The organism is Nocardioides anomalus (assembly GCF_011046535.1).
GTDB lineage: Bacteria > Actinomycetota > Actinomycetes > Propionibacteriales > Nocardioidaceae > Nocardioides > Nocardioides anomalus.
In genome coordinates this window covers 391,861-444,528 of sequence record NZ_CP049257.1, presented here as the reverse complement: position 1 = coordinate 444,528, position 52,668 = coordinate 391,861, and the positions used below count along the sequence as shown (strand labels likewise).

Annotated in this window: 70 protein-coding genes (2 of these 70 cut by a window edge); 20 read left to right on the top strand and 50 right to left on the bottom strand. The window is 72.7% G+C overall.

What is annotated here, in order from left to right; genetic code table 11:
• Positions 1-675, bottom strand: the 5' portion of a protein-coding gene (locus tag G5V58_RS02390; RefSeq protein ID WP_165228436.1) for a polysaccharide deacetylase family protein. 111 nt of this gene lie to the left of the window's left edge; 675 of the gene's 786 nt are visible here — the first part of the coding sequence; it begins with the start codon at positions 673-675; its stop codon lies beyond the left edge, outside the window.
• A gap of 22 nt (positions 676-697) precedes the next feature.
• Between G5V58_RS02390 and G5V58_RS02385 the strand changes: the two genes are divergently transcribed.
• Positions 698-2,146: a YcaO-like family protein gene (locus tag G5V58_RS02385; protein ID WP_165228434.1), complete on the top strand. Its 1,449-nt coding sequence runs from the start codon at positions 698-700 to the stop codon at positions 2,144-2,146.
• 111 nt (positions 2,147-2,257) lie between these two features.
• On the opposite strand, the gene G5V58_RS02380 is transcribed toward G5V58_RS02385, so the two are convergent.
• The gene (locus G5V58_RS02380; protein ID WP_165228432.1) at positions 2,258-3,268 is read right to left on the bottom strand and encodes a hypothetical protein; all 1,011 of its coding nucleotides are present in this window, start codon (positions 3,266-3,268) and stop codon (positions 2,258-2,260) included.
• Positions 3,261-3,743, bottom strand: coding sequence for a SigE family RNA polymerase sigma factor (locus G5V58_RS02375; RefSeq protein WP_230487014.1), 483 nt, complete (start codon positions 3,741-3,743; stop codon positions 3,261-3,263). Before G5V58_RS02375 ends, G5V58_RS02380 begins: the two co-directional genes overlap by 8 nt.
• A 171-nt stretch (positions 3,744-3,914) precedes the next feature.
• Between G5V58_RS02375 and G5V58_RS02370 the strand changes: the two genes are divergently transcribed.
• From G5V58_RS02370 to G5V58_RS02360, 3 genes are read left to right on the top strand one after another with little or no spacing between them, the layout of a single operon-like run.
• Complete coding sequence (locus tag G5V58_RS02370) at positions 3,915-5,069, top strand: acyl-CoA dehydrogenase family protein (RefSeq protein WP_165228430.1); 1,155 nt, start codon at positions 3,915-3,917, stop codon at positions 5,067-5,069.
• 16 nt (positions 5,070-5,085) lie between these two features.
• Entirely contained in the window at positions 5,086-6,225 is a 1,140-nt protein-coding gene (locus tag G5V58_RS02365; RefSeq protein ID WP_165228428.1) for an acyl-CoA dehydrogenase family protein, read from the top strand.
• A gap of 23 nt (positions 6,226-6,248) precedes the next feature.
• Complete coding sequence (locus tag G5V58_RS02360) at positions 6,249-7,244, top strand: phosphatase PAP2 family protein (protein ID WP_165228426.1); 996 nt, start codon at positions 6,249-6,251, stop codon at positions 7,242-7,244.
• Here G5V58_RS02360 and G5V58_RS02355 read toward each other — a convergent pair.
• On the bottom strand, positions 7,220-8,014 hold the full coding sequence (locus tag G5V58_RS02355; RefSeq protein ID WP_165228424.1) for an SDR family NAD(P)-dependent oxidoreductase: 795 nt from the start codon (positions 8,012-8,014) through the stop codon (positions 7,220-7,222). The genes G5V58_RS02360 and G5V58_RS02355 overlap by 25 nt on opposite strands.
• Positions 8,015-8,067: 53 nt before the next feature.
• On the opposite strand from G5V58_RS02355, the gene G5V58_RS02350 reads away from it, so the two are divergent.
• Complete coding sequence (locus G5V58_RS02350) at positions 8,068-8,694, top strand: alpha-ketoglutarate-dependent dioxygenase AlkB (protein ID WP_165228422.1); 627 nt, start codon at positions 8,068-8,070, stop codon at positions 8,692-8,694.
• Positions 8,695-8,707: 13 nt separating this feature from the next.
• Here G5V58_RS02350 and G5V58_RS02345 read toward each other — a convergent pair whose 3' ends face one another.
• Positions 8,708-10,063: a hemerythrin domain-containing protein gene (locus G5V58_RS02345; RefSeq protein WP_165228420.1), complete on the bottom strand. Its 1,356-nt coding sequence runs from the start codon at positions 10,061-10,063 to the stop codon at positions 8,708-8,710.
• 221 nt (positions 10,064-10,284) lie between these two features.
• On the opposite strand from G5V58_RS02345, the gene G5V58_RS02340 reads away from it, so the two are divergent.
• The 4 genes from G5V58_RS02340 to G5V58_RS02325 are packed head-to-tail and all read left to right on the top strand — an operon-like array spanning position 10,285 to position 14,509.
• Positions 10,285-11,073, top strand: a complete 789-nt coding sequence (locus G5V58_RS02340; protein WP_165228418.1) for an SDR family NAD(P)-dependent oxidoreductase — start codon at positions 10,285-10,287, stop codon at positions 11,071-11,073.
• Positions 11,070-12,107, top strand: coding sequence for a phosphotransferase family protein (locus G5V58_RS02335; protein ID WP_165228416.1), 1,038 nt, complete (start codon positions 11,070-11,072; stop codon positions 12,105-12,107). The genes G5V58_RS02340 and G5V58_RS02335 overlap by 4 nt, the downstream gene beginning before the upstream one ends.
• A 1-nt stretch (position 12,108) precedes the next feature.
• Entirely contained in the window at positions 12,109-13,362 is a 1,254-nt protein-coding gene (locus G5V58_RS02330) for an acyl-CoA dehydrogenase family protein (RefSeq protein WP_165228414.1), read from the top strand.
• Complete coding sequence (locus tag G5V58_RS02325) at positions 13,355-14,509, top strand: acyl-CoA dehydrogenase family protein (protein ID WP_165228412.1); 1,155 nt, start codon at positions 13,355-13,357, stop codon at positions 14,507-14,509. The genes G5V58_RS02330 and G5V58_RS02325 overlap by 8 nt, the downstream gene beginning before the upstream one ends.
• Before the next feature lie 3 nt (positions 14,510-14,512).
• Here G5V58_RS02325 and G5V58_RS02320 read toward each other — a convergent pair whose 3' ends face one another.
• On the bottom strand, positions 14,513-15,088 hold the full coding sequence (locus G5V58_RS02320) for a TetR/AcrR family transcriptional regulator (protein WP_165228410.1): 576 nt from the start codon (positions 15,086-15,088) through the stop codon (positions 14,513-14,515).
• 40 nt (positions 15,089-15,128) lie between these two features.
• Between G5V58_RS02320 and G5V58_RS02315 the strand changes: the two genes are divergently transcribed.
• Both G5V58_RS02315 and G5V58_RS02310 read left to right on the top strand, forming a co-directional pair.
• The gene (locus G5V58_RS02315) at positions 15,129-16,031 is read left to right on the top strand and encodes a DMT family transporter (protein WP_165228408.1); all 903 of its coding nucleotides are present in this window, start codon (positions 15,129-15,131) and stop codon (positions 16,029-16,031) included.
• 10 nt (positions 16,032-16,041) lie between these two features.
• Positions 16,042-17,286 (top strand): MFS transporter, encoded by a 1,245-nt coding sequence (locus G5V58_RS02310; RefSeq protein ID WP_165228406.1) that lies wholly within the window; start codon positions 16,042-16,044, stop codon positions 17,284-17,286.
• Here the strand turns inward: G5V58_RS02310 and G5V58_RS02305 are convergent.
• A complete protein-coding gene (locus G5V58_RS02305; RefSeq protein ID WP_165227608.1) occupies positions 17,283-17,504 on the bottom strand; it encodes a hypothetical protein in 222 nt (73 codons plus the stop codon). The two genes, G5V58_RS02310 and G5V58_RS02305, sit on opposite strands and share 4 nt — an antisense overlap.
• A 124-nt stretch (positions 17,505-17,628) precedes the next feature.
• Between G5V58_RS02305 and G5V58_RS25725 the strand changes: the two genes are divergently transcribed.
• On the top strand, positions 17,629-17,961 hold the full coding sequence (locus tag G5V58_RS25725; RefSeq protein ID WP_230487013.1) for a nuclear transport factor 2 family protein: 333 nt from the start codon (positions 17,629-17,631) through the stop codon (positions 17,959-17,961).
• 25 nt (positions 17,962-17,986) lie between these two features.
• Here the strand turns inward: G5V58_RS25725 and G5V58_RS02295 are convergent, their stop codons facing one another.
• Positions 17,987-18,391: a GFA family protein gene (locus G5V58_RS02295; RefSeq protein WP_230487012.1), complete on the bottom strand. Its 405-nt coding sequence runs from the start codon at positions 18,389-18,391 to the stop codon at positions 17,987-17,989.
• 71 nt (positions 18,392-18,462) lie between these two features.
• Here G5V58_RS02295 and G5V58_RS02290 point away from each other — a divergent pair, with 71 nt between their 5' ends.
• On the top strand, positions 18,463-18,735 hold the full coding sequence (locus tag G5V58_RS02290; RefSeq protein ID WP_165228402.1) for a DUF7218 family protein: 273 nt from the start codon (positions 18,463-18,465) through the stop codon (positions 18,733-18,735).
• Here G5V58_RS02290 and G5V58_RS02285 read toward each other — a convergent pair.
• Positions 18,732-19,334 (bottom strand): class I SAM-dependent methyltransferase, encoded by a 603-nt coding sequence (locus tag G5V58_RS02285; RefSeq protein WP_165228400.1) that lies wholly within the window; start codon positions 19,332-19,334, stop codon positions 18,732-18,734. The genes G5V58_RS02290 and G5V58_RS02285 overlap by 4 nt on opposite strands.
• Entirely contained in the window at positions 19,327-20,127 is an 801-nt protein-coding gene (gene truA / locus G5V58_RS02280) for a tRNA pseudouridine(38-40) synthase TruA (RefSeq protein WP_165228398.1), read from the bottom strand. Before truA ends, G5V58_RS02285 begins: the two co-directional genes overlap by 8 nt.
• Before the next feature lie 252 nt (positions 20,128-20,379).
• On the opposite strand from truA, the gene G5V58_RS02275 reads away from it, so the two are divergent.
• Both G5V58_RS02275 and G5V58_RS02270 read left to right on the top strand, forming a co-directional pair.
• On the top strand, positions 20,380-22,083 hold the full coding sequence (locus tag G5V58_RS02275; RefSeq protein WP_165228396.1) for an FAD-dependent oxidoreductase: 1,704 nt from the start codon (positions 20,380-20,382) through the stop codon (positions 22,081-22,083).
• 52 nt (positions 22,084-22,135) lie between these two features.
• Positions 22,136-22,753 (top strand): hypothetical protein, encoded by a 618-nt coding sequence (locus G5V58_RS02270; RefSeq protein WP_165228394.1) that lies wholly within the window; start codon positions 22,136-22,138, stop codon positions 22,751-22,753.
• Positions 22,754-22,756: 3 nt separating this feature from the next.
• Here the strand turns inward: G5V58_RS02270 and G5V58_RS02265 are convergent, their stop codons facing one another.
• Complete coding sequence (locus G5V58_RS02265; protein WP_165228392.1) at positions 22,757-23,668, bottom strand: carbohydrate kinase family protein; 912 nt, start codon at positions 23,666-23,668, stop codon at positions 22,757-22,759.
• A 50-nt stretch (positions 23,669-23,718) separates the two neighbouring features.
• On the opposite strand from G5V58_RS02265, the gene G5V58_RS02260 reads away from it, so the two are divergent.
• Positions 23,719-24,633 carry a ketopantoate reductase family protein gene (locus G5V58_RS02260; RefSeq protein ID WP_165228390.1) on the top strand — a complete coding sequence of 305 codons (915 nt, stop codon included), beginning with the start codon at positions 23,719-23,721 and terminating at the stop codon, positions 24,631-24,633.
• A gap of 56 nt (positions 24,634-24,689) precedes the next feature.
• Here G5V58_RS02260 and rplQ read toward each other — a convergent pair whose 3' ends face one another.
• From rplQ to G5V58_RS02215, 9 genes are all read right to left on the bottom strand, one after another.
• Entirely contained in the window at positions 24,690-25,343 is a 654-nt protein-coding gene (gene rplQ / locus G5V58_RS02255; protein ID WP_165228388.1) for a 50S ribosomal protein L17, read from the bottom strand.
• Between the two features lie 70 nt (positions 25,344-25,413).
• Entirely contained in the window at positions 25,414-26,433 is a 1,020-nt protein-coding gene (locus G5V58_RS02250) for a DNA-directed RNA polymerase subunit alpha (protein ID WP_165228386.1), read from the bottom strand.
• Positions 26,434-26,547: 114 nt separating this feature from the next.
• Positions 26,548-27,156: a 30S ribosomal protein S4 gene (gene rpsD / locus G5V58_RS02245; protein ID WP_165228384.1), complete on the bottom strand. Its 609-nt coding sequence runs from the start codon at positions 27,154-27,156 to the stop codon at positions 26,548-26,550.
• Positions 27,157-27,183: 27 nt separating this feature from the next.
• A complete protein-coding gene (gene rpsK, locus G5V58_RS02240) occupies positions 27,184-27,585 on the bottom strand; it encodes a 30S ribosomal protein S11 (RefSeq protein WP_165228382.1) in 402 nt (133 codons plus the stop codon).
• A gap of 4 nt (positions 27,586-27,589) precedes the next feature.
• A complete protein-coding gene (gene rpsM, locus G5V58_RS02235) occupies positions 27,590-27,964 on the bottom strand; it encodes a 30S ribosomal protein S13 (RefSeq protein WP_165228379.1) in 375 nt (124 codons plus the stop codon).
• A gap of 181 nt (positions 27,965-28,145) precedes the next feature.
• Complete coding sequence (gene rpmJ, locus G5V58_RS02230; RefSeq protein WP_038272979.1) at positions 28,146-28,259, bottom strand: 50S ribosomal protein L36; 114 nt, start codon at positions 28,257-28,259, stop codon at positions 28,146-28,148.
• A gap of 21 nt (positions 28,260-28,280) precedes the next feature.
• Entirely contained in the window at positions 28,281-28,502 is a 222-nt protein-coding gene (gene infA / locus G5V58_RS02225) for a translation initiation factor IF-1 (protein ID WP_011757309.1), read from the bottom strand.
• A gap of 212 nt (positions 28,503-28,714) precedes the next feature.
• Positions 28,715-29,779, bottom strand: coding sequence for an LLM class flavin-dependent oxidoreductase (locus G5V58_RS02220; RefSeq protein ID WP_165228377.1), 1,065 nt, complete (start codon positions 29,777-29,779; stop codon positions 28,715-28,717).
• A 38-nt stretch (positions 29,780-29,817) separates the two neighbouring features.
• Entirely contained in the window at positions 29,818-30,231 is a 414-nt protein-coding gene (locus G5V58_RS02215) for a VOC family protein (protein WP_165228375.1), read from the bottom strand.
• A gap of 115 nt (positions 30,232-30,346) precedes the next feature.
• On the opposite strand from G5V58_RS02215, the gene G5V58_RS02210 reads away from it, so the two are divergent.
• Entirely contained in the window at positions 30,347-31,321 is a 975-nt protein-coding gene (locus G5V58_RS02210; RefSeq protein ID WP_230487011.1) for a helix-turn-helix transcriptional regulator, read from the top strand.
• Here G5V58_RS02210 and G5V58_RS02205 read toward each other — a convergent pair.
• The gene (locus G5V58_RS02205; protein ID WP_165228373.1) at positions 31,269-32,261 is read right to left on the bottom strand and encodes a TerC family protein; all 993 of its coding nucleotides are present in this window, start codon (positions 32,259-32,261) and stop codon (positions 31,269-31,271) included. The two genes, G5V58_RS02210 and G5V58_RS02205, sit on opposite strands and share 53 nt — an antisense overlap.
• Before the next feature lie 186 nt (positions 32,262-32,447).
• Entirely contained in the window at positions 32,448-32,918 is a 471-nt protein-coding gene (locus tag G5V58_RS02200; RefSeq protein WP_165228371.1) for a MarR family winged helix-turn-helix transcriptional regulator, read from the bottom strand.
• Between the two features lie 262 nt (positions 32,919-33,180).
• Between G5V58_RS02200 and G5V58_RS02195 the strand changes: the two genes are divergently transcribed.
• Positions 33,181-33,870 carry an alpha/beta fold hydrolase gene (locus G5V58_RS02195; RefSeq protein ID WP_329957552.1) on the top strand — a complete coding sequence of 230 codons (690 nt, stop codon included), beginning with the start codon at positions 33,181-33,183 and terminating at the stop codon, positions 33,868-33,870.
• A 51-nt stretch (positions 33,871-33,921) separates the two neighbouring features.
• Here G5V58_RS02195 and G5V58_RS02190 read toward each other — a convergent pair whose 3' ends face one another.
• The 4 genes from G5V58_RS02190 to G5V58_RS02175 form a co-directional block, all read right to left on the bottom strand.
• Positions 33,922-35,523 carry an MFS transporter gene (locus G5V58_RS02190; protein WP_165228369.1) on the bottom strand — a complete coding sequence of 534 codons (1,602 nt, stop codon included), beginning with the start codon at positions 35,521-35,523 and terminating at the stop codon, positions 33,922-33,924.
• A gap of 28 nt (positions 35,524-35,551) precedes the next feature.
• A complete protein-coding gene (locus tag G5V58_RS02185; RefSeq protein WP_165228367.1) occupies positions 35,552-36,157 on the bottom strand; it encodes a TetR/AcrR family transcriptional regulator in 606 nt (201 codons plus the stop codon).
• Positions 36,158-36,332: 175 nt separating this feature from the next.
• Positions 36,333-37,355 carry a phosphotransferase family protein gene (locus tag G5V58_RS02180; protein WP_165228365.1) on the bottom strand — a complete coding sequence of 341 codons (1,023 nt, stop codon included), beginning with the start codon at positions 37,353-37,355 and terminating at the stop codon, positions 36,333-36,335.
• On the bottom strand, positions 37,352-38,524 hold the full coding sequence (locus G5V58_RS02175; protein WP_230487010.1) for an acyl-CoA dehydrogenase family protein: 1,173 nt from the start codon (positions 38,522-38,524) through the stop codon (positions 37,352-37,354). Before G5V58_RS02175 ends, G5V58_RS02180 begins: the two co-directional genes overlap by 4 nt.
• Before the next feature lie 52 nt (positions 38,525-38,576).
• Here G5V58_RS02175 and G5V58_RS02170 point away from each other — a divergent pair, with 52 nt between their 5' ends.
• On the top strand, positions 38,577-39,152 hold the full coding sequence (locus tag G5V58_RS02170; RefSeq protein ID WP_165228363.1) for a TetR/AcrR family transcriptional regulator: 576 nt from the start codon (positions 38,577-38,579) through the stop codon (positions 39,150-39,152).
• A 15-nt stretch (positions 39,153-39,167) separates the two neighbouring features.
• Here the strand turns inward: G5V58_RS02170 and map are convergent, their stop codons facing one another.
• The 24 genes from map to rpsJ form a co-directional block, all read right to left on the bottom strand.
• A complete protein-coding gene (gene map / locus G5V58_RS02165; protein WP_165228361.1) occupies positions 39,168-39,986 on the bottom strand; it encodes a type I methionyl aminopeptidase in 819 nt (272 codons plus the stop codon).
• A gap of 19 nt (positions 39,987-40,005) precedes the next feature.
• Positions 40,006-40,581 carry an adenylate kinase gene (locus G5V58_RS02160; protein WP_165228359.1) on the bottom strand — a complete coding sequence of 192 codons (576 nt, stop codon included), beginning with the start codon at positions 40,579-40,581 and terminating at the stop codon, positions 40,006-40,008.
• A gap of 1 nt (position 40,582) precedes the next feature.
• Positions 40,583-41,878: a preprotein translocase subunit SecY gene (gene secY / locus G5V58_RS02155; protein WP_165228357.1), complete on the bottom strand. Its 1,296-nt coding sequence runs from the start codon at positions 41,876-41,878 to the stop codon at positions 40,583-40,585.
• A 119-nt stretch (positions 41,879-41,997) separates the two neighbouring features.
• A complete protein-coding gene (gene rplO, locus G5V58_RS02150) occupies positions 41,998-42,438 on the bottom strand; it encodes a 50S ribosomal protein L15 (protein WP_165228355.1) in 441 nt (146 codons plus the stop codon).
• Position 42,439: 1 nt separating this feature from the next.
• Complete coding sequence (rpmD, locus tag G5V58_RS02145; protein WP_165228353.1) at positions 42,440-42,622, bottom strand: 50S ribosomal protein L30; 183 nt, start codon at positions 42,620-42,622, stop codon at positions 42,440-42,442.
• Positions 42,622-43,242, bottom strand: a complete 621-nt coding sequence (gene rpsE, locus G5V58_RS02140) for a 30S ribosomal protein S5 (RefSeq protein ID WP_165228351.1) — start codon at positions 43,240-43,242, stop codon at positions 42,622-42,624. Before rpsE ends, rpmD begins: the two co-directional genes overlap by 1 nt.
• Before the next feature lie 49 nt (positions 43,243-43,291).
• Positions 43,292-43,675, bottom strand: coding sequence for a 50S ribosomal protein L18 (gene rplR, locus G5V58_RS02135; protein WP_165228349.1), 384 nt, complete (start codon positions 43,673-43,675; stop codon positions 43,292-43,294).
• A 2-nt stretch (positions 43,676-43,677) separates the two neighbouring features.
• Positions 43,678-44,217 carry a 50S ribosomal protein L6 gene (gene rplF / locus G5V58_RS02130; RefSeq protein ID WP_165228347.1) on the bottom strand — a complete coding sequence of 180 codons (540 nt, stop codon included), beginning with the start codon at positions 44,215-44,217 and terminating at the stop codon, positions 43,678-43,680.
• A 25-nt stretch (positions 44,218-44,242) separates the two neighbouring features.
• Positions 44,243-44,650, bottom strand: coding sequence for a 30S ribosomal protein S8 (gene rpsH / locus G5V58_RS02125; protein ID WP_165228345.1), 408 nt, complete (start codon positions 44,648-44,650; stop codon positions 44,243-44,245).
• A gap of 76 nt (positions 44,651-44,726) precedes the next feature.
• Positions 44,727-44,912 carry a type Z 30S ribosomal protein S14 gene (locus tag G5V58_RS02120; protein WP_011757321.1) on the bottom strand — a complete coding sequence of 62 codons (186 nt, stop codon included), beginning with the start codon at positions 44,910-44,912 and terminating at the stop codon, positions 44,727-44,729.
• A 7-nt stretch (positions 44,913-44,919) separates the two neighbouring features.
• Positions 44,920-45,534 carry a 50S ribosomal protein L5 gene (gene rplE / locus G5V58_RS02115; protein ID WP_230487009.1) on the bottom strand — a complete coding sequence of 205 codons (615 nt, stop codon included), beginning with the start codon at positions 45,532-45,534 and terminating at the stop codon, positions 44,920-44,922.
• Positions 45,534-45,905, bottom strand: coding sequence for a 50S ribosomal protein L24 (gene rplX / locus G5V58_RS02110; RefSeq protein ID WP_165228343.1), 372 nt, complete (start codon positions 45,903-45,905; stop codon positions 45,534-45,536). Before rplX ends, rplE begins: the two co-directional genes overlap by 1 nt.
• Positions 45,905-46,273, bottom strand: a complete 369-nt coding sequence (gene rplN / locus G5V58_RS02105) for a 50S ribosomal protein L14 (RefSeq protein WP_165228341.1) — start codon at positions 46,271-46,273, stop codon at positions 45,905-45,907. Before rplN ends, rplX begins: the two co-directional genes overlap by 1 nt.
• The gene (rpsQ, locus tag G5V58_RS02100; protein WP_165228339.1) at positions 46,270-46,566 is read right to left on the bottom strand and encodes a 30S ribosomal protein S17; all 297 of its coding nucleotides are present in this window, start codon (positions 46,564-46,566) and stop codon (positions 46,270-46,272) included. The genes rplN and rpsQ overlap by 4 nt, the downstream gene beginning before the upstream one ends.
• Positions 46,563-46,820: a 50S ribosomal protein L29 gene (rpmC, locus tag G5V58_RS02095; protein ID WP_165228337.1), complete on the bottom strand. Its 258-nt coding sequence runs from the start codon at positions 46,818-46,820 to the stop codon at positions 46,563-46,565. The genes rpsQ and rpmC overlap by 4 nt, the downstream gene beginning before the upstream one ends.
• Positions 46,820-47,239 carry a 50S ribosomal protein L16 gene (gene rplP / locus G5V58_RS02090; protein ID WP_165228335.1) on the bottom strand — a complete coding sequence of 140 codons (420 nt, stop codon included), beginning with the start codon at positions 47,237-47,239 and terminating at the stop codon, positions 46,820-46,822. Before rplP ends, rpmC begins: the two co-directional genes overlap by 1 nt.
• Before the next feature lie 3 nt (positions 47,240-47,242).
• The gene (gene rpsC / locus G5V58_RS02085; protein ID WP_165228333.1) at positions 47,243-48,085 is read right to left on the bottom strand and encodes a 30S ribosomal protein S3; all 843 of its coding nucleotides are present in this window, start codon (positions 48,083-48,085) and stop codon (positions 47,243-47,245) included.
• The gene (rplV, locus tag G5V58_RS02080) at positions 48,085-48,630 is read right to left on the bottom strand and encodes a 50S ribosomal protein L22 (RefSeq protein ID WP_165228331.1); all 546 of its coding nucleotides are present in this window, start codon (positions 48,628-48,630) and stop codon (positions 48,085-48,087) included. Before rplV ends, rpsC begins: the two co-directional genes overlap by 1 nt.
• Positions 48,627-48,908, bottom strand: coding sequence for a 30S ribosomal protein S19 (gene rpsS, locus G5V58_RS02075; protein ID WP_165228329.1), 282 nt, complete (start codon positions 48,906-48,908; stop codon positions 48,627-48,629). Before rpsS ends, rplV begins: the two co-directional genes overlap by 4 nt.
• Before the next feature lie 5 nt (positions 48,909-48,913).
• A complete protein-coding gene (rplB, locus tag G5V58_RS02070; protein ID WP_165228327.1) occupies positions 48,914-49,750 on the bottom strand; it encodes a 50S ribosomal protein L2 in 837 nt (278 codons plus the stop codon).
• Entirely contained in the window at positions 49,750-50,055 is a 306-nt protein-coding gene (rplW, locus tag G5V58_RS02065; RefSeq protein ID WP_165228325.1) for a 50S ribosomal protein L23, read from the bottom strand. Before rplW ends, rplB begins: the two co-directional genes overlap by 1 nt.
• Positions 50,052-50,837: a 50S ribosomal protein L4 gene (rplD, locus tag G5V58_RS02060; protein WP_165228323.1), complete on the bottom strand. Its 786-nt coding sequence runs from the start codon at positions 50,835-50,837 to the stop codon at positions 50,052-50,054. The genes rplW and rplD overlap by 4 nt, the downstream gene beginning before the upstream one ends.
• Before the next feature lie 2 nt (positions 50,838-50,839).
• Positions 50,840-51,505, bottom strand: a complete 666-nt coding sequence (rplC, locus tag G5V58_RS02055; protein ID WP_165228321.1) for a 50S ribosomal protein L3 — start codon at positions 51,503-51,505, stop codon at positions 50,840-50,842.
• A gap of 10 nt (positions 51,506-51,515) precedes the next feature.
• Complete coding sequence (gene rpsJ, locus G5V58_RS02050; RefSeq protein ID WP_028650479.1) at positions 51,516-51,824, bottom strand: 30S ribosomal protein S10; 309 nt, start codon at positions 51,822-51,824, stop codon at positions 51,516-51,518.
• Between the two features lie 398 nt (positions 51,825-52,222).
• Here rpsJ and G5V58_RS02045 point away from each other — a divergent pair, with 398 nt between their 5' ends.
• Positions 52,223-52,668, top strand: the start of a protein-coding gene (locus G5V58_RS02045; protein ID WP_165228319.1) for an NAD(P)H-dependent amine dehydrogenase family protein. The gene runs 700 nt beyond the window's last position; only the first 446 of its 1,146 coding nucleotides appear in the window; its start codon is at positions 52,223-52,225; its stop codon lies beyond the right edge, outside the window.

Here is a 52,668-nt window from a genome sequence, read left to right as displayed (position 1 = left end):
GGCGCCGAGCCGCGGCGGGCGGCCGGCCAGCTCGGTCAGCCGGGCGACCACGTCGCGGACCTCGCGGTCGACGTTCGCCTCGCCGACCTGGTCGACGCGGACGTGGCTGGCCGTGTGGAAGCCGAGCTCGTGGACCTCGGCGATGTCGGCCAGCTCGGCGTCGGTGACGCCGGCGGTGCCGGGCTCGTCACCGGCCTCGAAGACCGGGAAGACCCAGGCGCGCAGCCCGAGCCGGTGGCACAGGTCGGTGGCGTGGAGGGTGGCGTCGCGGTAGCAGTCGTAGACGCCCACCACGATCCGCGGGCCGTGCGCCCCGGTGACGTCGACGTCGGGGTCGAGGACCGGGCCCAGGTCGCGCAGCCGCCGCAGCCGCTCCTCGACCGCGCCGCGGTTCTCCTCCGCGATCTCGTGGTAGTTCACCGCGATCACCGGCGACCCGGTCAGCGGCTCGGTGCCGGCCACCATCCCCTCGCCCTGGGCCGACTGCCGGGCGTAGGCGTCGCTGGAGAACGGGTCCTCCCCCGCCTCGCCCAGCGTCGCGGTGGTGAACAGCCGGACCGCGGCACCGCCCGGCTCGAGGAACTGGTCGATCACCAGCCGCCGCAGCGCCGAGGGGTCCGCGTCGCTGTCGCGGTCGGCGTCGCTGAAGTCGTGCTCGTGGTCGGCCCTGGTCACCTCGGCTGGGTACCCCGACGAGGTGACGGACAGCGCGGAGACCGGCCTGAGCGACGTCGTCGGCGCCTACACCGAGGTGCTGGGCCGGTTCGGGACGGTGGTCGACTTCCGCATCGACGCCCTGGACCGCACCGGCCTCCCCGTGACCAGCTGCTCGCTGCTCGTGGACGGGGCGCTGACCCACCACGGCAACGGGTACGCCGCGACCCCGGAGGCGGCTCGGGTCGGCGGCCTGGGCGAGCTGGTGGAGGGGGTGGTCGGCGCCCAGGGCGTCGCGCGGCTCCGGCGGGCCGCCGAGACCGGCAGCCGGCGCGACCTGGTGCGCCGCTACGGCGCGGAGGGGGTCGTCGACCCGCGGACGCTCGCGCTCCCGGCCGGCGCGGACTGGTCGGAGGACCGGCCGGTGGAGTGGGTGACGTTCGCCGACGTGCGGACCGGCGCACCGGTCCGGGTCCCCGTGGAGATGGCGGCCAGCGACGCCGGCGAGCTCGCCGGCGCGCCCGCCCCCCTGCTGCCTCCGGTCACCAACGGGCTCGGCGCCGGGCTGGACGCCGACCGGGCCGTCGCGCACGGCATCGGCGAGGTGCTGCAGCGCCACACCAACGGGCTGAGGTTCCGCGCGCTCGACCGGCTCTCGCCGGTGGTGCCGGAGGAGGGGTTGCCGCCGGCGGTGCTGGACCTGCTCGGCCGGCTGCGGGCGAGCGGGATCGACCCCGTGCTCAAGCTCGCGGCCAGCGAGCTCGGCGTCTGCTCGACGTACGCCGTGGCGCGGGACGAGGCGCCCGCCGACAAGATCGTGGTCACCGCGTGCGGTGAGGCCGCGCACCCGGACCCGGCCACCAGCCTGGTCAAGGCGCTGCTCGAGCTGGCCAACTCACGGGCGCGCAAGGCCTTCTGCTTCGGCCGGGCCGACGCGGCCCGGGCCCTCATGCCGGCGGCGTACCGCGACCACCTCGACCCGCACCCGGGCGACGAGCGCGCGGTGGCGGCGATGCGCGGCTGGGCCGAGCTGCCCACCGCGGAGCTGGCCGACCTGGTCGCTCCGGACACCAGCCGCACGACCACCGTCGCCGCCCTGACGCCGCCCGGACCGGCCCTCACCGACCCGTCACCGGCGGGCACGTTGGCCCACCTGCTGGCCGCCCTCGACGGCCACGACGTGCTGGCCGCGGTGACCGAGGTCGACGGCGTGGTCGCGGCCAAGGTGCTCGTCACGGGGCTCGACGTGGAGACGCTCTCGCACGGACGGATCGGTGAGCACGGCGTGCGCACCTCGCTCGAGCACGACCTGGACCTGGTCCGCCTCGGGCCCGCGCCGGTCGGCGAGCACGACGCGCGCGTGCACCTCAGCGAGGAAACGCAGGAGCGGCTCGGCGGCCCGGCATGGTTCTCCTACCCGGCGGCCGACCGCATCGTCGGACCGCTGTACTCGCTCTACCGCGAGCCGGGCCGGCACTCCGTCGAGGTCTGAGACCTCACCGCGGCTCCGCGGTGAGCAGCCAGTAGCCGGCGACCGCCGCCGCCACCAGCCCGATCACCAGCAGCGCGACGAAGACCCTGCGCGCCGCGACCATGACTGTGTCTACTGCTGGCGCAGCTGTGCTGGCAAGGGCAGCCCGGTGGCGTCCCCGGACCAGCCCGGCGAGAGCGCCCAGTAGAGGACGTCGGAGGTCAGCGTGCGGACGTCGCCGTCGACGGTGACCCGCGCGCAGTCGGGGACCAGGTCGACCCGGGCGCTCGTCCCGGCCGCGCGCAGCAGCACCACGCCGTGCGGCTGGCTGGCCGAGCTGGCGTCGGTGCACCCCTCGGCACCCGCCGGCGGCGCGGCCTGGAGGGCGCGGACCGCGTCGCCGGCCGGCTGACCGACGAGGGCCTCGCTCTGCTCGAGCAGCCCCGTGTCGTCGTACCGGCAGACCGACAGGGCGCCCTCGGGCGCCGCGACCGGGTCGCCGCCGAGACGGCTGGTGCAGCCGTTCGGGTCGCCGTCCGGCCCGATGGCGTGCGCGGAGTCCAGGATGCGCTGGGCCAGCGTCTCCTCGCGGGTCGCGACGGTGATGAGGACGCCGCCGATGCCGCGGCCCCCGACGACGTTCTCCTCCGGCCAGCCACCGCCGGCCTGGTGGACCACCGGCCAGGCGAAGTCCGCCCCGGCGTCGACCTCCTGGAAGGACAGGCCGTAGGTCTGCTGCGGGCTGCAGGCGATCGCGGCCGTCGCACCACCGGGTCGCTGCACGTGCGGCACCGGCTCGTCGGCGGTGAGGCACCAGGTCGACAGGGCGCCGGGCGCCCAGGTGTCCGGGACCTGCACGGTGACGCCGTGCCAGCTCTCCCAGCGGAAGCCCTCGTCGCCGGCCCCCGGGTCGGCGGCCGTGCGCTGCGGGTCGACGGACCGGTCGGGATCGCCGCCGGTGCCGAGCACCCACGCGGTGGGGGCGGCGACGGCGAGGGCCACGACGGCCGCGGCACCGGCCAGGCGGGTGCGCCGGCGCTGCCGGGCCCGGGTCCGGGCGGCGCCGGCCAGCCCCGTGGCGTCGGGGGCGGCCTCGGCGCCGCGGTGCAGCACCTCGCTCAGCCGCTGCTCCAGGTCACTCATCCTCGGCTCCCATCTGCTCGCGCAGGGCGGCCAGGCCGCGGGAGACCCGCGAGCGCACCGACCCCTCCCGGACGCCGGTGAGGTCGGCGATCTCGGCGTACTCCAGCTGTTCGTAGTAGCGCAGCACCACGGCGGTCCGCTGCGGCTCGGGCAGGGCCTGGCAGGCGGCCCACAGGTCGAGGCCCTCGGGACCGGACGGCAGCAGCGCGGTGTCGCGGACCTCGGCCACCGGGGACTCGCGGCGGCGGAACGTGCGCCACCACGACGTGTGGGCGTTGAGCACCATCCGGCGCACGTAGGCGTCGACATCGGCGACCTGGCCGATCCGGCCCCAGCGGGGCAGGGCGCGGGCCAGCGCCTCCTGCACGACGTCCTCGGCGTCGGCCCGGTTGCCGGTCAGCGTGTAGGCCAGGCGCAGCAGCGCCGGACCGCGCGCGGCGACCCAGGCGTCGAAGTCCGGAGCGCTCTCGGCCACCCGCGACTCCCGTCCTCGACGCACCAGGCCTCGAGGCTCGGGCGCAGGACGCCCTCGCACCTCGGCCATCGGCGAGCTCTCCATGCATCATCAACGCTCCGGGCGCCGGTGGTGTTGCGAGATGGTGTGTACTGACGAGTAGCCAGACCAGTCGAGCCACCAGGGGGTGCCGTGCAGCTCAGCCTGTCCGAGGAGGAGCGCGCGTTCCGCGACGAGATGCGCGCGTTCTTCACGACCAAGGTGTCCCAGGACATCCGCGACACGGTGGCGGCCGGCCGCGAGCTGACCCGCGACCAGATCGTGGAGGCCCAGCAGACGCTCAACGCCGCCGGCTACGCCGTGCCGCGCTGGCCGGTGGAGTACGGCGGGCAAGACTGGAGCGAGCTGCAGTTCCACATCTGGCACGAGGAGATGGAACGTGCGTTCGTGCCCACTCCCCTGGCCTTCAACACCGGGATGATCGGGCCGGTCATCGCCCAGTTCGGCACCGAGGAGCAGAAGCAGGAATTCCTGCCCAAGACGGCGAACCTCGACATCTGGTGGAGCCAGGGCTTCTCCGAGCCCGACGCCGGCTCCGACCTGGCCGGGCTGCGCACCACCGCGGTCAAGGACGGCGACGACTGGATCGTCAACGGCCAGAAGACGTGGACCACGCTGGGCCAGTACGGCGACTGGATCTTCACCCTGGTCCGCACCGACCCGGACGCCAAGAAGCAGGCCGGCATCTCGATGCTGCTCATCGACATGCAGAGCGAGGGCCTCGAGGTCCGTCCCATCCAGCTCATCGACGGCGGGCACGAGGTCAACGAGGTCTGGTTCTCCGACGTCCGCGTGCCGGGCGCCAACCTGGTGGGCGAGCTCAACGGCGGCTGGGGCATCGCGAAGTTCCTGCTCGGCAACGAACGGGTCGGCGTCGCGCCGTCCGGGCTCAGCAAGCGCGTGCTCGTGCGGATCAAGCAGCTGGCCGAGGACCGCTACGCCGACGACCCGCTGCTGCGGGCCCGGATCGCCACCCTCGAGAACGAGCTGCTCGCCCTCGAGCTGACCGCGATGCGCGTGGCCGCCAACTCCGCCGACGGCAAGCCGCACCCCGCCTCCTCGGTGCTCAAGCTCAAGGGCAGCGAGCTCCAGCAGGCCGTGAGCGAGCTGGTCGTCGACCTGGCCGGCCCCGGGGCCCTGGCCAGCGGCGCGGGCAACGACTCCGCGCTGGACGAGTGGCAGCGGCTCGCCGGCCCGACGTACCTCAACCTGCGCAAGGCCTCGATCTACGGCGGCTCCAACGAGGTGCAGCGCCAGATCATCAGCCGCGGCATCCTCGGTCTCTGAGGGGGACGGAACTTCCATGGACTTCCTGTACGACGACGAGCAGGACGCGCTGCGCGAGGCCGTCCGCGGCCTGGTCGGCAAGGCCTACAGCGACTACGAGCAGCGGCGCCGGGCCGTCGGCGACGACCCCGGCTTCGACGAGAAGCAGTGGGCGCGGATGGCCGAGATGGGGCTGCTCGGGCTGCCCTTCGCCGAGGAGGACGGCGGCGTGGGCGCCGGTCCCGTCGAGATCGGCATCGTGTGCCAGGAGCTCGGCCGGGTCATCGCGCCCGAGCCGTTCCTCACCTCCGTGGTGCTGGCCGGTGGGCTCGTGTCCGCCGTCGGCACGGGCGAGCAGCGCCAGGAGGTGCTGGGCGCACTGTCCGCCGGCGAGTCGGTGCTGGCCTTCGCCCACGACGAGCCCGGGCAGCGCTGGAGCCCCTCGGCCACCGGCGTCACGGCCGCCCAGGACGGCGACGCGTGGAGGCTGAGCGGCGTCAAGGAGCCGGTCCCGCACGGCGCCCGCGCCGACCGGCTCGTGGTCTCCGCCGCGCTGCCCTCCGGTGGGACGGGCCTCTTCCTGGTCGACGGCGACGCGGCCGAGCGCACCGGCTACCCGACGTACGACGGGACGCGGGCCGCTCGGATCGCCTTCGACGCCACCGCCGCGACCCCACTGGGCGAGCCCGGCGCCGACGTCACCGCGAGCATCGCCACCGTGCAGGACATCACCCGCGTGATGGCCGCCAACCAGGCGCTGGGCTCGATGCAGTTCCTGCTCCCGACCACCACGGAGTACCTCCGCAGCCGCAAGCAGTTCGGCGTGCCCCTGGCGACGTTCCAGGCGCTCACCTTCCGCGCCGCCGACATGTACGTCTCGCTCGAGCTGACGCACTCGATGGTCGACTGGGCCACCATGGTCGTGGCCGCGGGCGACCCCGTCGCGGTGGCCGACGCCGCCCGCCGGGTCTCGGTGCAGGTCTCGACCGCGGGGCGCCACATCGGCCAGGAGGCGGTCCAGCTGCACGGCGGCATCGCGGTGACGATGGAGTACTCCGTCGGCATGCACCTGGCCTACCTCACCGCGCTCGACCACCTGCTCGGCGACGGCGGCCACCACCTCAGGGAGCTGGCCTCGGGCGTCACGACGTACGAGGGGCTCGACCCGCTCGAGTAGGACGCTCGCCTAGAGTGCGCCCCATGGCTCAGGGCACCGAGGAGGACACGTCCGCCTCGGTGCCAGCGGACCTGCCACCCGTCACCCGGCGCCCGGTGCGGGTCGTCGCGATGGTCGTCTACGCGATCCTGCTCGTGACCTACTCGGAGTTCCTGGGCATCCCCAACGACACCGTGTCGGTGTTCGTGTGGCTGTGGTTCGGCACCATCGCGTGGAACGTCGAGGCGCCGTGGCGCTACCACCTGCGCTTCGTGCGCGACTGGTCGATCCCGATGGTCGGGCTGATCATCTACTTCTACAGCCGCGGCCTGACCGACGAGCTCGGGCTGCCGGTCCACGTGACCATGCCGATCCGCTTCGACGAGGAGTTCTCGCGCCTGGTCGGCGGCGGCGGGCGGCTGCCCACGTCGATCCTGCAGGACCACCTGTGCGGCGACCCGTGCCTGCGCACCAGCGACCCGCGGTGGTACGACGTCTTCTTCACCACCGTCTACGCCAGCCACTTCCTCACCGGGCTGACCATCGCCGCCGTGCTGTGGGTGCGCAAGCGCGAGGAGTGGCTGCGCTGGATGCGCCGCTACGTGCTCATCAACTTCGGTGCCCTCATCGTCTACATCCTCTACCCGATGGCGCCGCCGTGGATGGCCTCGGAGGAGGGCTACATCGGCCAGGCGCTCCCCCGGCTCACCGGTCGGGGCTGGCGCGACCTCGGACTGGGCCGCTTCGACCTGGTCCTCCAGGGCGTCGGCAACCCCGTGGCCGCCATGCCCTCGCTGCACGCCGGCATCACCTTCCTGGTGGCGATGTACGGCATCTGGCGGCTGCGCACCGCGCTGCGCTTCCTGCTCGTTCTCTACCCGTTGGCCATGTGCGTGACGCTGGTCTACTACGCCGAGCACTACGTCGTCGACGTGCTGGCCGGTGGTGTGCTGGCCGGGATCGTGATGGTGCTGTGCGGGCTGTGGGAGCGCAGGCGGGCCCGTCCCGCAGAGCCTCAGGGCAGGATCGCGTCCACGTAGCCCCCGTCGACCCGCAGGGCGCCGCCGGTGGTGGCGGAGGACAGCGGTGAGGCCAGGTAGGCCACGAGGTTCGCGATCTCCTCGGGCTCGATGAGACGCTGGATGAGCGACTGCGGGCGGTGCTCGCGCATGAAGGTCTGCTGGGCCTCCTCCCAGGGCAGGTCGTCGCCGACCAGGCTGCGCACGAAGTCCTCGACGCCGCCGGTGTGGGTCGGCCCGGCGATGACGGAGTTGACGGTGACACCGGTGCCGGCCGCGGCCTTGGCGAAGCCGCGGGAGACGGCGAGCAGCGCGGTCTTGGACATGCCGTAGTGCACCATCTCGGCCGGGATCACCACCGCCGAGTCGCTGGCCACGAAGAGCACCCGGCCCCAGCCGCGGTCGGTCATGCCGGGCAGCACGGCGCGGGTCAGGCGGACGCCGGCGAGCACGTTGACCTCGAAGTAGGTGCGCCACTCCTCGTCGGTGATCTCCAGCGCCGGCCGGGCCTCGAAGATGCCGAGGTTGTTGACCAGGACGTCGACGTCGCCGAGGGCGGCCAGCGCGGCGTCGGCGCCCTCCTCGGTGGTCACGTCCGCGGCGACCTCGACCAGGTCGGCGTCGGGCAACCCCTCGCGCAGCTCGCCCACGGCGCGGCGTACCGACTCCTCCGAGCGACCGTTGACACCCACCCGCGCGCCGGCGCTCGCCAGGGTGCGGGCGATGGCCAGGCCGATGCCCTGCGTCGAGCCGGTGACCAGAGCCGTCCTGCCGTCGAGGTCGATGCGCACGGCACCGAGCGTAGGCCCGGGCGCTGTCGGTGGCCGCTGGTAGACGTGATCAGGTGACCGACGCCGCGCTCCCCCTGTTCGGCGACCCCGCCGGTGACCGGGGGCCGGGCGTGGACGAGACGTTCGCGACGGCCCACCGCGTGCCGCTCGACGCGCACTCGTGGGTCGAGCACGTGCCGGGCTGGCTGAGCGGCGCCGACCTGCTCTTCGACGAGCTCCTGCGGGTGGCGGGGTGGGAGCAGCGCGAGCGGTGGATGTACGCCGAGCGGGTCACGGAGCCGCGGCTGACCGCGGAGTACCCCGACCTGGCCGACGCGCCGGCGTTCCTGCGGACGGTGGCGGCGGCGCTGACGCGCCACTACGGGGTCGAGTACGACCGGCTGTGGCTCAACCTCTACCGCGACCACCGCGACAGCACGGGCTGGCACGGCGACGGGGCGTCGACGCGCAGGCGCGAGTGCATCGTGCCGGTGCTGAGCCTGGGCGCGGCCCGGCGCTTCCTCATCCGGCCGACCGCGGGCGGGCCGAGCACGGTGTTCCAGCCGCTGGCCGGGGACCTCGTCGTGATGGGCGGGCGCTGCCAGACCGACTGGCGCCACTGCGTGCCCAAGCAGGCCACGCCGGCCGGCCCGCGCATCAGCGTCAACATCGCCGCGTCCAGCCAGGCCGTGCCCGACTGATCGGGGCCGAGGCTCAGCTCCCGAAGACCTCGCGCTCGCGGCGGGCGAAGCCGGGGGCCAGCACCCGCCGGAGCACGCGCAGCGGCAGCGGCGCGCGGCCGAGCACCGCGTCGAGGTCGCGGGGCGCGAGACCGTCCAGCGCCCACGGCACCATCACGAGGACACCCGACTTCGGCTGGCCCTCGCCGAAGCGCTTCTCCAGCGCCTTCCAGTCGGCGTCGCTCATCACCGCCTGCATGATGCGGATGGCGTCGGTCTCCTCGTGCGCGAGGTGGCGGTCCAGGCAGGCGTGCGCCTCGTGGAGCGCCGCCACCAGCGCGGCCTTGGCGTCGGCGTCCGGCCCCGCGGTGAGGGCCTGGAACGCCGGCGCCACCGCGGCCAGCGCCGGGTCGATGGCGTCGTGCTCGGACGCCATCGCGTCGAGGACCACCAGGTCGGCGCCGGAGACCCGCTCGCGGAGCCACGGCCAGAGCACGGCGTCCTCGGCCTCGTGGTGGTGGTGCAGCTGGTCGGCGAACAGGTCCCACCGGCCGGCCAGCCGCCGCCACGCTGCCGCGTCCTCGACCGGCGTACCCGGCACGACGTCGAGGAAGCGGCCGAGGTCACGTCGGAAGGCGAAGTGGAAGACGTACATGTTGACCATGTCCACCGGGCCCTCGGGGGCGGCCGCCTGACCCGGGAGGGTGAGCTGGGTCGGCCACGGCTGCTGCTGCGTCTGCGTCATGGCCCCACCCTCCGGCGACGGGCGACCCGGCCCCCACGGCGGAAGCCCCGGGCAGCCCGGGACAACGAGGTGCGAGTTCGACCCGGGCGCCGGGACTGGCCGGCCCGGCGGTCCGCCTCGTCGACCGCCCGCCGCAACGGCGTCGCCGGTCAGGTCGAACGCCTCGAGCGTCGCCCGCGTCACCGCGTCGTCCTGCCGCACCAGCCCGAGCAGCAGGTGCTCGCTGCCGATGAACCCGTCCCGCAGGCGCACCGCCTCACGCAGCGAGAGCTCCAGCACCTTCTTCGCACCGGAGCCGAAGCGCTGCCGCCCCCGTCCGTACGCCGGCCGGCCCGGCACCCCGCCCAGGTCCCGGTCCATGCGCCCGATCACGTCGTCGAGGTCGATGCCCAGCAGCGCCTGCGCCGCCGCGTCCTCGGCGTCGAGACCGTCGGCGTACTGCGCGCTCAGCCCGGCCACCACCCGCTGCAGCTCGCCGGGCGGCGCCCCCAGCTGGGCCAGGACCGCCACCGCCAGCGTGTCCTCGGTGCGCACCAGCGCCGCGAGCAGGTGCGCCGGGCGCACCTCCGCGGCCCCGGCCTCGGCCGCGAGCTCCTGCGCCCCGGCCATGACGCGCCGCGCCGTCTGCGTGAACCTCTCCAGCATCTGCGTTCCTCCTCCTACCGCCTGGCGTGCGCGCCGGTGGCTGAGGAGGTTGCGCAGCAACCGTCTCGAAGCCGACGTGACCGAGGCGCCGGGCTCCACTGGGCTCCGCTGGGCTCCCAGCCTCGGGTTGCGCGGCTTCGAGACGGGCGCAGCACGCCCTCCTCAGCCACCGCAGAAGACCCGGCGCAGGCGCCGTGGGGTCGCGTGCCAAGGTGGGGGGGATGCAGCTGCGCGACGCGGGAGCAGTGGTGACGGGCGCCGGTGGCGGGATCGGCCGGGCGCTGGCGGCGCGGCTGGTGGCCGAGGGCGCGCGGGTCGTGGTCAACGACCTCGACGCGGAGGCCTGCGCGCGGACGGCCGAGGAGCTGGGCGCGGTGGCCGCGCCGGGCGACTGCTCGAGCGCGGCCGGCGTCGAGGAGCTGGTCGACGTGGCGACCGGGGCGCTCGGGCGCATCGACGTGTTCCTGGCCAACGCCGGCATCGACCGCACCCAGCCGGACAGCCTCCAGGCCTCCGACGAGGACTGGGCGGTGATGCTCGAGACCAACGTGATGTCGCACGTGCGGGCGGCGCGGACGCTCGTGCCGCGCTGGCTCGAGGACGGCCGGGGCGGGAGGTTCGTGGTGACCGCGAGCGCCGCCGGGCTGCTGACGATGATCGGCGCCGCGCCGTACTCCGTGACCAAGCACGCGGCGGTCGGGTTCGCCGAGTGGCTGAGCGTGACCTACGGCCACCGCGGGATCACGGTCCAGGCGATCTGCCCGCAGGGCGTGCAGACCCGGATGCTCGAGCAGGCCGGGCCGCTCAAGGACCTGCTCACCCGCGACGCGGCCCTGACGCCGGAGCAGGTGGCCGACGCGTGGGTCGCGGCCGGCGACCGGTTCCTGGTCCTGCCGCACCCGGAGGTGGCGCAGTACTACGCCGCCCGCGCGGCCGACACCGACGCCTGGCTGGCCGGCATGCAGCGACTCCAGGGCAAGGTCGACGAGGTCACCGGGGCGGCGCGGTGAGCGACGACCTGCCGGGCCTCGACCTGGCCAAGCTCAAGGACTGGTACGACGCCGAGCGGCCCGGCGAGATCGCCGGCGAACTGCGCGCCGAGCTGGTGGCGGGCGGCAAGTCCAACCTCACCTACCGGGTCACCGACGGCGCGTCGCGGTGGATCGTGCGGCGCCCGCCGCTGGGCCACGTGCAGGCCACGGCGCACGACATGGGCCGCGAGTACACCGCGATGTCGGCCCTGGAGGGCACCGACGTGCCGGTGCCGACGATGTACGCCCACTGCACGGACGACTCGGTGCTGGGTGCGCCGTTCTACGTCATGGAGCAGGTCGACGGCTCGGCGTACCGGAGGGCCAGCGAGCTCGACGCCCTCGGCCCCGAGCGCACCCGGGCCATCGCCGGGCGGCTGGTCGAGGTGCTCGCCTCCCTGCACGCGGTGGACCCGCGGCTGGTCGGCCTGGAGGGCTTCGGCAAGCCGGACGGCTTCCTGGAGCGGCAGGTGCGCCGCTGGGGTCAGCAGCTCGAGGGCTCGAAGACGCGCGAGCACCCGGACGCCGACGAGCTGCACCGGAGGCTCACCGCCCGCGTCGAGGCGGTGTCGGCCGACGCCAGCGCGGTCGGGATCGTGCACGGCGACTACCGGCTCGACAACTGCCTGGTGGGCGCCGAGGACGACGAGATCCACGCGGTCGTCGACTGGGAGATGGCCACCCTGGGCGACACCCGCACCGACGTCGCGCTGATGTTGGTCTACGAGACCCTCGGGGCGAGCGCGGGCGGCGACCTGGTCTCCGACGTGGCCAAGGCGCAGGGCTGGCCGGGCAACGACGAGCAGCTCGCGGCGTACACCGCCGCCAGCGGCCGCGAGCCCGGCGACATGGGTTTCCACCTGGGGCTGGCCTACTACAAGCTCGCGGTGATCCTCGAGGGGATCCACTACCGCTACCTCCAGGGCCAGACGGTCGGCGAGGGGTTCGACCGGATCGGCGAGGGGTTCGACCTCATCATCGCCGCCGGACTGCACAGCATCGGAGAGGACTGACGTGGACTTCGCCTTCGACGACCGCACGCAGGAGCTGCGCGAGCAGCTGCTCGACTTCATGGCCACCCGCATCGAGCCGGCCGAGGCGGGCTTCCACGAGCAGCTCGACGGGCTCGAGGACCGCTTCGCCTGGTCGACGGTCCCCGTCCTCCAGGAGCTGCGCGCCGAGGCCAAGGAGCGCGGGCTCTGGAACCTGTTCCTGCCCGACTCCTCGCACACGGGGGGCCACGGCGAGTACGCCGGCGCGGGGCTCACCAACCTCCAGTACGCCCCGCTCGCCGAGATCACGGGGCGCAGCGGCCACCTCGCTCCCCCGGCCCTCAACTGCGCCGCGCCCGACACCGGGAACATGGAGGTGCTGGCCATGTTCGGCACCGACGAGCAGAAGGCGCGCTGGCTGCGGCCGCTGCTCGACGGCGAGATCCGCTCGGCGTTCGCCATGACCGAGCCCGACGTGGCCTCCTCCGACGCCACCAACATCGAGACCTCGATCCGGCGCGACGGCGACGAGTACGTCCTCAACGGCCGCAAGTGGTGGATCACCGGGGCGGTCAACCCCGAGTGCGAGATCTTCATCGTGATGGGCAAGACCGACCCCGACGCCGAGCGGCACCGCCAGCAGTCGATGGTCCTGGTCCCTCGCGACACCCCGGGGCTGACCGTGGTCCGGCCGATGAGCGTGTTCGGCTACGACGACCACGAGCACGGCGGGCACGCCGAGCTGCGCTTCGAGGACGTCCGGGTCCCGGCCAGCAACCTGATCGGCGAGGAGGGCCACGGCTTCGGCATCGCCCAGGCCCGCCTCGGCCCGGGCCGCATCCACCACTGCATGCGCGCCCTCGGCGTGGCCGAGCGGGCCATCGAGCTGATGTGCGAGCGCGTCGAGAGCCGGGTGGCCTTCGGCAAGCCGCTGGCCCGCCAGGGCGTCATCCGCGAGTGGATCGCCGAGGCCAGGGTGAACGTCGAGCAGCTGCGGCTGCTGGTCCTCAAGACGGCCTGGCTGATGGACACCGTCGGCAACCGCGGCGCGCACACCGAGATCCAGGCCATCAAGATCGCCACCCCGAAGGTGGTCCAGGAGATCCTGGACCGCGCCATCCAGGCCCACGGCGCCGGCGGCCTCTCACAGGACTTCCCCCTCGCCGCGTCGTACGCCGCGATCCGCACGCTCCGCTTCGCCGACGGCCCCGACGAGGTCCACAAGGCCTCGCTGGCCCGCGCCGAGCTCGCCCGTCAGGCGGCCGCTCGTGGTTGACCTCGGCCTCACCGACGAGCAGGAGGCGTTCCGGCAGAGCGCCCGCGACTTCCTGGAGAAGGAGGCCGTCCCGCACCGCCAGCAGTGGGACCGCGACGAGTCGGTCGACCTGGCGATCATCCCCAAGATGGCCGAGCTCGGCTTCTTCGGGCTCACCATCCCCGAGGAGTACGGCGGGCTCGGCGGCGACTACGTCACCTACGTGCTCGGCATGGAGGAGCTCGGCCGCGCGGACTCCGCGCTGCGCGGCATCGTCTCGGTCTCCAACGGGCTGGTGGGCAAGTCGATCCTCGGCTTCGGCACCGAGGAGCAGAAGCAGCAGTGGCTGCCGGGCATCGCCAGCGCCGAGGTGCTCGGCTGCTTCGGGCTGACCGAGCCCGGCACCGGCTCGGACGCCGGCAACCTCATCAGCCGGGCGGTCCGCGACGGCGACGACTACGTCCTGGACGGCCAGAAGCTCTACATCACCAACGGGACCTGGGCCCACGTCGCGCTGGTCTTCGCCCGCACCTCCGACGACGGCCCGCGCGGGGTCACGGCGTTCCTCGTCCCGACCGACACCCCCGGCTTCGAGGCCCGCGAGATCAAGGGCAAGCTCGGGCTGCGGGGCCAGGCCACGGCCGAGCTGTTCCTGACCGACGTCCGCGTGCCGGCGTCAGCGCGCCTCGGCGAGGAGGGGCAGGGGTTCAAGATCGCGATGTCGTCGCTCGACAAGGGGCGGGTCTCCGTCGCCGCCGGGTGCGTCGGGCTGGTGCAGGCCTGCCTGGAGAGCTCCGTCGAGTACGCCACCCAGCGGACCCAGTTCGGCCGCGAGATCGCCGGCTTCCAGCTGGTCCAGGACATGATCGCGGACATGTCGCTCGACGCGGACGCCGCGCGCCTGCTGGTGTGGCGGGCGGCCGACCTCATCGACCGCGGCGGCGACTACCGGATCGCGGCGTCCAAGGCCAAGCTCTACGCCTCCGAGGCCGCTGTCCGCGCCGCCAACCACTGCATCCAGGTCTACGGCGGCGCTGGCTACGTCGACGAGTACCCCGCCGCGAAGTACCTCCGCGACGCCCGCGTCATGACCCTCTACGAGGGCACCAGCCAGGTCCAGAAGCTCATCATCGGGCGGGCCGAGACGGGGATCTCGGCCTTCACCTGAGCCTCAGCCGCCGACCAGCAGCCGCGCGGTCTCGAGGGCCTCGGCCACCGCGTCGTCGTGGCGCCCGGCGGTGGCGTGCACGATTGCGCCGTCGTGCAGCAGGGCCAGGCGGACGCCGACCCGTTCCGGCTCGGGCAGGCCGGCCTCGGCGGCCAGCCCGGCGTACAGGCCGCGCACCCAGCGCTTCTCGGTGGCGATGACCTCGAGCCCGGCGTGGCCGGTGCCGGCCAGCTCGGCGTAGGCGTTGGCGAAGCCACACCCGCGGTCGTTGTCGGCCATCCACGCGGCCAGCGCGCGGAACGGCTCCACCACCCGCTCCACCCCGGTCGCCGGGCTGTCGGCCAGCCACGCCTCGACGTACTCCTGCCAGCGCCGGCACCGGTGCTCGAGGTAGGCCACGACCAGCCCCTCCTTGGAGCCGAACCGGTCGTAGAGCGTCTTCTTGGTGACCCCCGCGCGCTCGGCCACCAGCTCCACGCCGACGGCGGTGATGCCGTGGCGGTAGAACAGGTCGCTGGCCGCGTCGCGCAGGCGGACGCCGGCCGGGGTCAGCGGCCTCTCGGCTCGGGTCGTGGTCACCACACTGAAAGTATACCGACCGGTGTGGTTACCTGGCGGGATGCGCCGTTCCCACCTCCTCGCCGGAGCGCTCTACGTGCTGTTCTGGAGCTCCGGCTTCGTCGGCGCCGAGCTCGGCACCCGGGCCGCGCCGGCCCTGGAGCTGCTGATGTGGCGCTACCTGATCGCCGGCCCGGTGCTGCTTGCCCTGTGCGTGGTCCTGGGCCGCCGGGTCCGCCGCGACGTGCTGGTGCGCCAGGTGCTGCTCGGCGTGCTGGCCCAGGTCGGCTACCTCGGTCCGGTGGTGTACGCCGTGGGGCGCGGCGTCCCGGCCGGCACGACCGCGCTGGTCGCAGCGCTGCAGCCGATGGTCGTCGCCGTGGCCGCGGGGCCGCTCCTGGGCGAGCGGGTGCGCGGCCCCGGGTGGGCCGGCCTGGCCACCGGCTTCGTCGGCGTCGGGGTGGTCGTGGCCGGCGACCTGTCCGCGGGCGTCGGCGGGTGGTGGGTGCTGCTGCCCCTGGCCGGCGTGCTGAGCCTCAGCGCCGGCACCCTGCTCGGCCGGCGCTGGGAGCCGCCGGAGTCGCTGCTGGTGTCCATCGCCATCCAGACCAGCGTGGCCACGGTCGGCTTCACCACGCTGAACCTGCTCCTCGGCGACCCGACCGTGCCGGCCGGCGGGGACTTCTGGTTCGCCGTGGCCTGGGTCGTGGTGCTGTCGACGTTCGGCGGCTACGGCTCCTACCTGTTCGTGCTGCGCTCCCAGGGCGCGACCAGCGCGAGCACGTGGCTCTACCTGTCCCCACCGGTCACCATGCTCTGGGCCTGGGCGAAGTTCGGTGACCGGATCGGGCCCGCCGCCATGGCCGGACTGGTGGTGACCGCGGCCGGCGTGGCCCTGGTGCTGCGCGGCAGCAGCGCCGCGCCGAGCCGCAAACCGGTGGAAGCCGTCTGCGGAGCGACCTAACCTCCTCTCGATGCCGAGAGACCTCCGCCGGATCGCCGGGCCCACGCCGCTGGTGCGCCGTCTGTCGGTGCAGTCGGTGCTCTCCGCCTTCGGCGACGGCGTCTTCCTCACCGGCAGCGCGGTCTTCTTCACCCAGATCGTCGGGCTCTCCGCGGCCCAGGTCGGGCTGGGCCTGACCGTGGCGGGCGTCGTGACGTTCGCGCTCGCCGTACCCCTGGGCAAGCTCTCGGACCGCTACGGCGCCAGGCGCGTCTGGGCGGTCAGCTCGCTGCTCGAGGCCCTGGTCTACCTGACCTGGCTGGCGGTCGGCGGGATGCCGACGTTCCTGGGCGCCCTCATCGCCCTGCAGCTGGTGTCGACGGCCAGCCGGGCCGCGCGGAACGCCTACCGCTTCGACGTCTTCCCGCGCGACCAGCGGGTGGCGTCCAACGCCTACTTCCGCGCGGCCCGCAACGTCGGCTACACCCTCGGCGCACTGCTGGCCGGCGTCGCCCTGGCCACCGACAGCGACGAGGTGGTCCGGCTGGTGCCGGTGGCCACCGCCGTGCTGCTGCTCCTCAACGCGACCCTGGTGTCCCGGCTGCCCGCGACCGCGCCGCAGGCCGAGGAGGAGACCCCGGTCGAGCAGGCCGTGACCGGGGGCAGTGCGTTGCGCAACCGCGGCTTCGTGCTCGCCGCCACCATGGGCGGCGTGCTCAGCACCCACCAGGTGCTGCTCAACGTCGTCATCCCGCTCTGGCTGGTCGAGGAGACCGACGCGCCGCGGGTGCTGCTGGCCTGGCTGTTCGGCACCAACACCGTCATGGCCGTGCTCCTCCAGGTCGCCGCCGCCCGCGGCGTGGTCACCATCGCCGACTCCCTGCGCGCCGAGCGCCGCGGCGCGGCGTTCTTCGTGCTGTCCTGCGCGATCGTGCTCATCACCCACGACACGGTCGGCTGGCTCACCATCGCGCTCGTCTGGATCGGCCACGTCACCGTGACCGGCGCCGAGCTCTTCCAGTCCGCCGGCGAGTGGGGGCTCCAGGCCGAGCTCTCCGACCCCGCCCGACGCGGGGAGTACCAGGGCGTCGCTCAGCTCGGCTTCACCCTCGGCTCGGTCTGGGCGCCCGCGGCCTACACCTACCTGGCCATGGAGTGGGGTACGCCGGGCTGGCTGGTCATCGCCGGCATCGTCGTCGTCGCGGCCGTCGTGCTCCACCCCGCGGCCCGCGCCGCCGAGCGCCACCTGGCCCGCGAGGGCGTCGTCGTCACCTAGGGCTCGGGCACCGTCCGCGTGCTGACCCGCTCAGCGAGCCCCAGCACGTCGACCAGCCCTTCCAGGGCGTCGCGCGCGGCCGCCGCCTTCCGCTGCCCGACGCGCGCCACCACCTCGGCCTCGAGGTCGCGGCGGATCCTCCGGGTGGCCTCGACCATCGCGCTGCGCCGCGGCGTCAGCCGGACCGCGCGGGCGCGTTGGTCGGCCGGGACCGGCACCGCTCGGCGCAGCCCAGCCGCTCGAGGTCGAGCACCTGCTTGGACGCCCCTGCTGGGTCATGCCCAGCCGGCGTACGTCCGCGGTCTGCTGACTGCCATCGAGCGTCAGGCGCCGGCCGCTGAGGTGGCGGCGTTCTGGCACCCCGACGCCGAGCAGGTCGAGCTGCCCAGCCTGGTCCGCCCGCTCGGGCACCGGCGGCCATGGAGCGAGATGCTCGAGGCCTACGCCGCCGGCTTCCTGGCCCGGCAGGCCTACGAGGTCACCGACGTGCTGGCCGACGGCGACCGGCTCGCGGTGCGGTTGCGGTGGACGGCCACCGCGGCGACGGCGGCCGGGCCGATCCCGGCCGGCGCGGAGCTGGTCGCGCACGTGGCGGTGTCCTACGAGCTCCGCGACGGGCTGATCCTGCGACAGAGCTCCTACGACTGCTACGAGCCGCTGCCCACAGCCTGCTGAGCCCGCGGCGGCACCCGAGCGGCGGCTAGGGCTCCGTCGTGTGCTCCGGCAGGTCCGAGCGCTCGAAGTAGTCGCTGGCCTCGCCGACCCACCACGCGGCGACCGTGCGCAGGCCGGTGGGCGGGTCGAGGACGCCGGCGCAGATCGAGGTGGAGTCGGGGGTGTCGCCGCCCCGCCAGAACAGCGAGGAGCCGCACCGGCCGCAGAAGCCGTAGCCGGCGTCCTCGACCGGGCGGTACCACCGCAGCTGCGCCTCGGGGTCGCGCACGTCGAGGTCGGCGGTGGCCACGCTGGTCGCCGCCATGTGGTGACCGGTGAAGCGCCGGCACCGGTGGCAGTGGCAGTCGAGGACGTCGCGCAGCGGACCACGCACGCTGAACGCGACCGCGCCGCACAGGCAGCGGCCGCCGCTGCCCCCCGACAGTGCCACCCGCGCATCCTCCACCACGACCCGTGCCCTGGGCCAGGCATGACCGCGCCGCGTCCGGCTACCGCCCCGTCATGCCAGCGAAGAAGTCACCGGGTCCGAGCGTCAAGGACGAGGGCCTCTACGAGAAGCTGCGCGACGAGGGCAACAGCAAGCAGAAGTCCGCCCGCATCGCCAACGCGGCCAGCAACACCTCGCGCACGGAGGTCGGCAAGAAGGGCGGCTCGTCGCCGTCCTACGACGAGTGGACGGTCCGCGACCTGCGCAAGCGCGCCGGCGAGATCGGGATCGAGGGCCGCTCGGGGATGAACAAGTCCGAGCTGGTCCGGGCCCTGCGCGACAGCTAGTCGGCGCGGCGGCTCTCCAGCACCCGGAAGCCCTTGGCCGACGCGATCCGCGCGGTCGGGTAGCCCTGGTCGCCCAGCCAGCGCTGCAGCGAGTCGCCCCCGAGGTTCTTGCCCACGACCAGGACCGCGCGCCCGCCCGGCGCCAGCCGGGCGAACCAGGTGAGCAGCAGCGCGTGCAGCGCGTCCTTGCCGATGCGGATGGGCGGGTTGGACCAGAGCTCGTCGTACGTCGCCTCGGGCGCTACACCGTCCGCGGTGCTCGCCCGGAACCGGTCGGCCAGCCCGAGCGCGGCGGCGTTCTCGTTGGCCAGCAGCACCGCGCGCTCGTTGACGTCCACGCCGGTGACCACGGCGTCGGGGACCGCGGCGGCCACGGCCAGCCCGATCACGCCGTACCCGCAGCCCAGGTCCAGGACCCGGCCGCCGGCGGGCGGCTCGGTCTCGCGGAACAGCACGGCGGTACCGACGTCGAGCCGGCCGCGCGCGAAGACCCCCGAGCCGGTGGTCAGGCGCAGGGTCCGGCCCCACACCGTGGCCTCGAACGGCTCGCGCGCGAACGGCACCGACGGGTCGGCGGTGAAGTAGTGCTCCTCAACCACGACGCGCCCTGGTGACCTCGACCCGCGCGGCCAGCTCGGCCTCGGGCGGGTAGCCGACCTCCTCCAGCGTCAGCCCGTGCGCCGGCGCCACGGGCACCGCGGAGTCGCGCACGCCGGCGCCCAGGACGTCGCCGGCCCACTCCGGGGGCCGGCGCCCCTCGCCCACGGCCAGCGCGCAGCCGACCAGTGAGCGGACCATGCTGTGGCAGAACGCGTCGGCCCGCACGTGGGCGACCAGCAGCCCGTCGGCCTCGCGCGACCAGACCAGCTCGAGCAGCTCGCGCACGGTCGAGGCGCCCTCACGGCGCTTGCAGAACGCCGCGAAGTCGTGCTCGCCGACCAGGGCCTGCGCGGCCTGGTTCATCAGCGCCGCGTCGAGGGGCCGGCCCCAGGCCAGCACCGACGCCCGGCGCAGCGGGTCCACGGTCTCCGGCCGGTCCGCGATCCGGTAGGCGTAGCGCCGCCACACCGCGGAGAACCGCGCGTCGAACCCCTCCGGAGCCCGTGCCACCCGGCGGACCCGCACGTCGGCGTCCAGCACCCCGTCGAGCCGCCGGCCCAGCCGGTCGAGCCCGCTCTCCACGACCGGGTCGGGCAGGTCGCAGTGCACCACCTGGCCGCGCGCGTGCACCCCCGCGTCGGTCCGCCCGGCGCAGGTCAGCTCAACCGCCTCGACCCGCAGCACGGTGGCCAGGGCGTTGCCGAGGGCGCCCTCGACCGTGCGCAGCCCCGGCTGCGCGGCCCAGCCGTGGAAGCCGGTGCCGTCGTAGGCGACGTCGAGGCGGATCCGCACCCCGGCATCCTCTCAAGCCGACCCGGACACCGAGCCACCGTGGCCCGCGCACCCATCGGCTGCTCCGCGCGGAGCTGCGCCCACCGGGTCGGCGTGCTCTGCCCCGAGGACCTGCCGAAGAGGACGTGGCGTGACGCCTACGCCGCGGAGTTCGAGACCGTGCTCCAGCTGCCCCCCGGCGCTCGAGCGCGACCACGACCTGCGCTGGTGCGCAGACCTTGAGGGGATTGCTTCGCTGAATAGGGTGGGAGCGTGGCGAACCCAGTCATCATCCTGGTCTCCGAGCACTACGCGGACACCCTGCTCGAGGTGTTCTACCGACGCTACGGCTACGACTACCAGCTCCGCTCGGCGCGCTCGTGCCTGGAGGCGGAGAAGCTCGCGCAGGAGCTGAAGGACGGCGGCGAGGCCGTCGCGCTGTTCGTGAGCGACTCGCGGCTGCCCGACGTGTCGATGTTCGAGGCCATGCACCGCTTCCGCGTGGTCCTCCCGACCGCGCGGCGCGTCGTGGCCGCGCACTGGGACTACTTCCTCGAGGACGCCGACGAGCTGCGGCCGGGGCTGGCGCGGGGCAAGTTCGACGCCTACCTGCTCATGCCGCGCGGCAACCGCGACGAGGAGTTCCACACCGCGATCACCGAGCTGCTCTCGGACTGGACCGCGACCGTCCCGCAGCCCGAGGTGGTCAGCGCCAAGGTCATCTCGCCGGTCCACGACGGGCTGACCATGGCCATCCGCGACTTCCTGGACCGGATGGGCATGCAGAACAACCTCTACGACCCCACCGACCCGCACCTGGCCGAGTTCATGCCGCGGCTGTTCGAGGAGATGGGCACCGACGACCCGACGTACCCCGTCGTGTGGTGGCCCGGCCGCCGGGCCGTCCAGGCCCGGTCGGTCAAGGACGTGGCCCGCTCGATCTACCCGCGCTCGCAGGACGACGCCGACGAGGTCGTCGACCTCGCGGTCGTGGGCGCCGGGCCCGCCGGCCTGGCGGCCGCGGTGTACGCCGCCTCGGAGGGGCTCAGCGTCCGGGTGCTCGAGGCCGAGGCCGTGGGCGGCCAGGCCGGCACCAGCTCGATGATCCGCAACTACCTCGGCTTCCCGCGCGGCATCTCCGGGATGCGGCTCGCGCTGCGCGCGCGCAACCAGGCCATCCGCTTCGGCACCCGGTTCCTCACCGGCTGGGAGGTGACCGGCTTCGAGGTCGGCACCGACGGCGAGCCGCACGTGCTGCGCTGCGAGGACGACGCGGTCCGCGCCCGCTCGGTGCTCGTGGCCAACGGGGTGGCCTACCGCAAGCTCGGCGTACCGGCCCTCGAGGACCTGGTCGGCAACGGCGTCAACTACGGCGCCGCGATGACGGCGGGGCGCGAGATGGAGGGCTACGACGTCGTGGTCGTCGGCGGCGGCAACTCCGCCGGCCAGGCCGCGCTGCACCTGTGCCGCTTCGCCTCGTCGGTCACCATCGTGGTCCGCCGGCCGGGGCTCGAGGAGACGATGTCGGACTACCTCATCAAGGAGATCGGCTACCAGGAGCGGATCTCGGTGCGACCCTGCACCCGCGTCGTCGACGGCGGCGGCGAGGGCGCGCTGGAATGGCTGAGCCTGGAGGACACCAACACCAGGGAGCGCGAGCGGGTCGAGGCCCGCGGCCTGTTCCTGCTGCTGGGCGCCGAGCCGCGCTGCGACTGGCTGCCGCCGGAGCTCGCGCGCGACAAGAACAGCTTCATCCTCACCGGCCGCGACGTGCCGCGCGAGCAGTGGGTCGACGACGTGCCGCCGGCCAACCTCGCCACCACGATCCCCGGCGTCTTCGCCGCCGGCGACATCCGGGCGGGGTCGATGAAGCGGGTCGCGGCGGCCAGCGGCGAGGGTGCCTCGGTCGTCCCGCTCGTGCACGCGTTCCTCGCCCCGGCGGCCGAGGCCGCGGCGGTGGGCGCGCCCGTCGGCTGAACCCTGACGCGGGGCTTGTCCTGGCCGTCCCCGCTCTGGTGGGATCTGGGCCGTGAAGCACGCCCTCGTGACCGCCGGCACCCTGCTGCTGCTCGCCGTACCCCTCGCGGCCTGCGGCGACGACGACCCCGAGCCGGCGGCCGCCGCCAGCGAGTCGGCGAGCCCCTCGGCGGCCAGCACGGCGGCTGAGGTGGAGCTGCCGTCGCTCGCGCCGGAGCTCCCGCGCTCGGCGCCGGGGGTCCTCGCGCCGGACGGCGTCACCTTCGACGCGTGCACGGTGACCCCACCGGACGTGTTCACGGCGGTCTTCGGAGCCAGCGCCGGGCAGGCCATGCCTCAGCCCTCGAGCTTCGACGACCCCTCCGCCGCGGACTGCTTCTACTACGGCGGCGACGTGCTGGTGGCCGTCCAGGCCACCACCCGCGCGGACGAGGACATGCCCGCGGACAGCTACACCTACGAGGCCCTGCCCGGTGCGGTCGAGGTCCCGGACGCCGACCGCGGCTGGGCGGTGGTCCTGCCCGGACAGGAGGGCGAGGACACCGTCGTCTCCGGCCTGATCCTGGTCAAGGGCGACCACGGCCTGAACATCTCGCTCAGCATCACCGGTCACCCCTACGACACCGACGCGCTGCTGGAGTACGCCGGCCGCGTGCTCGAGGCGATGTAGCCCTCAGTCCAGCTCGTGGCGGTACGGCGGGTCCGCCCCCGGCCGCGAGACGGTGACCGCGGCCGCCCGGGCCGCGTGGCCGAGCACCTCGACGACCTCCTCGCGCGGCAGCGCTCGCAGCGCCTCGCGCCCCTCGGCGCCCAGCCGGCCCCGCTCCCAGAGCGCGTCGAGCAGACCGGCGCCGAAGGTGTCGCCGGCCCCGATGGTGTCCGCGACCTCCACGGCCTCCGAGGCCACCTCGACCGGGCCCGCGTCGTCCAGCCACAGCGCGCCGTCGGCGCCCCGGGTCACCACGACCACCGCCGGGCCGGTGGCCAGCAGCGCCGCCGCGGACTCGGCGTACGGCCGGCCGGGGTAGAGCGCCTCCAGGTCCTCGTCGCTGGCCTTGACCAGGTCGGCGATCGCGACCACGCGCTCCACGCGCTCCACGAGCACCGGACCGGTGCCGGTCACCGCCGGCCGGGCGTTGACGTCGTAGCTGACCGTCGACCGCTCCCGCAGCCGGCCCAGCAGGGCCACGACGTCGTCGGCGCCGGGCTCGAGGACCGCGCCGAGCGAGCAGGTGTGGGCGACCAGCGGGTCCTCCTCGGGCGGCACCGGGTGGAGCCGCCAGTCGAGGTCGAAGGTGTACTCCGCCGCGCCGGCCGTCCCGATGGTGGCCCGCGCCGTCGACGTCCGCTCGACCGCGCCCGGGTCGCAGGCCAGCGCCACCCCGGACTCCTCCAGGTGCGCCCGCACCATCGCCCCGTGCCGGTCGTCGGCGAACGCGGTGGCCAGCCGGGTCGGGCGCCCTAGCCGGGCCAGCGCGACCGCGACGTTGGCCGCGCTGCCGCCGGCGTACTCGTGGAGGTGGCCGCTGCGCGTCTGCACGATGTCGACCAGCGACTCCCCGACCACCAGCACGCCGCGCTCCATGCCCTCTGCCTACCACGCCCGCGGCGGCGCCGGTGCGGTTGGATGGACCCGTGTCCTCGTCCTACGTCCTGTACGGCGCGGGCGCCGTCGGCGGGGTCGTCGGCGCCCGCCTGCACCTGGCCGGCCACCGGGTCACGCTGGTCGCGCGCGGGGAGCACCTGGCCCGGATCCGCGCCCGCGGGCTCACCCTCGACACCGCCGACGGACGAGAGGTGGTCCGCACCGACGCCACCGACTCCGCCGCCGAGGTCGACTGGCGCGACGGCCCGGTCGTGCTGCTGGCGGTGAAGGCGCACCAGACCGACGCGGCCCTGGCCGACCTCATGGCGCACGCGCCGCCGAGCACGGCGGTGGTCTGCCTGCAGAACGGCGTGAGCAACGAGCCGGCCACGCTGCGGCGCTTCGCCCGCACCTACGGCATCACCGTGATGCTGCCGTCGGAGCACCTCGAGCCGGGGCTCGTCGTCCAGGGGTCGCACCCGGTCCCGGGCATCCTCGACGTGGGGCGCTACCCGACCGGGACCGACGCACTCGCCGAGCAGGTGGCCGCGGACCTCCGCTCGGCCGGGTTCGCCTCCGTCCCGCGGCCCGACATCATGGCCTGGAAGCACCGCAAGCTGGTCACCAACGCGGTCGGGGACGCCGGGGTGGTGCTCCCGGACGCGTCCGAGGAGCTGCGGGAGGCGCTGCGCGCGGAGTGCGAGGCGGTGCTGGCCGCCGCCGGCGCTCCGCTGGTCACCCAGGAAGCCGACCGCGAGCGTCGCGGCGACCTGCTCCAGGTGCGGGCGGACGCGCGCGGGTCGAACTCGCTCGGCCAGAGCCTGCAGCGCGGGACACCGGGGACGGAGGTCGACTTCCGCGCGGGCGAGATCGTGCTGCTCGGCCGGCGGCACGGCGTGCCGACCCCGCTGAACGAGCGGGTCCAGCGCGCGGCGTACGAGCGGCTGCGCTCGACCCTGACCTGACGAACGGCCCGCCCCCGGGTCGGGGACGGGCCGTCGTGGTGGTGCTGGGGCCTGGGTCAGGCCTTGTCGGACTCCTCGTCGGAGGGCTCCACCGGAGCGGCGTCCTCCTCGGCGGCCTCGGTGGCCGGGTCGTCCGTGGTCGGCGCGGCCTCGGCGTCGGAGGTGTCCTCGCCCTCGGCCGCGTCACCCGCGGTGTCGGCGCCGGTCTCCTCGACCTCGGCCTCGGCGACCACGCTCTCCTCGGGGGAGGCCTCGTCGACGAGCTCGGTCGGACCGGTCTCCTCGGTGGCGACCGGAGCGGCCGGGGCCGCGGCGGTCTTCTTGGCGGTGCCGCGGGCCGGCTTGGGGTCGTACTTCTCGGTCACCAGCTCGATGACCGCCATGGGGGCGTTGTCGCCCTTGCGCGGACCGATCTTGGTGATCCGGGTGTAGCCGCCCGGGCGCTCGGCGAAGGTCACCGCGATCTCGGTGAACAGCGTGTGCACGACCGACTTGTCGCGGATGGTCTTGAGGACCTCGCGCCGGTTGTGCAGGTCGCCCCGCTTGGCCTTGGTGATCAGCTTCTCGGCGACCGGCCGCAGCACGCGGGCGCGCGCCTCGGTGGTGGTGATCCGGCCGTGCTCGAACAGCGCCGTGGCGAGGTTCGAGACGATCAGCTTCTGGTGGGCCGGGCTGCCGCCGAGGCGGGCACCCTTCTTGGGAGTGGGCATCGCGATCTTCCGTTCTCTCCGGCCGTGTCAGGTACCGGGGTAGACGACCCGCGGGCGCGGGTCGGTGGGGTCAGAGCTGCTCGTCCTCGACGTAGGCGTCGTCGTAGTCGTCGTCGGAGTACGCCGCCAGGGCCGCGTGCGGGTCGAAGCCCGGCGCGCTGTCCTTGAGCGAGAGGCCCATCTCGTGGAGCTTGGCCTTGACCTCGTCGATCGACTTCGCGCCGAAGTTGCGGATGTCGAGGAGGTCCTGCTCCGAGCGGCTGATGAGCTCACCCACGGTGTGGATGCCCTCGCGCTTGAGGCAGTTGTAGGAGCGGACGGTCAGCTGCAGGTCCTCGACCGGGAGGGCGAGGTCGGCGGCCAGCTGCTCGTCGACCGGCGACGGGCCGATGTCGATGCCCTCGGCCTCGACGTTCAGCTCGCGGGCCAGGCCGAAGAGCTCGACCAGGGTCTTGCCGGCCGAGGCGATGGCGTCGCGGGGCCGGATCGACGGCTTGGTCTCGACGTCGATGACCAGCTTGTCGAAGTCGGTGCGCTGCTCGACACGGGTGGCCTCGACCTTGTAGGTCACCTTGAGGACCGGGCTGTAGATCGAGTCGACCGGCATCCGGCCGATCTCGTTGTCGGCGCCCTTGTTCTGCACGGCCGAGACGTAGCCGCGGCCGCGCTCGACGACGAGCTCCATCTCCAGCTTGCCCTTGTCGGACAGGGTGGCGATCTTCAGGTCGGGGTTGTGCACCTCGACGCCCGCGGGCGGGGTGATGTCGGCGGCGGTGACGTCACCGGCACCGGACTTGCGCAGGTACATGGTGACCGGCTCGTCGTGCTCGGAGGAGACGACGAGGCCCTTGAGGTTGAGGATGATCTCCGTGACGTCCTCGGTGACGCCCTCGATGGTCGAGAACTCGTGGAGGACCGAGTCGATGCGGATGCTCGTGACCGAGGCACCCGGGATCGAGGAGAGCAGCGTGCGACGCAGCGAGTTGCCGAGGGTGTAGCCGAAGCCGGGCTCCAGCGGCTCGATGACGAACCGCGAGCGGAACTCGTCGACGGACTCCTCCGACAGGGTGGGGCGCTGTGCGATGAGCACTAGATCTTTCCTTTCCGGGTCCGACCGCTATATGAGGGGCCCGAACGTTGTGCGTGGCGGCGGTGTGGAGTTGTGTGTGCCCCCGACCGCGGCTGCGGTCGGGGGCGGAGAGCACTACTTCTTGGAGTAGTACTCGACGATGAGCTGCTCCTGGACCGGGATGTCGATCTGGGCCCGGACCGGGACCGAGTGCACGAGGATGCGCATCCGGTTGGGGAGCGCCTCCATCCACGCCGGGACGTGCCGCTCGCCGTGGGTCTCGCGAGCCACGATGAACGGGGTCATCTCCAGGGACTTCTCGCGCACGTCGATGACGTCGTGCGCGGAGACCTGGTAGCTCGGGATGTCGACCTTCTTGCCGTTGACCCGGAAGTGGCCGTGGCTCACCAGCTGGCGGGCGTGGCGACGGGTCCGGGCGAAGCCGGCGCGGTAGACCACGTTGTCCAGGCGGCACTCCAGGAGCTGGAGCAGGTTGTCACCGGTCTTGCCGGGACGGCGCGAGGCCTCGGTGTAGTAGTTGTGGAACTGCTTCTCGAGGACGCCGTAGGTGTAGCGGGCCTTCTGCTTCTCGCGGAGCTGCAGGAGGTACTCGCTCTCCTTGATCCGGCCGCGGCCGTGCTGGCCGGGCGGGTAGGGGCGACGCTCGTACGCCGCGTCGCCTCCGACGAGGTCGACACCGAGACGGCGCGACTTCTTGGTCATGGGGCCGGTGTAGCGGGCCATGGTTCAGTCTCCTTCTTCGTCTCGGGGTCAGACGCGCCGGCGCTTGGGCGGGCGGCAACCGTTGTGGGGGGTGGGCGTGACGTCCTGGATGGTGCCGACCTCGAGGCCGATGGCACCCAGGGAGCGGATCGCGGTCTCGCGGCCCGAGCCCGGGCCCTTGACGAAGACGTCGATCTTCTTCATGCCGTGGTCCATCGCCCGGCGCCCGGCGGCCTCGGCGGCCATCTGCGCGGCGAACGGCGTGGACTTGCGCGAGCCCTTGAAGCCGACGGTGCCGGCCGAGGCCCAGGAGATCACCGCACCGGTCGGGTCGGTGATCGTCACGATCGTGTTGTTGAACGTGCTCTTGATGTGGGCCTCGCCCTGAGCGACGTTCTTCTTCTCCTTGCGGCGGACCTTCTTGGCCGCGGCGCGTGCCTTGGGAGGCATCAGATCACTTCGCCTTCTTCTTGCCGGCAACGGTGCGCTTGGGACCCTTGCGGGTGCGCGCGTTGGTCTTGGTGCGCTGACCGCGGACCGGCAGGCCCTGGCGGTGGCGGCGGCCCTGGTAGGAGCCGATCTCGATCTTGCGACGGATGTCGGCCTGGACCTCGCGCCGGAGGTCACCCTCGATGCGGAAGTTGGCCTCGATCTCGTCGCGGAGCTTGACGAGGTCGTCGTCGCCGAGGGCGTGGACGCGGGTGTTCGGGTCGACGCCGGTGGCGGCCAGCAGCTGCTGGGCGCGGGTGCGGCCGATGCCGTAGATGTAGGTGAGAGCGACCTCGACGCGCTTGTCGCGCGGGAGGTCCACACCAACGAGGCGTGCCATGTGGTGTTCCTTCGTGTGTGGTTCGCAGCGGTGTCGGTCGTGGCGCGTCCTCGCCGCGGCGAGGCCCCGGCCGTCTGCTCCGGGGGTGGCTTCACGCGGTACGGCGCCGGGGCGGCGTACGGCGCTAGCGCGCACGATGTAGGTGTTCAGTTGTGGTGGTGCGGGTCGTGCTGGCTGCGGATCAGCCCTGGCGCTGCTTGTGGCGCGGGTTCTCGCAGATCACCATGACGCGGCCGTGGCGACGGATCACCTTGCACTTGTCACAGATGGCTTTGACGCTGGGGTTGACCTTCACGGTCGGACCTCTTTCGGCTGGTTACTTGTACCGGTAGACGATCCGGCCACGCGTCAGGTCGTAGGGGGACAGCTCCACCACCACGCGGTCCTCGGGGAGGATCCGGATGTAGTGCTGGCGCATCTTGCCGCTGATGTGGGCGAGGACCTTGTGGCCATTGCTCAGCTCGACGCGGAACATGGCGTTGGGGAGGGCCTCCACGACGGTGCCCTCGATCTCGATCACGCCTTCCTTCTTCGGCATGTCTCCCTTTTGTCCGTAGTTGATCTGTGGTCGGTCGGTGTCTACCGTTCGGCCCGCGAACCTCTCCCGATCGGCGGGAGTGGACCTCATCAGGTCGTCTGGACGCCTCATCCCCGGCACACGTCAGGACCCGCGTGAACGGGACCTGGCCGTCTGGTCCGGGCAGCCGCGAGGCGCCAACAGACAGACCCATGTTGGGCCGACTAGTCAGTCTAGACGGCGAGCGGCCGATCCCCAACTCGAGAGAGCAGCGACAGCGTCTCCTCGCGGGTCGGGCTCGTGGTGGGGTCGGTGCCCACGTGGGCGGCGGCCACGGGGTGGACCATCACCTCGTCCACACCGTACGTCGTGGCGAGGGTCTCGAGCTGCTCGCGGGCCGACGCGGGGTCGCCCACGACCCACTTCGCGCGCATGGCCTCCAGCAGCGGGCGGTGCGCGTCCGGCACCTCGACCTTCTCCGCCTCCTCGACCAGCAGCTGCGGGCCGAGGGGGGCGCCGGTGCGCAGCGAGAGCATCATCAGCAGGTTGGGCAGGGCCAGCCGCTCGGCCTCGTCGGCGTCGGGCGCCACGACCGCGTTGACGGTCAGGAAGGTGCGCGGCTCGGCCAGCTCGGGCGAGGGCCGGAAGCTCTGGCGGTAGAGCTCGAGCGCCTCGGCGGTGCCGGACCCGGAGAAGTGGTGGGCGAAGACGTAGGGCATCCCCTTCTCCGCCGCGAGCCGGGCGGAGTAGTCGGAGGAGCCGAGCAGCCAGATCGTCGGCACCGAGCGCGCGACCGGCGTGGCCTTGAGCGCGTGCGTGCGCCCCGCCACCGAGACGCCGACACCCTCGGGCTCCATCATGGCCAGCACGTTCTCGACGTACTCCGGGAAGCGGGACACGGCCTCGTCGCTGACGCCGCCGGCGCCGTGGCGCAGGGCGTACGACGTCACCGGGTCGGTGCCCGGCGCGCGGCCGATCCCCAGGTCGATGCGGCCCGGGAAGGCCGCCTCGAGCAGCCCGAACTGCTCGGCCACGACCAGCGGCGCGTGGTTGGGCAGCATCACGCCGCCCGAGCCGACCCGGATCCGCTCGGTCGCCGAGGCGACCATGCCGATGAGCACCGGCGGGTTGGTCGCCGCCACGGCCGGCATGTTGTGGTGCTCGGCCAGCCAGTAGCGGGTGTAGCCCAGCGCGTCGGCGGTGCGGGCCAGGGCCAGCGAGGCGGCGATCGCATCGGAGGTCGACTGGTCGGTGCGCACCGGCACCAGGTCGAGGACGGAGAGGGAGAGGTCGCTCATCACCTGTCCCAACGCCCGACCGGTGCCGGTGCATTCCGTCACGCCGTCGCGACGTCGAGCACCCACGTGATCCCGAACCGGTCGGTGAGCATCCCGTAGAGCGGCGCCCAGGCCGAGGGCGCCAGTGGCGCGGTGACCGTCGCACCCTCGGCCAGGCCGTCCCAGTAGCCCTGCAGCTCCTCCGCGTCCGAGCCGCGCACCGAGACGAAGAACGCCCCCTGGCCCGGGTCGAGCGGCAGGTGGGGGTAGACGTCGTAGGCCATGACCCGGAACCCGTCGGGCGAGGAGACCTGGCCCCAGACCACGTGGTCGGCCGTGGCGGGGTCCTGGCCCTGGCCCATGTCGGCGTAGCTGAGGACGACGACCTCGCCGCCGAAGACCGAGCGGTAGAAGTCGAGGGCGGCGCGGGCCTGGCCGCGGAAGTTGAGGTGGGGGGTGACGGCGATGGTCATGGCTGCTCCTGCTGGGTGGCTCGATCTCGGTGTCCGCGCCCAGTTGGTCGCGGTGCCGCTACCCTCGCCTCAGTCCAGGACAGGTGGTGTCCGGGACTCGGAGGAGGGTGGCGCCGTGCCCGGGACGACCGCGCGGATGCTGGCCCTGCTCTCGCTGCTGCAGACCCGGCGGGAGTTGCCCGGCTCGCTGCTGGCCCAGCGCCTGGCCGTCAGCGACCGGACGGTGCGCCGCGACGTGGACCGGTTGCGCGAGCTCGGCTACCGGGTGAGCGCCGCGATGGGCCCGGCCGGCGGCTACCGGCTCGAGGCCGGCGCGGACCTGCCGCCGCTGCTCTTCGACGACGAGCAGGCGGTGGCCCTGGCGGTCGCGCTGCGGACGGCAGCCGCGTCCGGCGCCGACGTGGGCGAGGCGGCCGAGCGCGCCCTGGCCTCGGTGCGCCAGCTCCTGCCCGCCCGGCTGCGCGCCCGGGTCGACGCCCTCGAGGTCGACCTCGGCGACCCGCGGCCGTCCGCGGATCCGCAGGTGCTGCTCGCGCTCACCACGGCGGTGCGGGCCCGCGAGGGGGTCCGGTTCTCCTACGGCGACGGCGACCGGGTCCGGCGCGTGGAGCCGCACCACGTCGTCGCCCGCGCCGGTCGGTGGTACCTCGTCGGCTGGGACGGCGACGGCGACGACTGGCGCACGTTCCGCGTGGACCGGATCGCGCTGCGCACCCCGGGCGGACCCCGGTTCTCGCGCCGCGCGCTCCCGGGCGACGTGGACGTCGCCACCTGGCTCGGCGCCCGGGCCAAGGGCTCGAGCGGGACCGACACCTGGCCGTGCGTGGGCAGCGCGGTGCTCGACCTCGAGCCGCACGAGGTCGCGCCGTACGTCGGTGACGCGACGCTCGAGCCGCTGCCCGACGGCCGCTGCCGCCTGGTGGCCGGCTCGTGGTCGTGGACCGGGCTGGTCGGGCTGCTCACCCGCTTCGACGTCGACCTGAGCGAGGTCGAGCCGGCCGAGCTGCGCGGGGCCTGCGCCGAGGTGGCGCGGCGGCTCAGCTCGTCGAGCTCTCCTGCCGGCGGTCGCGCGCGTCCTTGGCCAGGCTGAGCACCGTCGTCACGCCGAGGATGCCGACGATGGCCACGAGGGACAGCCAGATCGGGATGTCGGGGGCCCACGAGATGTGCTCGCCGCCGTTGACGAACGGCAGCTCGTTCTCGTGCATGGCGTGCAGGATCAGCTTCGCGCCGATGAAGGCGAGCAGCACGGCCAGGCCGTAGGACAGGTAGACCAGCCGCTTGAGCAGGTCGCCGATGAGGAAGTAGAGCTGGCGCAGCCCCATGAGCGCGAAGACGTTGGCGGTGAGGACCAGGTAGGGCTCCTTGGTGAGCCCGTAGATCGCCGGGATCGAGTCCAGCGCGAAGAGCAGGTCGGTCATGCCGAGCGACAGCACGACGATGAACATCGGCGTGGCCACCCGCGCGCCGCCCTCGCGCGAGAACAGCTTGACGCCGTTCCACTCCGTGCTCGCCTTGAGGTGGTCGCGGGCGAAGCGCACGATCCGGGGCTCGTCGTACTGGCTGTCGTCGTGGTCGTCGTCCTTGGCCAGCTTGAACGCGGTGTAGATGAGGAACAGGCCGAACAGGTAGAAGACCCAGCTGAACTGGTTGATCGCGGCGGCGCCGACGCCGATGAAGATGCCGCGCATGACGAGCGCGATGACGATGCCGATGAGCAGCGCGGTCTGCTGGTACTGCCGCGGCACCTGCAGCTTGGTCATGATGATGATGAAGATGAAGAGGTTGTCGATCGACAGGCTGTACTCCGTCAGCCAGCCGGCGAAGAACTCCCCGCCGTACCGACCGCCCGCGAGCACCCACACGGCGATGCCGAAGACGATGGCCGCCCCGACGTAGCCGATGAGGTCGCGGGTGACCTCCTTGGTCGACGGCTCGTGCGGGCGCCGGCCGACGATGAGGACGTCGAAGAGCAGGAAGCCGACGGTGACCACGATCGTGGTCGCCCAGAGCCAGAGGGGGATGTCCACGAGAACTCCTGTGCGGGGTGAAGGGGCAGCGTTGTCCGCCAGAGGTCTCTTCCACCGCCGTACGGCGATCCGCGGGCCCGGAGCCACGCCCTGCGGGCAGGGGCGGCTCGTGCTGACGGACCCGCGGCGAAGGAATACTCCCCTCCCGCGCTGGTCAGTCTCGCACAGGTCGAGACCCGCGCCGCCTCAGCCCGCGACCTGCGAGACCCACCCCGGTGACCCCGGGTCGACGGGGGCGTCGCCGACCAGGTCGCCCAGCAGCCGCTCGACCTCCTCCACGCCCTCGAGCCCGACCCGCTCGGCCCACCGGGCGCGCAGGGTGTCGAAGACCGCGGCGCCGAGCCGACTGACCTCGCGCCCGCTCGGCGTCAGCTCGAGCCGGGTGCTGCGGGCGTCGTCGGGGTCCTCGGCCCGGCTCAGGTAGCCCCGGTCCACGAGCAGGCCCACGGTCTTGGCCGCGGCCTGCTTGGAGACGCCCAGCCGGCGGCCGACCTCCGAGATGGTCGTGGCGCCCGCACCCACGGCCGTGAGGGCGTACTCGTGGCTGGACCGGAAGTCCACGTGCCCCTGGCGGGCCAGCTCGCCCGTGACCTCGTCGACCAGCCGCTGGTAGCCGCTCAGCAGGAGCAGCGCCAGCCTCACCCCGGGAGAGTCCACGGGAGGACCCTACTTGACAACCAGGTTGTCGATTGCTTCTGTTGGACAACCACGTTGTCCACCGCTGGAGCTCCCATGACCGCCACCCCGTCCCCCACCACCCTCGAGGGCGCCGTCCACGCCACCGCCGAGGTCAACGGCACCCGGCTGCACCACGTGCGCCTCGGCGACTCCGGGTCGCCGGTCGTCCTGGTCCACGGCTTCCCGGAGTCCTGGTGGGCCTTCCGGCACCTGGCTCCCCCTGCTGGCCCGGCGACACCGCGTGGTGGCGCTCGACCTGCGCGGGTTCGGCGACTCCGCCGTCGCGTCGCCCGGCTTCGACGCGGCGAGCGCGGCCGAGGACGTCGCCGCGCTCCTCGCCCACCTCGACCTCGGGCCCGTGCACCTGCTGGGCCAGGACCTCAGCGGCCAGGTCGTCTACCGCGTGGCCGCCGCGCACCCCGAGCTGGTGCGGAGTCTGGTCGCCGTGGAGACCGGACTGCCCGGCTTCGGCGCCGAGGCGTTCGCCGACGTCCGGCACGGCGGCGCGTGGTACATCGGCGCCCTCGTCACCGACGGCGTGCCCGAAGTGCTGCTGCGCGGTCGCGAGGAGGCGTTCCTCGCCGACCTGCTCTACCCGTCGTACGGCGTGACGGAGCCGGTCCTGACCGCGGCGGACCGCGCGGAGCTGGTCCGCGCGTACGCCCGGGACGGCGGCTTCACGGGCGCCGCCGGCCTCTACCGCTCGCTGCTGCACGACGGCGACGAGCTCCGGCGGCTGGCCGCCCACCGTCTGTCGGCGCCGGTGCTGGCCGTGGGCAGCGCGGGCGGGCCCTTCACCGAGACCACCCTGCGCGCGGTGGCCGACCGGGTCACCGGGGCGCGGGTGGACGGCGCCGGCCACTACCTGGCCCAGGAGGCACCGGAGCGGCTGGCCGAGGTGCTCGAGGCGTTCCTGGCCGAGCAGGACTGAACGACGAACGGCCCCGACCGGGATGGTCGGGGCCGTTCGGGTGAGGCAGGGTCAGACGCCCGCGTGCACGACCTCGGGCCCGTCGGTGGCGAGCTCCTCGTGCTTGACGTTGAGGAACGTCCACGTGGCGAGCGAGCCGATGGCGATCAGCACCGCGCCGACCAGGAAGGCCGCCGTGGCGCCCTCGGTGAACGAGCCGAGGAAGGCCAGCTGCCGGGCGGCGTCACCGGGGACACCCTGGCCGGTCAGCTGCTCCACGAGTCCGTCCTTGGTGCCGCTCGCCGCGCGCAGCGAGACGGTGCTGAGGATGGCCAGGCCCAGGGCGCCGCCGACCTGCTGCATGGTGTTGAGCACGCCGGAGCCGATGCCGGAGTCCTCGGGCCGCAGGTGGTGCACCGCGGTCAGGGTGAGCGGCACGAAGACCGCGCCCATGCCCACCGACATCAGCAGGATGTAGGGCAGGATCGAGGACCAGTAGTTCACGTCCGCACCGAGGTGGCCGTTCTGGCCCAGGGCCAGCAGGTCGGCCGCGCCGGTCGGGACCTCGAGCCGGGAGAAGCCGAACAGGGCGACCGCGGCCATGATCGTGCCGACGCCGGCGATGAAGCGCGGGTCGATGCGGTTGACCAGGTTCGACGAGACGCCGGCGCCGATGACGATGCCCACCGAGAACGGCAGGAACGCGAAGCCGGTGTGCAGCGGGCTGTAGCCCACGACGAGCTGGATGAAGAGGCTGAGGAAGTAGAACATCGCGAACATCGCGGCCGGGACCAGCATCATCACCAGGAAGCTGGTGGCCCGGGTGCGGTTGGCGAACACGCGGACCGGCAGCAGCGGGTGCTCCACCCGCGACTCGACCAGGGCGAACGCCGCGAGCAGGACGACACCGGCAGCGAGGGACGCGATGGTCCACGGGTCACCCCAGCCGTGTGCCTCCTCACCGGCGCGGCTGAAGCCGTAGACCAGGCCCAGCAGGCCGAGGGTGCCGGTGATGGCGCCCGGCACGTCGAGCAGGCCGGGGCGCGACTCGGACTCGGCCAGGAAGCGCGGCGCGAGGAAGGCGGCGACCAGGCCGATCGGGACGTTGATGAGGAAGGTGAGGCGCCAGCCCTCGAGGCCGAGGACCGGGTCGAGGCCGGTCAGCCAGCCACCGAGGATGAGGCCGACGGCCGCACCGGCGCCCGACATCGCGGCGTACACGGCGAAGGCGCGGTTGCGCGCCGGGCCGGCCGGGAACGTGGTGGTGATGAGGGCCAGCGCGGCCGGCGAGGCCAGCGCGGCACCGAGTCCCTGGAGCCCGCGGGACGCCAGCAGCATCGCCTCGTTCTGCGCGAGGCCGCCGATGAAGGAGGCGATCGCGAAGGTGGCCAGGCCGATCATGAAGATCCGGCGCCGGCCGTAGAGGTCGCCCAGGCGGCCACCGAGGAGCAGCAGGCCACCGAAGGCGAGCGCGTAGCCGGTGACGATCCAGGTCAGGTTGGCGTCGTTGATGTTGAGGTCCGCGCCGATGAACGGCAGGGCGATGTTGGCGATGGAGGCGTCGAGCACCACCATCAGCTGGGCGATCGAGATGAGCACGAGCGCCCACCCGAGGTGCTTGCCCACCCCGGTCTCGGTCGTGGTCGCCTCGGGGGCGGCCGCGGTGTCGGTCATGGAGGTTCCTTCTCTGGTGGTCGGTGGCTCAGCCAGCCGCGTGCGCGGCGGGCAGGATGATCTGGTCGATGACGCGGACGACGAGGTCCGCGGTGGGCGGCTCCCCCGAGAGGAGGAAGCGGTTCAGCACGATCCCGGCCAGGGCCGGCGCGAGCAGCTCGATGTCGACCTCGGGGCCGATCTCGCCGCGCCGCTGAGCGCGCTCGAACAGCGCGGTGGTGCCGGCGATCTTGGGGGCCAGCACCTCGCCGCGGAAGGCCGCGGCGAACTCCGGGTCGTGGCTGATCGCGGTGAGGATGGCGACGAAGCCGTCCACCTCCGGCTTGTCGGTCAGGCCCCCGACGCCGCAGAACGTCGCCAGCAGGTCGCCGCGCAGGCTGCCGGTGTCGGCGGCCTCCTCGTCGGGCCTGGGGTGGCCGTGCCCCTGGTGCAGGGCGTCCAGCACCAGCCGGGCCTTGGAGGTCCAGCGCCGGTAGAGCGTCGCCTTCGACGCCTTGGCGCGCTGGGCGACCGCGTCCATGGTGAGGCGGTCGTAGCCGACGTCGGCCAGCACGTCGAGGGCGGCCGTGAGGATCTCCGCCTCTCGGTCTCCCTCGACGCGCGGCCGGACGGCTGCGGTCTCGGTGGCGGTCATGCGGGGTGGTGCTCCCTGCTCTGGTGGTCCGGTGTGACGGTCGTCACGGATGAAACGAAACCGTTTCGTTTCATCCCGAACCGCGACCCGAGGAGGGATGTTCCGGGGTGGCACGAAGAGGGCGCGGTGGTCTAGACCCCACCTCTGGAAAGAGGGGCGCCGCCGCCGTCGCGGGTCAGCGGCCGAGCGCGTCCCGAGCCAGCTCGAGGAACGGCCCGACGGCCTCGCCGGCGGTGTCGAACCCGGGGCCGGACCCGCTGCCCGCGCGGGCGCGGTGGTCGATGCCGGCCGCGATGACGGCGATCTTGAGGCAGGCCAGGGCCCGGTGCGTCTCCCAGTCACGCAGGGGGACGCCGCCGGCGGCCTCGTACGCCGCGGCGAGGTCGGCCGGCGGCGGGAGCCGGTCGCTGGTCCAGGCCCCCGGCACACCGACGACCAGGTCGAAGGCCGGCTCGCGGTAGGCGCACATCACCGCGACGTCGGCCACCGGGTCGCCGAGCGCGGACAGCTCCCAGTCGAGGACGGCGGTGACCACCGGCTCGGGTCCGTCCAGGTCGAGCAGGGTGTTGTCGATGCGGTAGTCGCCGTGCAGGAGCGCGACGGCGTGCTGGGGCGGCACGGCGGCGCGCAGGCCGTCGACGACCTCGCGGGCCAGCGCCTCGTGCTCGGCGGTGCCGACGATCTCCCACTGACCGGACCAGCGGCGCAGCTGGCGCTCGGCGTAGGCATCCGCGCGGCCGAGGCCGGCCAGGCCGGCGGCCTCCAGGTCGACGTGGTGCAGGCGGACCAGGGTCTCCAGCAGCCGGTCGACAACGGCGGCGACGGTGGCGTCGTCCAGCCGGTCGAGGTCGTCGCGGCTCTGCACGGTCCGGCCGCGCACCCGCGCGGTGACCGCGAACGGCCCGCCCAGGAGGGTCTCGTCCTCGACCGCGACCACCGCCCGCGGCACCGGTACGCCGGAGCCGGCCAGCCCGGCGACGATGCGCAGCTCGCGCACCACGTCGTGGGCCGACGGGGTGCGCCCGGTGCGGGGCGGGGTCCGCAGCACCCAGTCCCGGACGCCGTCGGACATCCCGAAGGTCAGGTTGGAGCGACCCCCGGCGATCAGCTCGGCGCGCAGCGGTCCGGCCGGCTCCTCGCCGGCCCCGGCCATGGCCTGGGCGACGCCGGCCAGCTCCGCGCTGGAGAGCGCGGTCACGTCAGCTCGCGCACGGCCCGGCGGGCGAGCGACCAGCGGTGCACCTCCGAGGGGCCGTCGTAGATCCGGAACGGGCGCAGCTCGCGGGCGATCTTGGCCACCGGCAGGTCGGCGGCCACCCCGAGGCCGCCGCAGAGCTGGACCGAGCGGTCGGCGACGCGGCACAGCGCCTCGGCCGCGAAGGTCTTGGCGATCGAGGTGGCCTTGGACGCGCGGCCGCCGGCGTCGAGCTCGGCGCAGGCCTCGCGCAGCAGAGCGCGGGTGGCGGCCAGGTCGATCTCGTTGTCGGCGATGAGCTGCTGGGCCATCCCGAGGTCGGCCAGCCGGCCGCCGAAGGCCTGCCGGTCCGCGGCGTAGCGCACCGCGGTCTCGTGCGCGCGCTGCGCCGCCCCGGTCCAGCGCATCACGTGGGTCATCCGGGCGGGGCCGAGTCGGACCTGGGCGTAGCGGAAGCCCTCGTCGACCGCGCCGAGGACGTCGTCCTCCGGCACGAAGACGTCGGTGAAGGTGACGACGCAGTGGCCGCCGATCATCGAGCGGTCCATGGTCCGCAGGTGGCGCTCGACGACGAGCCCCTCGACGTCGCCCGGGGTCAGGAACATGGTGGCGCCGCCCGACTCCCCCGGCTCGCCGCTGGTGCGAGCCATGATGATGAAGGTGTCCGCGCCGTCCGCGCCGGTGATGAAGGCCTTGCGGCCGTTGATCCGCCAGCCGCCGTCGACCGGCTCGGCGCGCGTGGCCAGGGCGCCGGGATCGGCGCCCGCACCGGGCGACGGCTCGGTCATCGCGAAGGCCGAGCGGTGCCGGCCGCTGACGAGCGGGCGCAGGTAGCGCTCGCGCTGGGCCTCGGTGGCCACGTGCGCGAGCAGGTGGTGGTTGCCCTCGTCCGGGGCGTTGATGTTGAGCGCCGCCGGGCCGAACAGCGAGCGGCCCGCCGCCTCGAAGACCGGCGCCCGCTCGGTCATCGAGAGGCCGAGCCCGCCGTACTCCACCGGGCCGTGCGGCGTCAGCAGCCCCTCAGCTGCTGCTGCCGCCTGCAGGCGGGTGCGCAGCGCGTCGCCGCCGGCCGCCTCCACGTCCCCGTCGTGCTCGTCGTCGAGCGGCAGCACCTCGCGCCGCACGAACTCCTCGGTCCGCGCCACCAGCGCGTCCAGCTCCTGCTGCTCCACGGGCACGACACCTTTCACTGAGCGATCGCTTACTGAATGCTATCGTCGCCCCGTGCCGCGCACCAGCCGGGCCGAGCAGGCGGACGCGACCCGTGCCCGGATCCGCGACGCGGCCCTGGCCGCCTTCGCCGAGCGCGGCTTCCACGGCACCTCGACCCGCGAGATCGCCACCGCCTGCGGGCTCTCCCCCGCCGCGCTCTACGTGCACTACGCGAGCAAGGAGCAGGTCCTCCACGAGATCTCCCTGGCCGGGCACCGGGAGGTCCTGGGCCGGGTGCGCGAGTCCGTGGCCGGCCACGACGACGCCCGGCAGCGACTGCGGGCCCTGGTGTCCGCCTACGTCGCCTTCCACGCCGAGCGGGCGACGCTGGCCCGGGTCATCAACTACGAGCTGGCCGCCCTCGCCGAGGACCACCGTCTAGAGGTGGAGGCCGTGCGCCGCGACATCGACGAGGTGCTGCGCGCGGGGCTGGCCCCGTTCACCGCCGTCGACACGCGCACCGCCGCGGTGGCCCTGGAGTCCCTCGGGATCGACATCGCGCGGTGGTACCGACCCGGCGGCCGCTGGACCCCGCAGACCCTCGCGGCGTCGTACGTCGACCTGGCCGTGCGGATGGTCGGCGCCTAGGGGGTGTTGACCAACTCAGCGCCCGCCGTACGGCACGCCGAGCGCGGTGAGCGCGGCCTCGCCGCCGTCGAGCGCGGTGAGCACCCAGACGCCGTCCTCGGTCAGGGCGAAGGTGTGCTCGCAGTGCGCGGCCCAGGAGCCGTCGGCGGTGACGACGGTCCAGTCGTCGTCGAGCAGGACGGTCTCGTGGGTGCCCAGGGTGACCATGGGCTCCACGGCCAGGGCGATGCCCGGGACGAGGCGGGCGCCGCGGCCGGGTCGGCCGGTGTTGGGCACGTCGGGCGGCTGGTGCATGGCGGTGCCGATGCCGTGACCGGTGTAGTCCTCGAGCACGCCGTAGTCGCCCGCGGCGCGCAGTGAGCCCTCGACGGCGGCGGAGACGTCGCCGACCCGGCCGCCGTCGCGGACGGCGGCGATGCCCGCCCACAGGGCGGCCTCGGTGTCGGCGATGAGCGCGGTGAGCTCGGTGGGGACCGGACCGACCGGCACGGTGATGGCGGCGTCGCCGTGCCAGCCGTCGACGATGGCACCGCAGTCGAGGGAGACCAGGTCGCCCTCGCGCAGCTCGCGGTCGCCGGGGATCCCGTGCACCACCTCGTCGTTGACCGAGGCGCAGATCGAGGCCGGGAAGCCCTGGTAGCCCAGGAACGACGGTGACGCGCCGGCCGAGCGGATGGCGTCCTCGGCGATCGCGTCGAGCTCGCGGGTGGTGACCCCGGGGCGCACCGCGCCGCGCAGCACCTCGAGGGTGCGCCCGACCACCAGGCCGGCCCGGCGCATCAGGTCGACCTGCTCGGGCGTCTTGATCTCGACGCCGCGGTCCTTCCAGCCCATCAGAGGCTCACCGGACGGCCTAGGACTCGGGGACGACGTCCAGCGCGTCGAAGATCCGCTGGGTGACCTCGGCGACCTCACCCATGCCGTCGACCTCGATGAGCAGCCCGCGCTCACGGTAGATGTCGATGAGCGGCGCGGTCTCCGCGGCGTACACCTCCTGGCGGCGGCGCACCACGTCCTCGGTGTCGTCGGCGCGACCCTCGACCTGGGCGCGCTGGAGCAGTCGCTCCACGATCTCGTCCTGGTCGCAGGCGAGCACGACGACCGCGTCGAGGCGGTGACCGGTGAAGGCGATCATCCCGTCGAGCTCGTCCACCTGGGAGAGCGTGCGGGGGTAGCCGTCGAGCAGGAAGCCGTTGACCGCGTCGGGCTCGTCGATCCGGTCGCGGACCATCCGGTTGGTGACCTCGTCCGGGACGTACTCGCCCTTGTCCATGTAGGACTTGGCCTCGACACCCAGGGGCGTGCCCTGGGAGACGTTGGCCCGGAAGATGTCGCCGGTCGAGATCGCCGGGATCTTGAAGTGCTCGGCGATGAACTTGGCCTGGGTCCCCTTGCCCGCTCCAGGCGGGCCCATGATCAGCAGACGCATCTCAGCGCAGGAATCCTTCGTAGTTGCGCTGCTGGAGCTGGCTCTCGATCTGCTTCACGGTGTCCAGGGCGACGCCGACCATGATGAGGATGGACGTGCCACCGAACGGGAAGTTCTGGTTCGCGTTGACCAGCACGAGGGCGATCAGCGGGATCAGGGCGATCAGACCGAGGTACAGCGCGCCCGGCAGCGTGATGCGGGACAGGACGTAGGACAGGTAGTCCTCGGTCGGCTTGCCCGCCCGGATCCCGGGGATGAAGCCGCCGTACTTCTTCATGTTGTCGGCCACCTCTTGCGGGTTGAAGGTGATCGAGACGTAGAAGTAGGTGAAGAAGACGATGAGCAGGAAGAACGTGAGCATGTACAGCGGGTGGTTGCCGCGCACGAGGTAGTTGTTGATGAAGCGCACCCACGCGGTGTCGCTGGTCTGGTTGAACTGCGCGGCCATGGCCGGCAGGTAGAGCAGCGAGGAGGCGAAGATGACCGGGATGACGCCGGCCTGGTTCACCTTGAGCGGGATGTAGGTCGAGCTGCCGCCGAACATCTTGCGACCGACCATCCGGCGGGCGTACTGCACCGGGATGCGGCGCTGGGCCTGCTCGATGAAGATGACCGCGGCCACGATGACCAGACCGATGGCCAGCACGAGGGTGAAGGTCCACCAGCCCTTCTGCTGACCGACCTGCCACATGGTGGTCGGGAAGGTGGCGATGACCTGCGTGAAGATCAGGATCGACATGCCGTTGCCCACGCCGCGCTCGGTGATGAGCTCGCCGAGCCACATGATGACGGCGGTTCCGGCGGTCATGGTGATGACCATGACCAGGAAGGTCTGGGTGCCGTTGTCGACCAGGAGCGGCGACTGGCAGCCCTGGAGCAGGTTGCCCGAGCGGGCCAGCGCCACGATGCCGGTCGCCTGGAGCAGCGCCAGGCCCAGCGTGAGGTAGCGGGTGTACTGCGTGATCTTGGTCTGGCCGGACTGGCCCTCCTTCTTGAGGGCCTCCAGGCGCGGGATCACGACCACCAGCAGCTGCAGGATGATGCTCGCCGTGATGTAGGGCATGATCCCCAGCGCGAAGATCGTCAGCTGGAGCAGCGCGCCGCCGGAGAACAGGTTGATCAGGTTGTAGATGCCCTGGTTGTCGATGTCGTTGATGCACGACTGGACGTTGGCCACGTCCACACCCGGAGCGGGGATCTGCGACCCGGCCCGGAAGACCACGATGATCCCCAGGACGAACAACAGCTTGCGCCGCAGGTCCGGTGTCCGGAAGGCGTTCGCGAACGCGGTCAGCACGGGTCTACCTCTGTTCCTGTTCAGCCAGTGGCTCCGACCGCGAGACGCGGCCGGAGCACCACGGCAGCCTAACCCAGCGGGTCCTCAGGTCCCGCACAGAGACCCGAGGGGCACAACGGTCAGGCGACGGTGACGGTTCCGCCTGCGGCCTCGATCTTCTCCTTGGCGGACGCCGAGAACGCCTGGGCGGTGACGTCGACCTTGACCGACACCTCGCCCTGGCCGAGCACCTTGACCGGGTGCCCGTCGCGGACCGCGCCCTTGGCGATCAGCGTGTCGACGTCGACGGTGCCGCCGTCGGGGAACAGCTCGGAGAGCCGGTCGAGGTTGACGACCTGGAAGGTCACCTTGAACGGGTTCTTGAAGCCCTTCAGCTTCGGCAGCCGCATGTGGATCGGCATCTGGCCGCCCTCGAACCCCGCGGGGGTGTTCTTGCGCGCGCCGGTGCCCTTGGTGCCGCGACCGGCGGTCTTGCCCTTCGAGGCCTCACCGCGACCCACACGGGTCTTGGCGGTCTTGGCGCCCGGGGCCGGGCGCAGGTGGTGGAGCTTGAGCGTCATGTCAGTCGACCTCCTCGACCGTCACCAGGTGACGGACGGTGTGGACCATGCCCCGGATCTCCGGGCGGTCCTCCTTGACGACCACGTCACCGATCCGCTTGAGGCCGAGGGTGCGCAGCGTCTCGCGCTGGTTGGCCTTGCAGCCGATGGTGGACTTCTTCTGCTGGACCTTGAGCTGCGCCATCAGGACGACACCTCCGCCGTCGCTGCCGGCTGCTCGGCCCGCGCCTTGAGCAGCGCCGCCGGGGCGACGTCCTCGACCGGGAGGCCACGACGGGCCGCGACGGCCTCGGGCTGCTCCAGCATGCGGAGCGCCTCGACGGTGGCGTGGACGATGTTGATCTGGTTCGACGACCCGAGCGACTTGCTCAGGATGTCGTGGATGCCGGCGCACTCGAGCACCGCACGCACCGGGCCACCGGCGATGACGCCGGTACCGGGAGCGGCCGGGCGCAGCATGACCACGCCGGCGGCCTTCTCACCCTGGACGGGGTGCGGGATGGTGCCCTGGATGCGCGGCACGCGGAAGAAGTGCTTCTTGGCCTCCTCCACGCCCTTGGCGATGGCGGCCGGCACCTCCTTGGCCTTGCCGTAGCCGACGCCGACCATGCCGTCGCCGTCGCCGACGACCACGAGGGCCGTGAAGCTGAAGCGGCGACCGCCCTTGACGACCTTGGCGACGCGGTTGATCGCGACCACGCGCTCGACGTAGGCGTTCTTGTCGGCGCCCTGGCCGCGACGGTCGTCGCGACCGCCGCGCCGGTCGCCGCCGCCGCGGTTGCCGCCGCGCTGGGATCCGCTCATGACTGGGTCTCCATCTCGATGTACGTCGTGTGGGTGCTGGAGAGGGACATCAGAACTCCAGCCCACCCTCGCGGGCGCCGTCGGCCAGCGCGGCCACGCGGCCGTGGTAGCGGTTGCCGGCGCGGTCGAAGACGACCCCGTCGATGCCCGCGGCCTTGGCCCGCTCGGCGACCTTGCCGCCGACCAGCTTGGCCTTCTCGGTCTTGTCCGCCGAGGTCGAGCGCAGCTCGGCCTCCATGGTCGAGGCGTAGGCCAGCGTCTTGCCGACCGCGTCGTCGACCACCTGGGCGGTGATGTGCTTGGACGAGCGGGTGATGACCAGGCGCGGACGCTCGGCGGTGCCGGCGACCTTCTTGCGGCCCCGCGCCTGACGGCGCAGGCGCGAACGCACCCGACTCGCGGTGTGCTTGTGCTGCTTGAGGGAGATCGCCATGGTCACTTACCAGCCTTTCCGACCTTGCGTCGGACGTGCTCGCCGGCGTACCGGACGCCCTTGCCCTTGTAGGGCTCGGGCTTGCGGAGCTTGCGGATGTTGGCGGCCACCTCGCCGACGAGCTGCTTGTCGATGCCCTGCACGCCGAAGCGCGTGGGGTTCTCGACCGCGAAGGTGATGCCGTCGGGAGCGTTGAAGACGATCGGGTGGCTGTAGCCGAGCTGGAACTCCAGCTGGGTCGGGCCCTTGGACAGGACCCGGTAGCCGACGCCGACGATCTCGAGGCGCTTCTCGTAGCCGTCGGTGACGCCGACGACCATGTTGTTGACGAGGGTCCGGGTCAGCCCGTGCAGGGACTTGCTGACCCGCTCGTCGTCGGGGCGCTTGACGTCCAGGACGCCCTCGCCCTTCTCCACGGTGATGGGAGCGGCGACGGTGTGCGACAGGGTGCCCTTGGGGCCCTTGACGGTCACGACCGCGCCGTCGATCTGCACGTCCACGCCCGAGGGGACCGGGACGGGGAGCTTGCCGATGCGCGACATTGCGTTCTTCCTCCTGGTCTCTTCGTCACCAGACGTAGGCGAGGACTTCCCCACCCACGCCCTTCGAGTTGGCCTGACGGTCGGTCAGCAGGCCCTGGCTGGTCGAGATGATCGCGACGCCGAGGCCGCCGAGCACCTTGGGCAGGCCGGTGTGCTTGGCGTAGACCCGCAGGCCGGGCTTGCTGATGCGGCGCACGCCCGCGATCGAGCGCTCCCGGTTGCGGCCGTACTTCAAGGTGATGGTCAGCTTCTTCTGGACCTCACCCTCGTCCGGGTCCTGCACGACGAAGGAGGTGATGTAGCCCTCCTGCTGCAGGATCTCGGCGACACCCTCCTTGATCTTGCTGTGCGGCATCGTCACGGAGTCGTGGTAGGCCTGGTTGGCGTTGCGCAGACGGGTGAGCATGTCTGCGATCGGGTCGGTCATCGTCATGGTGTGTGGTGTTCCTTCTCGCCTGGTTTCCGGGGCTGCGTGCACCGGACCTCTGACGGTGGTGGGTGTGGTTGCTCTACCAGCTCGACTTGGTCACGCCGGGCAGCTCGCCGCGGTGGGCCATCTCGCGCAGGCAGATCCGGCACAGGCCGAACTTGCGGTAGACGGCCTTGGGCCGGCCGCAGCGCTGGCAGCGGGTGTAGCCGCGGACCGCGAACTTGGGCTTGCGGGCCGCCTTGACCTTGAGTGCAGTCTTCGCCATGTCGTCCTCAGCGCTCCTGGAAGGGGAAACCGAGGTGCTTGAGGAGCGCCCGGCCCTGGTCGTCGGTGGTCGCCGTGGTCACGATCGTGATGTCCATGCCGCGGCTGCGGTCGATCCGGTCCTGGTCGATCTCGTGGAACATGACCTGCTCGGTCAGACCGAAGGTGTAGTTGCCCTGGCCGTCGAACTGCCGCGGCGAGAGGCCACGGAAGTCGCGGATGCGGGGCAGCGCCAGCGACAGCAGGCGGTCCAGGAACTCCCACATCCGGTCGCCGCGCAGCGTGGTGTGCGCGCCGATCGGCATGCCCTCGCGCAGCTTGAACTGCGCGATGGACTTGCGGGCCTTGGTCACCAGCGGCTTCTGGCCGGTGATCGCGGTGAGGTCCTTGACGGCGCCCTCGATCAGCTTGGAGTCGCGAGCGGCCTCGCCCACGCCCATGTTGACCACGATCTTGACCAGGCCGGGGACCTGCATCACGTTCGCGATGTCGAACTCCTGGCGCAGCGCCGGGAGGATCTCCTCGCGGTAGCGCACCTTGAGGCGCGGGGTCTCCGGAGCCGACGACGCCGGGCGCGCCGGGCGCGCCGGGGCCTCGGTGGTCTCGTCAACAGTCTCGGTCATCAGATGTCCTTGCCGGTCTTGCGGGAAACGCGGACGCTGCGCTCGGCGGCGTACGTCGAGCCGTCGGGCCGGCGCTTGGTCACCTCGTCGCGGCGGAAGCCGACCCGGGTGACGCCCTTGCCGTCGACCAGCATCACGTTGGAGATGTGGATCGGGGCCTCAGCCGTGATGATCCCGCCGGTGGTGCCGGCGCGACCGCCCTGGTTGACGACCTTGGTGTGGCGCTTGACGCGGTTGACGCCCTCGACGACCACCCGCTGCTCCTCGCGGAGCACCTGGATGACCTTGCCCTCGGCGCCCTTGTCACGGCCGGCGATCACCTTGACGGTGTCGCCCTTCTTGAGGTTGAGGCCCTTCGGAGCCTTCGCCATCACAGCACCTCCGGTGCGAGCGAGATGATCTTCATGAACCGCTTGTCGCGCAGCTCGCGGCCCACGGGGCCGAAGATGCGCGTGCCGCGCGGCTCGCCGTCCTGGCGCAGGATCACCGCGGCGTTCTCGTCGAACTTGATGTAGGACCCGTCGGGCCGGCGGCGCTCCTTGCGGGTGCGCACGACGACCGCCTTGACGACGTCGCCCTTCTTGACGTTGCCGCCCGGGATCGCGTCCTTGACCGTGGCCACGATGGTGTCACCGATGCCGGCGTAGCGCCGACCGGAGCCACCGAGGACCCGGATGCACAGGATCTCCTTGGCGCCGGTGTTGTCGGCGACCTTGAGGCGGGACTCTTGCTGGATCACTTGGCCTTCTCCAGAACCTGAACGACGCGCCAGCGCTTGGTGGCGGACAGCGGCCGGGTCTCCATGAGGAGGACGCGGTCACCGATGCCGCACTCGTTCTGCTCGTCGTGGGCCTTGAGCCGCGAGGTCTGGCGGAGCACCTTGCCGTACAGGGCGTGCTTCACCCGGTCCTCGACGGCCACGACCACGGTCTTGTCCATCTTGTCGCTGACCACGAGACCCTCGCGGACCTTGCGGCTGTGGCGCTCCGCGGTGGCCGGCGCGTTCCCGGTCTCAGTCGATTCAGTGCTCACGCGGCACCGTCCTCGCTCTTGTTGTCGTCGTCGTGGCCCGGGGTGGTCCGGATGCCGAGCTCGCGCTCACGCACCACGGTGTAGATCCGGGCGATGTCCTTCTTGACCGTGCGGAGCCGGCCGTGGCTCTCCAGCTGGCCGGTGGCGGCCTGGAAGCGCAGGTTGAACAGCTCCTCCTTGGCCTCGCGCAGCTTCTGCTCGAGGTCGACGTCGTTCATCTCGTCGAGCTCGTGGGCCTTGGTCCCAGCAGCCATCAGAACTCACCAGCCTCTCGGGTGATGAAGCGGCACTTCATCGGCAGCTTGTGCATCGCGCGGCGCATCGCCTCGCGGGCCACGGTCTCGTCGACGCCCGAGAGCTCGAACATGACGCGGCCGGCCTTGACGTTGGCGATCCACCACTCCGGCGAGCCCTTGCCGGAGCCCATGCGGGTCTCGGCCGGCTTCTTGGTCAGCGGACGGTCGGGGTAGATGTTGATCCACACCTTGCCGCCACGCTTGATGTGGCGGGTCATGGCGATACGAGCGGACTCGATCTGGCGGTTGGTGACGTAGTGGCCCTCGATCGCCTGGATCCCGAACTCGCCGAACGCCAGGCGCGTGCCGCCCTTGGCGGCACCGGTCCGCTTGGGGTGGTGCTGCTTGCGGTGCTTGAGTCGACGCGGCATCAGCATGGCTCAGCCCTCGCTTCCACTGGTCTCGGCCGGGGCGGCGGCCGGGGCGGTCTCGCCGCCGGCCGGGGCCTCGGTCGCGGCCGGGGCGTCGCCGCCACGGTCGTTGCGGGTCGGGCGCGAGCCGCGGCTCGGGCGGTCGCCCGCGCCACCGCGCTGCGGCCGGCCGCCACGGCCGGGGACGCCGGCGCGGGCCGCGGCCTGCGCCTGGCGCTCGGCCCGGGAGCCGGCGACCTCGCCCTTGTAGATCCAGACCTTCACACCGATGCGGCCGAAGGTCGTGCGGGCCTCGTAGAAGCCGTAGTCGATGTCCGCGCGCAGCGTGTGCAGGGGCACGCGGCCCTCGCGGTAGAACTCGGTGCGCGACATCTCGGCGCCGTTGAGGCGACCCGAGCACTGGATCCGGATGCCCTTGGCACCCGAGCGCATCGTGGTCTGCATCGCCTTGCGCATGGCCCGGCGGAACTGCACGCGGCCGGACAGCTGCTCGGCCACGCCCTGCGCGACCAGCTGGGCGTCGACCTCGGGGTTCTTGACCTCGAGGATGTTCAGCTGGACCTGCTTGCCGGTGAGCTTCTCCAGCTCGCCGCGGATGCGGTCGGCCTCGGCGCCGCGCCGGCCGATCACGATGCCCGGACGCGCGGTGTGGATGTCCACCCGGACGCGGTCGCGGGTGCGCTCGATCTCGACCTTGGCGATGCCGGCCCGCTCCATGCCCTTGGAGAGCAGCTTGCGGATGGCGACGTCCTCACCGACGTAGCTCTTGTAGAGCTTGTCGGCGTACCAGCGGGACTTGTGGTCGGTGGAGATGCCGAGCCGGAACCCGTTCGGGTTGATCTTCTGGCCCATCAGGCATCCTCTCCAGTCGTCTCGGTCGCAGCCTTCTTGGCGGCGGCCTTCTTGGTGGTGGTCTTCTTGGCTGCGGGGGCCTCGGCCGCCTTCTTGCTCGCGGTCTTCTTGGCCGCGGCCTTCTTGGCGGGCCTCTCGACCACCGGCGCCGGCGCGGCCGGCTCGAGGACGAGGGTGATGTGGCTGGTCCGCTTGTTGATGCGGGTCGCCCGGCCCTGGGCACGGGGGCGCCAGCGCTTCATCGTCGGGCCCTCGTCGACCTGCGCCACCGACACGACCAGGTTCTGGGTGTCGAGGCCCTCGGTGGTCTCGGCGTTGGCGACGGCGCTGCGCAGGACCTTGTGCACGGTCTCGGCGGCCGCCTGCGGGGCGAACGCGAGGGTGGCCAGGGCCTGGTTGACCGGCAGGCCGCGGACCAGGTCGACGACCCGGCGCGCCTTCAGCGGCGTCACCCGCACGTAGCGGGCGCTGGCGAAGGCGCCGGGACGGTCGCCCAGCAGCGAGTCGCGGCGGGCGCTGGTGCGCTGGCGCTCAGCGGTGCTCATCGACGACGTCCCTTCCGGTCTTCCTTGACGTGACCGCGGTAGGTGCGGGTGGGCGCGAACTCGCCGAGCTTGTGGCCCACCATGGAGTCGGTCACGAAGACCGGCACGTGCTTGCGGCCGTCGTGGACGGCGATGGTGTGCCCGATCATGTCCGGCACGATCATCGACCGGCGCGACCAGGTCTTGATGACGTTGTGGCTGCCCTTGTCGTTCTCCGCGTCCACCTTCTTCTGCAGGTGGTCGTCGACGAAGGGGCCCTTCTTCAGGCTGCGAGGCATGTCGGTTACTTCCTACCCTTGCCGGTACGGCGGCGACGGATGATCTGGCTGTCGGAGGACTTGCGCTTGCGCGTGCGGCCCTCGGGCTTGCCCCACGGCGAGACCGGGTGACGGCCACCGGAGGTCTTGCCCTCGCCACCGCCGTGCGGGTGGTCGACCGGGTTCATGACGACACCGCGGACGGTCGGGCGCTTGCCCTTCCAGCGCATGCGGCCGGCCTTGCCCCAGTTGATGTTGGACTGCTCGGCGTTGCCGACCTCGCCGATGGTGGCGCGGCAGCGCACGTCGACGAAGCGCATCTCGCCCGAGGGCATGCGCAGCGTCGCGCGCGAGCCCTCGCGGGCCACGAGCTGGGCGCTCATGCCGGCCGAGCGGGCGATCTTGGCCCCGCCGCCGGGACGCAGCTCGATCGCGTGGATCGTCGTGCCGACCGGGATGTGGCGCAGCGGCAGGTTGTTGCCCACCTTGATGTCGGCGTTGGCGCCGGACTCCACCACGGTGCCCTGCGCCAGGTTGCGCGGCGCGATGATGTAGCGCTTCTCGCCGTCGGCGTAGTGCAGCAGCGCGATGCGGGCGGTGCGGTTGGGGTCGTACTCGATGTGCGCGACCTTGGCCGGGACGCCGTCCTTGTCGTAGCGACGGAAGTCGATGATCCGGTAGGCCCGCTTGTGGCCACCACCCTGGTGACGGGTGGTGATCCGGCCCTGGTTGTTGCGGCCGCCCTTCTTGGGCAGCGGCTTGGTCAGGGACTTCTCCGGGGTGGTCCGGGTGATCTCGACGAAGTCGGCGACCGACGAGCCGCGACGGCCCGGGGTGGTCGGCTTGTACTTGCGAATGGCCATCAGGAAACCGGTCCTCCGAAGATGTCGATGCGGTGGCCCTCGGCGAGGCTGACGACGGCGCGCTTGGTGTCCTTGCGCTTGCCCAGCCCGTTGCGGGTCCGCCGCGTCTTGCCCGGGCGGTTGAGGGTGTTGACCGAGGTCACCTTGACGCCGAACACCTTCTCCACCGCGATCTTGATCTCGGTCTTGTTGGCGTCGGGGTGCACCAGGAAGGTGTACTTGTTGGCGTCGAGGAGGCTGTAGCTCTTCTCGGAGACGACCGGCGCGATGAGCACGTCGCGGTGGTCCTTGTGCAGGGTGCTCACTCGGAGGCCTCCTCAGCGTCGTCGGCCTGGGCCGGCTTGTCCGCAGCCGTCTTCTTCGCGGCGGTCTTCTTGGCGGCGGCCTTCTTGGCCGGCTTCTCCGCCGGCGCCTCGCTCTGCTCGGCACCGGCGGCCACGGCGTCGTCGGCCGGGGCCTGGGTAACCGTCGCCGGGCGGTCGCTCGAGCTGGCCGTGCCGCCCACGAACGCGTCGAACGCGCCGCGGGTGAAGACCACGTCGTCGGAGGCGACCACGTCGTAGGTGTTGAGCTGGTCGACGGCCACGATGTGCACGCCGCGGGCGTTGCGCAGCGAGAGCCAGGTGACGGCGTCGGTGCGCTCGAGGACCACGAGGAACCGCGAGCGCTCGCTCAGCGCCACCAGCGCGGCCAGCGCGGCCTTGGTGGACGGGGCGTCGCCCAGGCCGAAGCCGTCGACGACGTGGACCCGGTCCTCACGCGCCCGGTCGGAGAGGGCACCGCGCAGGGCGGCGGCCTTCATCTTCTTGGGGGTGCGCTGGTCGTAGCTGCGCGGCTGCGGGCCGTGGACGACGCCACCGCCGGCGAACTGCGGGGCGCGGGTCGAGCCCTGGCGGGCGCGGCCGGTGCCCTTCTGCTTGTAGGGCTTCTTGCCACCGCCGCGGACCTCGCCGCGGGTCTTGGTGGCGGCGGTGCCCTGGCGCGCAGCGGCCTGCTGGGCCACGACGACCTGGTGGATCAGCGGGATGTTGACCTCGACGTCGAAGATCTCGGCGGGGAGGTCGACGTTGCTCTTGGTGGCAGCCATGCTCAGGCCTCCTCGGTGGTCTTCTTGGCCGCGGAGCGGAGCACGACGAGGCTGCCCTTGGGGCCGGGGACGGCGCCCTTGATGAGGATCAGACCCTTGTCGGCGTCCACCGCGTGCACGGTGAGGTTCTGGGTGGTGACCGTGTCGCCGCCCATCCGGCCGGCCATCCGGGTGCCCTTGAAGACACGACCCGGGGTGGCGCAGGCGCCGATGGAGCCCGGCTTGCGGTGGTTGCGGTGGGCACCGTGCGAGGCGGAGACGCCGGAGAAGCCGTGGCGCTTCATGCCACCGGCGAAGCCCTTGCCCTTGCTGGTGCCGGTCACGTCGATCTCCTCGCCGGCGGCGAAGGTGTCGACCGGGAGCTCCTGGCCGACGGTGAACTCACCGGCGGACAGAGTGCGGATCTCGACCAGGTGGCGGCGCGGCGTGGTGCCGGCCGTCGTGAACTGGCCGGCCTGCGGCTTGGTGACCTTGCGACCGTCGATCTCGCCGTACCCGACCTGGATGGCGTTGTAGCCGTCCTTCTCGGGGGTGCGGATCTGGGTCACGACGTTGGTGTCGGCCGCGATGACGGTGACGGGGACGATGCGGTTGTTCTCGTCCCACAGCTGGGTCATGCCGAGCTTGGTGCCCAGCAGCCCCTTCACGGTGCGTTCGGTGGTGGTCATCTCTCGAACCTCAGAGCTTGATCTCGATGTCGACACCCGCCGGCAGGTCGAGACGCATGAGCGAGTCGACCGTCTTCGGCGTGGGGTCGAGGATGTCGATGAGCCGCTTGTGGGTGCGCATCTCGAAGTGCTCGCGCGAGTCCTTGTACTTGTGCGGCGAGCGGATGACGCAGTACACGTTCTTCTCCGTCGGCAGCGGCACCGGGCCGGCGACGCGGGCACCCGTGCGGGTGACGGTGTCCACGATCTTGCGCGCCGAGGTGTCGATCACCTCGTGGTCATAGGCCTTGAGCCTGATGCGGATCTTCTGTCCCGCCACGCTCGTCTCCGTCCTTCTCGTCTGCGCTGCTGTCTGGGGTGCTGCTGGGTCCTGGTGCTGCTCCGCCTCACTCCGCACCGACCCCCGCGGTCGGGCGTGTCGCACTGTTTTCCGTGCGGCACGGACCGGGATCCGTGTGCTTGTCGTGTGGCGCCCGGCGCAACGTCCGGGCTGATCGGGTCTCCTGGTGCGGTGCGGACGCAGGCCGAACTCGTCGAACGCAGGAGACGCGATTCAGGAGTCAAGCCGTGCGGCGCACCCCGGCAACCCGCCAGAGCAACCGGAACAGTCTGACAGAGACCGGCGGCAGCCACAAATTCGGCGCCGACCCCCGCGCGCGGCGGCGCCCGGGGGCGCAGCGGTGGTGGTAGGAGCGGTCTCCACCCTACAGTCGGGGCGTGCCGGACGAGAACACGTTCTACTTCCCCGACCCGGCGGCCGAGCCGACCGACGTGGTCGTGTGGGGCACGGGGAACATGGGCCGCGCCGCGATCCGGGCGGTGGTGGCGCACCCCGCGCTGCGGCTCTCGGCCGTGCTCACCGGTGCACCGGACAAGGTGGGCCTGGACGCCGGGGACGTCGCCCGGCTGGACCGCACGCTGGGCGTGCCGCTCACCTCCGAGGTGGACGCGGCCCTCGCCGGAGCCGGGGCGGTGGCCTACACCGCGTCCGGGGACGTGCGCCCCGAGGCGGCCCTGGCCGACGTACGTCGGGCGCTGGCGTCGGGCGCGGTGGTGGTGACGCCGTCGGTCTACGCGCTCTACGACCCGCGCAGCGCCCCGGCGGCGCTGGTCGACCCGCTGCGCGAGGCGTGCCGGGCGGGTGGCTCGGCCCTGTTCGTCTC

Coding starts and splice junctions, on each gene's coding strand:
- infA (WP_011757309.1), bottom strand. CDS start 28,502: ATGCCGAAGAAGGAAGGCGTGATCGAGATCGAGGGCACCGTCGTGGAG.
- rplV (WP_165228331.1), bottom strand. CDS start 48,630: ATGAGCACCGCTGAGCGCCAGCGCACCAGCGCCCGCCGCGACTCGCTG.
- G5V58_RS02310 (WP_165228406.1), top strand. CDS start 16,042: ATGCCGAGAGACCTCCGCCGGATCGCCGGGCCCACGCCGCTGGTGCGC.
- map (WP_165228361.1), bottom strand. CDS start 39,986: ATGGGCTGGAAGGACCGCGGCGTCGAGATCAAGACGCCCGAGCAGGTC.
- rplR (WP_165228349.1), bottom strand. CDS start 43,675: ATGGCGATCTCCCTCAAGCAGCACAAGCACACCGCGAGTCGGGTGCGT.
- rpmD (WP_165228353.1), bottom strand. CDS start 42,622: ATGGCGCAGCTCAAGGTCCAGCAGAAGAAGTCCACCATCGGCTGCAAG.
- rplO (WP_165228355.1), bottom strand. CDS start 42,438: ATGACGCTCAAGCTCCACCACCTGCGCCCGGCCCCGGGCGCCAAGACC.
- G5V58_RS02265 (WP_165228392.1), bottom strand. CDS start 23,668: ATGGAGCGCGGCGTGCTGGTGGTCGGGGAGTCGCTGGTCGACATCGTG.
- rplQ (WP_165228388.1), bottom strand. CDS start 25,343: ATGCCCACTCCCAAGAAGGGTGCCCGCCTCGGCGGCAGCCCGGCCCAC.
- G5V58_RS02340 (WP_165228418.1), top strand. CDS start 10,285: ATGCAGCTGCGCGACGCGGGAGCAGTGGTGACGGGCGCCGGTGGCGGG.
- rpsM (WP_165228379.1), bottom strand. CDS start 27,964: ATGGCACGCCTCGTTGGTGTGGACCTCCCGCGCGACAAGCGCGTCGAG.
- rplB (WP_165228327.1), bottom strand. CDS start 49,750: ATGGCCATTCGCAAGTACAAGCCGACCACCCCGGGCCGTCGCGGCTCG.
- rplE (WP_230487009.1), bottom strand. CDS start 45,534: ATGACCGAGACTGTTGACGAGACCACCGAGGCCCCGGCGCGCCCGGCG.
- G5V58_RS02215 (WP_165228375.1), bottom strand. CDS start 30,231: ATGACCATCGCCGTCACCCCCCACCTCAACTTCCGCGGCCAGGCCCGC.
- rplP (WP_165228335.1), bottom strand. CDS start 47,239: ATGCTGATGCCGCGTCGACTCAAGCACCGCAAGCAGCACCACCCCAAG.
- rpsS (WP_165228329.1), bottom strand. CDS start 48,908: ATGCCTCGCAGCCTGAAGAAGGGCCCCTTCGTCGACGACCACCTGCAG.
- rplF (WP_165228347.1), bottom strand. CDS start 44,217: ATGTCGCGCATCGGCAAGCTCCCCGTCCCGGTCCCCTCGGGCGTGGAC.
- rpmC (WP_165228337.1), bottom strand. CDS start 46,820: ATGGCTGCTGGGACCAAGGCCCACGAGCTCGACGAGATGAACGACGTC.
- G5V58_RS02345 (WP_165228420.1), bottom strand. CDS start 10,063: ATGCTGGAGAGGTTCACGCAGACGGCGCGGCGCGTCATGGCCGGGGCG.
- G5V58_RS02190 (WP_165228369.1), bottom strand. CDS start 35,523: ATGACCGACACCGCGGCCGCCCCCGAGGCGACCACGACCGAGACCGGG.
- rpsH (WP_165228345.1), bottom strand. CDS start 44,650: ATGACGATGACCGACCCGATCGCAGACATGCTCACCCGTCTGCGCAAC.
- G5V58_RS02290 (WP_165228402.1), top strand. CDS start 18,463: ATGCCAGCGAAGAAGTCACCGGGTCCGAGCGTCAAGGACGAGGGCCTC.
- G5V58_RS02365 (WP_165228428.1), top strand. CDS start 5,086: ATGGACTTCCTGTACGACGACGAGCAGGACGCGCTGCGCGAGGCCGTC.
- G5V58_RS02220 (WP_165228377.1), bottom strand. CDS start 29,779: ATGAGCGACCTCTCCCTCTCCGTCCTCGACCTGGTGCCGGTGCGCACC.
- rpsC (WP_165228333.1), bottom strand. CDS start 48,085: ATGGGCCAGAAGATCAACCCGAACGGGTTCCGGCTCGGCATCTCCACC.
- rplD (WP_165228323.1), bottom strand. CDS start 50,837: ATGGCTGCCACCAAGAGCAACGTCGACCTCCCCGCCGAGATCTTCGAC.
- G5V58_RS02120 (WP_011757321.1), bottom strand. CDS start 44,912: ATGGCGAAGACTGCACTCAAGGTCAAGGCGGCCCGCAAGCCCAAGTTC.
- rpsE (WP_165228351.1), bottom strand. CDS start 43,242: ATGAGCGGATCCCAGCGCGGCGGCAACCGCGGCGGCGGCGACCGGCGC.
- G5V58_RS02315 (WP_165228408.1), top strand. CDS start 15,129: ATGCGCCGTTCCCACCTCCTCGCCGGAGCGCTCTACGTGCTGTTCTGG.
- rplX (WP_165228343.1), bottom strand. CDS start 45,905: ATGGCGAAGGCTCCGAAGGGCCTCAACCTCAAGAAGGGCGACACCGTC.
- G5V58_RS02185 (WP_165228367.1), bottom strand. CDS start 36,157: ATGACCGCCACCGAGACCGCAGCCGTCCGGCCGCGCGTCGAGGGAGAC.
- rpsK (WP_165228382.1), bottom strand. CDS start 27,585: ATGCCTCCCAAGGCACGCGCCGCGGCCAAGAAGGTCCGCCGCAAGGAG.
- G5V58_RS02360 (WP_165228426.1), top strand. CDS start 6,249: ATGGCTCAGGGCACCGAGGAGGACACGTCCGCCTCGGTGCCAGCGGAC.
- rplC (WP_165228321.1), bottom strand. CDS start 51,505: ATGACCACCACCGAACGCACCGTGAAGGGGCTGCTGGGCACCAAGCTC.
- G5V58_RS02160 (WP_165228359.1), bottom strand. CDS start 40,581: ATGCGTCTGCTGATCATGGGCCCGCCTGGAGCGGGCAAGGGGACCCAG.
- rpsD (WP_165228384.1), bottom strand. CDS start 27,156: ATGGCCCGCTACACCGGCCCCATGACCAAGAAGTCGCGCCGTCTCGGT.
- G5V58_RS02380 (WP_165228432.1), bottom strand. CDS start 3,268: ATGAGTGACCTGGAGCAGCGGCTGAGCGAGGTGCTGCACCGCGGCGCC.